At 62.3% G+C, this 55,991-nt stretch carries 58 protein-coding genes and 1 tRNA gene (2 of these 59 only partly in view); 39 read left to right on the forward strand and 20 right to left on the reverse strand.

What is annotated here, in order from left to right; translation table 11 throughout:
• From ilvA to DDE76_RS06750, 10 genes are all read left to right on the forward strand, one after another.
• Positions 1–28, forward strand: partial view of a threonine ammonia-lyase, biosynthetic gene (gene ilvA, locus DDE76_RS06705; RefSeq protein ID WP_104893254.1) — the 3' end only. The gene continues 1,493 nt to the left of window position 1, outside the view; only the last 28 of its 1,521 coding nucleotides appear in the window; its start codon lies beyond the left edge, outside the window; the stop codon is at positions 26–28.
• Between the two features lie 154 nt (positions 29–182).
• The gene (locus DDE76_RS06710) at positions 183–1,418 is read left to right on the forward strand and encodes a hypothetical protein (protein WP_157955690.1); all 1,236 of its coding nucleotides are present in this window, start codon (positions 183–185) and stop codon (positions 1,416–1,418) included.
• Between the two features lie 78 nt (positions 1,419–1,496).
• Positions 1,497–2,198: a pyrimidine 5'-nucleotidase gene (locus tag DDE76_RS06715; protein WP_104893252.1), complete on the forward strand. Its 702-nt coding sequence runs from the start codon at positions 1,497–1,499 to the stop codon at positions 2,196–2,198.
• 83 nt (positions 2,199–2,281) lie between these two features.
• The gene (locus tag DDE76_RS06720; RefSeq protein ID WP_104893251.1) at positions 2,282–4,159 is read left to right on the forward strand and encodes an ABC transporter ATP-binding protein; all 1,878 of its coding nucleotides are present in this window, start codon (positions 2,282–2,284) and stop codon (positions 4,157–4,159) included.
• An 80-nt stretch (positions 4,160–4,239) separates the two neighbouring features.
• A complete protein-coding gene (locus DDE76_RS06725; protein WP_104893250.1) occupies positions 4,240–4,593 on the forward strand; it encodes an ArsR/SmtB family transcription factor in 354 nt (117 codons plus the stop codon).
• A complete protein-coding gene (locus DDE76_RS06730; RefSeq protein ID WP_104893249.1) occupies positions 4,590–5,126 on the forward strand; it encodes an arsenate reductase ArsC in 537 nt (178 codons plus the stop codon). Before DDE76_RS06725 ends, DDE76_RS06730 begins: the two co-directional genes overlap by 4 nt.
• On the forward strand, positions 5,119–5,790 hold the full coding sequence (locus DDE76_RS06735; protein ID WP_104893248.1) for an MIP/aquaporin family protein: 672 nt from the start codon (positions 5,119–5,121) through the stop codon (positions 5,788–5,790). The genes DDE76_RS06730 and DDE76_RS06735 overlap by 8 nt, the downstream gene beginning before the upstream one ends.
• Positions 5,787–6,206 (forward strand): arsenate reductase (glutaredoxin), encoded by a 420-nt coding sequence (gene arsC, locus DDE76_RS06740; protein WP_104893247.1) that lies wholly within the window; start codon positions 5,787–5,789, stop codon positions 6,204–6,206. Before DDE76_RS06735 ends, arsC begins: the two co-directional genes overlap by 4 nt.
• 67 nt (positions 6,207–6,273) lie before the next feature.
• Positions 6,274–6,600 carry an ArsR/SmtB family transcription factor gene (locus DDE76_RS06745; protein WP_245891823.1) on the forward strand — a complete coding sequence of 109 codons (327 nt, stop codon included), beginning with the start codon at positions 6,274–6,276 and terminating at the stop codon, positions 6,598–6,600.
• Positions 6,601–6,716: 116 nt separating this feature from the next.
• Entirely contained in the window at positions 6,717–7,676 is a 960-nt protein-coding gene (locus tag DDE76_RS06750; RefSeq protein WP_104893245.1) for a cation diffusion facilitator family transporter, read from the forward strand.
• Here DDE76_RS06750 and DDE76_RS06755 read toward each other — a convergent pair.
• Together DDE76_RS06755 and DDE76_RS06760 are read right to left on the reverse strand one after the other, a co-directional pair.
• Entirely contained in the window at positions 7,670–8,416 is a 747-nt protein-coding gene (locus DDE76_RS06755; RefSeq protein ID WP_104893244.1) for an SDR family NAD(P)-dependent oxidoreductase, read from the reverse strand. The two genes, DDE76_RS06750 and DDE76_RS06755, sit on opposite strands and share 7 nt — an antisense overlap.
• Positions 8,413–9,633: a TIGR03862 family flavoprotein gene (locus DDE76_RS06760; RefSeq protein ID WP_104893243.1), complete on the reverse strand. Its 1,221-nt coding sequence runs from the start codon at positions 9,631–9,633 to the stop codon at positions 8,413–8,415. Before DDE76_RS06760 ends, DDE76_RS06755 begins: the two co-directional genes overlap by 4 nt.
• A gap of 133 nt (positions 9,634–9,766) precedes the next feature.
• Here DDE76_RS06760 and DDE76_RS06765 point away from each other — a divergent pair, with 133 nt between their 5' ends.
• The 10 genes from DDE76_RS06765 (at position 9,767) to DDE76_RS06810 (ending at position 21,034) form a co-directional block, all read left to right on the forward strand.
• Positions 9,767–10,816, forward strand: coding sequence for an HD domain-containing phosphohydrolase (locus tag DDE76_RS06765; protein ID WP_104893242.1), 1,050 nt, complete (start codon positions 9,767–9,769; stop codon positions 10,814–10,816).
• Between the two features lie 467 nt (positions 10,817–11,283).
• The gene (locus DDE76_RS06770; protein WP_157955691.1) at positions 11,284–11,613 is read left to right on the forward strand and encodes an STAS domain-containing protein; all 330 of its coding nucleotides are present in this window, start codon (positions 11,284–11,286) and stop codon (positions 11,611–11,613) included.
• A 3-nt stretch (positions 11,614–11,616) separates the two neighbouring features.
• Positions 11,617–11,985, forward strand: a complete 369-nt coding sequence (locus DDE76_RS06775) for a response regulator (protein WP_104893240.1) — start codon at positions 11,617–11,619, stop codon at positions 11,983–11,985.
• Positions 11,982–14,048: a chemotaxis protein CheA gene (locus DDE76_RS06780; protein ID WP_104893239.1), complete on the forward strand. Its 2,067-nt coding sequence runs from the start codon at positions 11,982–11,984 to the stop codon at positions 14,046–14,048. The genes DDE76_RS06775 and DDE76_RS06780 overlap by 4 nt, the downstream gene beginning before the upstream one ends.
• Complete coding sequence (locus DDE76_RS06785; RefSeq protein WP_245891824.1) at positions 14,045–14,575, forward strand: chemotaxis protein CheW; 531 nt, start codon at positions 14,045–14,047, stop codon at positions 14,573–14,575. The genes DDE76_RS06780 and DDE76_RS06785 overlap by 4 nt, the downstream gene beginning before the upstream one ends.
• Positions 14,572–16,671, forward strand: a complete 2,100-nt coding sequence (locus DDE76_RS06790; protein ID WP_104893238.1) for a HAMP domain-containing methyl-accepting chemotaxis protein — start codon at positions 14,572–14,574, stop codon at positions 16,669–16,671. The genes DDE76_RS06785 and DDE76_RS06790 overlap by 4 nt, the downstream gene beginning before the upstream one ends.
• A 92-nt stretch (positions 16,672–16,763) precedes the next feature.
• Positions 16,764–17,228: a chemotaxis protein CheW gene (locus DDE76_RS06795; RefSeq protein ID WP_104893237.1), complete on the forward strand. Its 465-nt coding sequence runs from the start codon at positions 16,764–16,766 to the stop codon at positions 17,226–17,228.
• 55 nt (positions 17,229–17,283) lie between these two features.
• The gene (locus tag DDE76_RS06800; protein ID WP_245891825.1) at positions 17,284–18,147 is read left to right on the forward strand and encodes a CheR family methyltransferase; all 864 of its coding nucleotides are present in this window, start codon (positions 17,284–17,286) and stop codon (positions 18,145–18,147) included.
• Positions 18,148–18,161: 14 nt separating this feature from the next.
• Entirely contained in the window at positions 18,162–19,298 is a 1,137-nt protein-coding gene (locus DDE76_RS06805; protein WP_104893235.1) for a protein-glutamate methylesterase/protein-glutamine glutaminase, read from the forward strand.
• Positions 19,295–21,034, forward strand: a complete 1,740-nt coding sequence (locus DDE76_RS06810; protein ID WP_157955692.1) for a hypothetical protein — start codon at positions 19,295–19,297, stop codon at positions 21,032–21,034. Before DDE76_RS06805 ends, DDE76_RS06810 begins: the two co-directional genes overlap by 4 nt.
• Before the next feature lie 74 nt (positions 21,035–21,108).
• Here the strand turns inward: DDE76_RS06810 and DDE76_RS06815 are convergent, their stop codons facing one another.
• The 3 genes from DDE76_RS06815 to DDE76_RS06830 all read right to left on the reverse strand — a co-directional run bounded on the left by DDE76_RS06815 (position 21,109) and on the right by DDE76_RS06830 (position 24,401).
• Positions 21,109–22,419 carry a lipopolysaccharide biosynthesis protein gene (locus DDE76_RS06815; RefSeq protein WP_158672399.1) on the reverse strand — a complete coding sequence of 437 codons (1,311 nt, stop codon included), beginning with the start codon at positions 22,417–22,419 and terminating at the stop codon, positions 21,109–21,111.
• A complete protein-coding gene (locus DDE76_RS06820) occupies positions 22,412–23,575 on the reverse strand; it encodes a GNAT family N-acetyltransferase (protein WP_157955693.1) in 1,164 nt (387 codons plus the stop codon). Before DDE76_RS06820 ends, DDE76_RS06815 begins: the two co-directional genes overlap by 8 nt.
• A 749-nt stretch (positions 23,576–24,324) precedes the next feature.
• Positions 24,325–24,401 (reverse strand) — tRNA-Met (locus DDE76_RS06830).
• A 234-nt stretch (positions 24,402–24,635) separates the two neighbouring features.
• On the opposite strand from DDE76_RS06830, the gene DDE76_RS06835 reads away from it, so the two are divergent.
• Positions 24,636–25,586 (forward strand): ring-cleaving dioxygenase, encoded by a 951-nt coding sequence (locus tag DDE76_RS06835; RefSeq protein ID WP_104893230.1) that lies wholly within the window; start codon positions 24,636–24,638, stop codon positions 25,584–25,586.
• A gap of 301 nt (positions 25,587–25,887) precedes the next feature.
• On the forward strand, positions 25,888–26,076 hold the full coding sequence (locus DDE76_RS06840; protein WP_104893229.1) for a hypothetical protein: 189 nt from the start codon (positions 25,888–25,890) through the stop codon (positions 26,074–26,076).
• A 43-nt stretch (positions 26,077–26,119) separates the two neighbouring features.
• Here DDE76_RS06840 and mnmA read toward each other — a convergent pair whose 3' ends face one another.
• A complete protein-coding gene (mnmA, locus tag DDE76_RS06845; RefSeq protein WP_198650860.1) occupies positions 26,120–27,271 on the reverse strand; it encodes a tRNA 2-thiouridine(34) synthase MnmA in 1,152 nt (383 codons plus the stop codon).
• 258 nt (positions 27,272–27,529) lie between these two features.
• Here mnmA and DDE76_RS06850 point away from each other — a divergent pair, with 258 nt between their 5' ends.
• From DDE76_RS06850 to sciP, 3 genes are all read left to right on the forward strand, one after another.
• Entirely contained in the window at positions 27,530–29,182 is a 1,653-nt protein-coding gene (locus tag DDE76_RS06850) for a flagellar hook-length control protein FliK (RefSeq protein ID WP_104893228.1), read from the forward strand.
• Between the two features lie 13 nt (positions 29,183–29,195).
• On the forward strand, positions 29,196–29,912 hold the full coding sequence (locus DDE76_RS06855; protein WP_104893227.1) for a flagellar hook assembly protein FlgD: 717 nt from the start codon (positions 29,196–29,198) through the stop codon (positions 29,910–29,912).
• A 183-nt stretch (positions 29,913–30,095) separates the two neighbouring features.
• A complete protein-coding gene (sciP, locus tag DDE76_RS06860) occupies positions 30,096–30,374 on the forward strand; it encodes a CtrA inhibitor SciP (RefSeq protein WP_035085775.1) in 279 nt (92 codons plus the stop codon).
• Positions 30,375–30,446: 72 nt separating this feature from the next.
• Here sciP and DDE76_RS06865 read toward each other — a convergent pair whose 3' ends face one another.
• Complete coding sequence (locus DDE76_RS06865; RefSeq protein WP_158672398.1) at positions 30,447–31,067, reverse strand: glutathione S-transferase family protein; 621 nt, start codon at positions 31,065–31,067, stop codon at positions 30,447–30,449.
• Between the two features lie 155 nt (positions 31,068–31,222).
• On the opposite strand from DDE76_RS06865, the gene fliF reads away from it, so the two are divergent.
• From fliF to flhA, 6 genes are read left to right on the forward strand one after another with little or no spacing between them, the layout of a single operon-like run.
• Positions 31,223–32,854 carry a flagellar basal-body MS-ring/collar protein FliF gene (gene fliF, locus DDE76_RS06870; RefSeq protein WP_104893225.1) on the forward strand — a complete coding sequence of 544 codons (1,632 nt, stop codon included), beginning with the start codon at positions 31,223–31,225 and terminating at the stop codon, positions 32,852–32,854.
• A gap of 5 nt (positions 32,855–32,859) precedes the next feature.
• Positions 32,860–33,945, forward strand: a complete 1,086-nt coding sequence (fliG, locus tag DDE76_RS06875; RefSeq protein WP_198650861.1) for a flagellar motor switch protein FliG — start codon at positions 32,860–32,862, stop codon at positions 33,943–33,945.
• Between the two features lie 4 nt (positions 33,946–33,949).
• Positions 33,950–34,609 (forward strand): FliH/SctL family protein, encoded by a 660-nt coding sequence (locus tag DDE76_RS06880; protein ID WP_157955694.1) that lies wholly within the window; start codon positions 33,950–33,952, stop codon positions 34,607–34,609.
• The gene (fliN, locus tag DDE76_RS06885) at positions 34,606–34,950 is read left to right on the forward strand and encodes a flagellar motor switch protein FliN (protein WP_104893223.1); all 345 of its coding nucleotides are present in this window, start codon (positions 34,606–34,608) and stop codon (positions 34,948–34,950) included. Before DDE76_RS06880 ends, fliN begins: the two co-directional genes overlap by 4 nt.
• 15 nt (positions 34,951–34,965) lie before the next feature.
• Positions 34,966–36,333: a sigma-54-dependent transcriptional regulator FlbD gene (flbD, locus tag DDE76_RS06890; RefSeq protein WP_104893222.1), complete on the forward strand. Its 1,368-nt coding sequence runs from the start codon at positions 34,966–34,968 to the stop codon at positions 36,331–36,333.
• Positions 36,334–36,346: 13 nt separating this feature from the next.
• Positions 36,347–38,467 carry a flagellar biosynthesis protein FlhA gene (gene flhA, locus DDE76_RS06895; protein WP_104893221.1) on the forward strand — a complete coding sequence of 707 codons (2,121 nt, stop codon included), beginning with the start codon at positions 36,347–36,349 and terminating at the stop codon, positions 38,465–38,467.
• Here flhA and DDE76_RS06900 read toward each other — a convergent pair.
• The 4 genes from DDE76_RS06900 to DDE76_RS06915 all read right to left on the reverse strand — a co-directional run bounded on the left by DDE76_RS06900 (position 38,464) and on the right by DDE76_RS06915 (position 40,345).
• Positions 38,464–38,961: a DUF305 domain-containing protein gene (locus tag DDE76_RS06900; protein ID WP_104893220.1), complete on the reverse strand. Its 498-nt coding sequence runs from the start codon at positions 38,959–38,961 to the stop codon at positions 38,464–38,466. The two genes, flhA and DDE76_RS06900, sit on opposite strands and share 4 nt — an antisense overlap.
• Before the next feature lie 56 nt (positions 38,962–39,017).
• The gene (locus DDE76_RS06905; RefSeq protein ID WP_157955695.1) at positions 39,018–39,479 is read right to left on the reverse strand and encodes a P-loop nucleotide/nucleoside kinase family protein; all 462 of its coding nucleotides are present in this window, start codon (positions 39,477–39,479) and stop codon (positions 39,018–39,020) included.
• The gene (locus DDE76_RS06910; protein ID WP_104893219.1) at positions 39,476–40,087 is read right to left on the reverse strand and encodes a LysE family translocator; all 612 of its coding nucleotides are present in this window, start codon (positions 40,085–40,087) and stop codon (positions 39,476–39,478) included. The genes DDE76_RS06905 and DDE76_RS06910 overlap by 4 nt, the downstream gene beginning before the upstream one ends.
• 63 nt (positions 40,088–40,150) lie before the next feature.
• The gene (locus DDE76_RS06915) at positions 40,151–40,345 is read right to left on the reverse strand and encodes a DUF2934 domain-containing protein (RefSeq protein ID WP_104893218.1); all 195 of its coding nucleotides are present in this window, start codon (positions 40,343–40,345) and stop codon (positions 40,151–40,153) included.
• A 105-nt stretch (positions 40,346–40,450) separates the two neighbouring features.
• Between DDE76_RS06915 and DDE76_RS06920 the strand changes: the two genes are divergently transcribed.
• Positions 40,451–41,530: a zinc-binding metallopeptidase family protein gene (locus tag DDE76_RS06920; RefSeq protein WP_104893217.1), complete on the forward strand. Its 1,080-nt coding sequence runs from the start codon at positions 40,451–40,453 to the stop codon at positions 41,528–41,530.
• Here the strand turns inward: DDE76_RS06920 and DDE76_RS06925 are convergent.
• Positions 41,514–42,545 carry an RluA family pseudouridine synthase gene (locus DDE76_RS06925; RefSeq protein ID WP_104893216.1) on the reverse strand — a complete coding sequence of 344 codons (1,032 nt, stop codon included), beginning with the start codon at positions 42,543–42,545 and terminating at the stop codon, positions 41,514–41,516. The two genes, DDE76_RS06920 and DDE76_RS06925, sit on opposite strands and share 17 nt — an antisense overlap.
• Between DDE76_RS06925 and DDE76_RS06930 the strand changes: the two genes are divergently transcribed.
• Positions 42,544–42,891 (forward strand): DUF6476 family protein, encoded by a 348-nt coding sequence (locus tag DDE76_RS06930; RefSeq protein ID WP_104893215.1) that lies wholly within the window; start codon positions 42,544–42,546, stop codon positions 42,889–42,891. The genes DDE76_RS06925 and DDE76_RS06930 overlap by 2 nt on opposite strands.
• 38 nt (positions 42,892–42,929) lie before the next feature.
• Here DDE76_RS06930 and DDE76_RS06935 read toward each other — a convergent pair whose 3' ends face one another.
• Positions 42,930–44,102 carry a coiled-coil domain-containing protein gene (locus DDE76_RS06935; RefSeq protein ID WP_104893214.1) on the reverse strand — a complete coding sequence of 391 codons (1,173 nt, stop codon included), beginning with the start codon at positions 44,100–44,102 and terminating at the stop codon, positions 42,930–42,932.
• A 182-nt stretch (positions 44,103–44,284) separates the two neighbouring features.
• Positions 44,285–44,854: a DUF1134 domain-containing protein gene (locus tag DDE76_RS06940; protein ID WP_104893213.1), complete on the reverse strand. Its 570-nt coding sequence runs from the start codon at positions 44,852–44,854 to the stop codon at positions 44,285–44,287.
• Between the two features lie 124 nt (positions 44,855–44,978).
• Between DDE76_RS06940 and DDE76_RS06945 the strand changes: the two genes are divergently transcribed.
• From DDE76_RS06945 to DDE76_RS06955, 3 genes are all read left to right on the forward strand, one after another.
• Complete coding sequence (locus DDE76_RS06945; protein WP_104893212.1) at positions 44,979–45,446, forward strand: YHS domain-containing (seleno)protein; 468 nt, start codon at positions 44,979–44,981, stop codon at positions 45,444–45,446.
• 82 nt (positions 45,447–45,528) lie between these two features.
• On the forward strand, positions 45,529–46,206 hold the full coding sequence (gene chpT, locus DDE76_RS06950; protein WP_104893211.1) for a histidine phosphotransferase ChpT: 678 nt from the start codon (positions 45,529–45,531) through the stop codon (positions 46,204–46,206).
• A gap of 144 nt (positions 46,207–46,350) precedes the next feature.
• Entirely contained in the window at positions 46,351–46,719 is a 369-nt protein-coding gene (locus DDE76_RS06955) for a response regulator (RefSeq protein WP_104893210.1), read from the forward strand.
• Positions 46,720–46,773: 54 nt separating this feature from the next.
• On the opposite strand, the gene DDE76_RS06960 is transcribed toward DDE76_RS06955, so the two are convergent.
• From DDE76_RS06960 to ctrA, 3 genes are all read right to left on the reverse strand, one after another.
• Positions 46,774–48,060: an RNA polymerase sigma factor gene (locus DDE76_RS06960; protein ID WP_104893209.1), complete on the reverse strand. Its 1,287-nt coding sequence runs from the start codon at positions 48,058–48,060 to the stop codon at positions 46,774–46,776.
• A 135-nt stretch (positions 48,061–48,195) separates the two neighbouring features.
• Entirely contained in the window at positions 48,196–49,353 is a 1,158-nt protein-coding gene (locus DDE76_RS06965; protein ID WP_104893208.1) for a coiled-coil domain-containing protein, read from the reverse strand.
• Positions 49,354–49,509: 156 nt separating this feature from the next.
• Positions 49,510–50,217, reverse strand: a complete 708-nt coding sequence (gene ctrA, locus DDE76_RS06970; RefSeq protein WP_104893207.1) for a response regulator transcription factor CtrA — start codon at positions 50,215–50,217, stop codon at positions 49,510–49,512.
• Positions 50,218–50,682: 465 nt separating this feature from the next.
• On the opposite strand from ctrA, the gene fliI reads away from it, so the two are divergent.
• Positions 50,683–52,011, forward strand: coding sequence for a flagellar protein export ATPase FliI (fliI, locus tag DDE76_RS06975; protein ID WP_104894901.1), 1,329 nt, complete (start codon positions 50,683–50,685; stop codon positions 52,009–52,011).
• Positions 52,012–52,073: 62 nt separating this feature from the next.
• Positions 52,074–52,487, forward strand: a complete 414-nt coding sequence (gene fliJ, locus DDE76_RS06980) for a flagellar export protein FliJ (protein ID WP_104893206.1) — start codon at positions 52,074–52,076, stop codon at positions 52,485–52,487.
• Between the two features lie 65 nt (positions 52,488–52,552).
• On the opposite strand, the gene DDE76_RS06985 is transcribed toward fliJ, so the two are convergent.
• Complete coding sequence (locus DDE76_RS06985) at positions 52,553–53,545, reverse strand: PRC-barrel domain-containing protein (protein WP_104893205.1); 993 nt, start codon at positions 53,543–53,545, stop codon at positions 52,553–52,555.
• A 368-nt stretch (positions 53,546–53,913) separates the two neighbouring features.
• The gene (locus DDE76_RS06990; RefSeq protein WP_104893204.1) at positions 53,914–54,372 is read right to left on the reverse strand and encodes a GNAT family N-acetyltransferase; all 459 of its coding nucleotides are present in this window, start codon (positions 54,370–54,372) and stop codon (positions 53,914–53,916) included.
• A gap of 269 nt (positions 54,373–54,641) precedes the next feature.
• Between DDE76_RS06990 and rpoH the strand changes: the two genes are divergently transcribed.
• Complete coding sequence (rpoH, locus tag DDE76_RS06995) at positions 54,642–55,508, forward strand: RNA polymerase sigma factor RpoH (protein ID WP_104893203.1); 867 nt, start codon at positions 54,642–54,644, stop codon at positions 55,506–55,508.
• Positions 55,509–55,732: 224 nt separating this feature from the next.
• Here rpoH and DDE76_RS07000 read toward each other — a convergent pair whose 3' ends face one another.
• Positions 55,733–55,991: the 3' portion of a hypothetical protein gene (locus DDE76_RS07000; RefSeq protein WP_157955696.1), read on the reverse strand. The gene runs 215 nt beyond the window's last position; 259 of the gene's 474 nt are visible here — the last part of the coding sequence; the start codon falls outside the window, past its right edge; the stop codon is at positions 55,733–55,735.

Consider the following 55,991-nt stretch of genomic DNA (forward strand, 5'->3'; position numbering starts at 1 on the left):
CTATCGCCAGTTCCTGCATATGGATTGATCGGGCGACTGACATTAGGCTGAAATAAACCGCATCTAAAGCGGGCTGACCTATTTCCGCCATGTCGTCATTGCATTTGCCGGAGCAAGGGGCAATCTGTCGACACATCAGCAAAACTGGACCGCTCCAGCACGCGCAAGACTATAAGAGGGACATGAACACGATGATCAGAATGATCAAGACCACCAGCCTGATGACCGCCACCGGGCTTGCCGCCTTTGGCTTCATGCAGCCCGCCATGGCGCTGGATGCGCAAACATTCGTAGATCGTATCGAAGCGGTCTATGCCGTCATGGGCTATGATATGAGCTTTGGCGCAGCCAGCCTGTCCGGCGACACCATTACGGTCGATGGCGTGACCATCACCATGGCTGGCATGGACCCCATGGCTCTCGATGCAGAACTGACCTTTTCAGGCGTCGTCGAAAATGACGATGGCAGCTATTTTGCCGACAGCCTGACCACGCCCGATCTCGACATCGAATTTGGCGACGAGCTTGTCGGTCGCCTGACCCTGGTGGACATGGTCGCAGAAGATCTCTGGCTGCCACCGGAGGGCGAGACCAGCGCGGAAGTGCTGGTGCAACTTATCGGCCGCATGGCCACCGGCCCGCTGACCCTGACGCGCGATGGCGCCGAAGTCATCAAGGTCGCCGGCATGGAGGCGGTTTCTGAATTTGCCTTTGACGCCGACGATGCCCTGGAATCGATCCAGTCGGACCTCGCGATCACCGATATCTGGGCTGACCTGTCGACCTTGGGCGAGGAGGAACCGGAAGCCGGCGCCATCGTCGAAGCGCTGGGCCTGACCATGATTTCGGGCAACATCACCCAGTCGGTGAGCTGGTCCATGGGTGACGGGCGCATGGTTATCGAGGAACAACTGCTCGACTTCGCCGATATTGGCGCCCTCAATTTCACGGCTGACATCTCCGGCTTCACGCTCGACATGCTCGACAAGATCTACGCCATGCAGGCTTCCGATCTTGACCCGATGAGCGAAGAGGCCCAGGCCCAGCAGATGATGGCCGGCATGGAAATCGCCCAGGCGCTGTCCATTGGCGGCGCTTCGCTGCGTTATGACGATGCCGGGCTCGCGCCCAAATTGCTCGACATGTTTGCCGCCCAGTCCGGCGTCGAGCGCGCCCAGTTCGTGGAGGGCCTCAAGAGCATGGTCCCGGCCATGATCGCTGAAAGCGGGGTGCCCGCCCTCAATGACGTCGTTGTCCCGCCCGTGTCGGCTTTCCTTGATGATCCGCAGAACCTGGAAGTGGCACTCAAGCCGGCTTCCCCGACCTCGGTTCTGGTGCTGGCCGCAGCGGCCGCCAATCCGGCAGGCCTGATCCAGGCGCTGGGCCTTTCCGTGACGGCCAACTCCAAGACCAAATAAGCTCATTGCGGGGCCTACAGGCCCCGCAGCCCTTTTTGCGCTGATGCAGGTTGCATCCTTTTATGGCATGGTGGGCCAATGACCGCATTACGCCGCCCCCACGAAAATCTCGACCATGTCACCGACTGGGTGTTTGATCTCGACAACACGCTCTACCCGCGTGAGTGCAATCTGTTTGCGCAGATCGATACGCTGATCACCCATTACGTGATGGACGTGACGCGCCTGGACTTCACCACGGCCCGCGCCTTGCAGAAGGACTATTACCGCGACTTCGGCACCACGCTGAACGGGCTGATGCACAAGCACGACATCGATCCCGATCACTTTCTCAATACCGTGCACGCCATTGATTACTCGCCGGTCGCCCCGCACCCCGACCTGGTCGAGGCCATTGCCAGCCTGCCGGGCCGCAAGTTCATCCTGACCAATGGCGATACCGGCCACGCCCGCTCGGTGCTCAAGCGCCTGGGGGGCGATCACCTGTTCGAACATGTGCACGATATCCGCGCCATGACCTTCGTGCCCAAGCCGCACAAACAGGCCTATGACGGGTTCTTCGCCAGTCATGGCATTGATCCGAGCCGGGCCATCATGTTCGATGACCTGGAAAAGAACCTGGTGGTGCCGCACGAACAGGGCATGGTCACCGTTCAGGTGGTGGCCAGCGAAGACTTCAGCCATGAGCAGGTCGAGGCCTGGGAGCTGGGCCGCTCCACCGGGCCGCATGTGCACCATGTCACCAGCGATCTCGCGGGCTTTCTGCGCAATTTGCCATGATGCGGACAATTCTGTCCAAAAGGTAATGCGCTCAGGGCTTTGTCCCTATTCCCGCTTGGCTGGGAACCCGGTACATTGCCGGTATGAGTGACCTGCCTGGGCGCCGTCCGCCGCCCATTCCCGAAACCGCCCCGACCCTTCGCGACCAGCTCGACAATCTCGCGCATCTGGGGCGGTTGGTGGCGCAGATCTGGCGCACCAGCAAGGGCCTGACCACGGCCAGCATCGTGCTGCGCCTCTTGGCAGCCGTGCAGCCGGTGGCCGTGCTTTATGCCGCCAAGCTGATCGTCGACGAAGTGGTGCGGCTCACGGCAATCACCCCGCCCGGCCCCACTATCCTGGACTGGTTCAACGCCGGCGCACTCAACGCCATGATTGGCTTCCTGGCGCTTGAACTGGCACTGGTGCTGGCCAATGACCTGGTCGCCCGGGCCACGGGCCTGGTGGACTCGGTGCTGTCCGAGCTTCATTCCAACCAGGTCAGCGTGGAATTGATGGAGCACGCCGCCCGGCTTGATCTGCAACATTTCGAAAGTGCTGAATATCAGGACCGGCTGGAACGTGCGCGCCGCCAGGCCGCCGGGCGCAATGCCCTGCTCAGCCAGATTTTCGGTCAGGCACAGGACATCATTACCGTCTTCACCCTGGCCGCCGGCCTGTTCTTCTACGCGCCCTGGCTGATCCTGCTGCTGCCATTGAGCTTCATCCCCTCGGTCTGGGGCGAGGCGCGGTTCAATTCACTGGCCTATATGCTGAGCCGCTGGCGCACCCCCGAGCGGCGCGAGCTGGAATATCTGCGCCATATCGGGGCCAGTGCCGAGACCGCCAAGGAGGTCAAGCTCTTCGGCCTGGGCGGCTATCTCGTCACCCGCTTCAAGAAACTGGCGCATCAGATTTTCATCGAAAACCGCCGCGTCGCCACGCTGCGCGCCAGTTGGGGCGCGGTGTTTTCCGCCATTGCGAGCCTGGCCTATTACGCCGCCTATGGCTTCATCGTCTGGCGCACCATTATCGGGGATTTCACCCTGGGTGACCTGGCCTTTCTCTCCGGCTCCTTCCTCAGGCTCAACGGCCTGTTCCAGCGCATCCTGCTCGGCTTCACCCAGATTGCCGGGCAATCGATGTATCTGGACGATCTGCTTTCCTTCTTCGAGATCGAACCCACAGTGCTGGCGCCGGCCGACGCCAAGCCCTTTCCGGCGCCGATCCGCTCCGGCATCGTGTTTGACAATGTCGGTTTCAAATATCCCGAGACCGACACCTGGGTCGTCGGCAACCTCTCCTTCGTGCTGCCCGCCGGCGAAACCCTGGCACTGGTGGGTGAGAATGGCGCGGGCAAGACCACCATCGTCAAGCTGCTGACCCGGCTCTACGACCCGAGCGAAGGGCGCATCACCATTGACGGGGTCGACCTCAAGGACATGGCGCCGGCCGATATCCATACGCATGTCGGGGTGATCTTCCAGGATTTCATCCGCTACAGCTTCACCGCCCGCGACAATATCGGGGTCGGCCGCATCGAGGCGCGCGAAGACCAGACGCGCATCGATACCGCCGCCGAACAGAGCCTGGCCGATGGTGTCATCGCCAAGCTGCCCAAGGGCTACGACCAGCAATTGGGCCGCCTGTTCCGCCAGGGCCGCGACCTCTCTGGGGGCGAATGGCAAAAAGTGGCCATCGCCCGCGCCTATATGCGCGATGCCGAGCTGATCATTCTGGACGAACCCACCGCCGCGCTCGACGCCAAGGCGGAAGCGGAAGTCTTTGCCCGCTTCAAGGGGCTCGCCGCGGGCAAGTCCGCTGTCATCATCTCGCACCGCTTTTCGACGGTGCGGATGGCCGACCGCATCCTGGTGCTCGACAATGGCGCCATTCTCGAAGCAGGGACCCACGAACAGCTCGTCGCGCTCAGGGGCCGCTATGCCGAACTGTTCGAGCTCCAGGCCGCCGGGTATCGCTGAGCATGGAGTGACCTTACCTGGGCGTGAGTTGATCCAAAACCGTCTTGCAACCGTCACAATATATCGATAAATCCAGATATATGGATGATACAGCAATCATTGACGCACTCTCTGCGCTGGCCCAGCCCACCCGGCTGTCCGCCTTTCGCCTGGTGGTCGAACACGAGCCCAATGGCCTGCCGGCCGGCGAAATCGCCCGGAAACTCGACGTCCCGCAAAATACCATGTCGACCCATCTGGCCCAGTTGAGCCGCGCCGGCCTGCTGGTGGCCGAAAAGCAGGGCCGCACCATCACCTACCGCGCCGAGATCGACCATATGCGCGCGGTCATGGGCTATCTGGTCAATGATTGCTGCGGCGGCCGCCCCGAGCTGTGCGCGCCGCTGATCGAGGATATCACCCCCTGTTGTGCGCCCGAGGAGGTTCGCCAATGACCGAAGCTGCATCTGACCGCGTCTACAATGTGCTGTTCCTGTGTACCGGCAATTCCGCCCGCTCCATTCTGGGCGAAGCGCTGATGAATGCCATGCCCGGCGGCAAGTTCCGCGCCTTTTCCGCCGGCAGCCAGCCCAAGGGCGACGTCCACCCGCTCACCCTGCATACGCTCAAGGAAATGGACCTGCCCACCGAGGGCTACCGCTCCAAGTCCTGGGATGAATTCGCCACCCCCGACGCGCCCAAGCTCGATTTCGTCTTCACTGTCTGTGACAATGCGGCGGGCGAGGCCTGCCCCTTCTGGCCCGGCCAGCCCATGACCGCCCATTGGGGCGTGGAGGATCCTGCCGCCGCCGAGGGCAGCGAGATCGACAAGGTCACCGCCTTCCGCAACGCCGCCAACTATCTGCGCCGCCGCATCGAAGTCTTTGCCGCCCTGCCGCTCGCCACCATTGATCGCATGGCCTTGCAGAACAAGCTCAAGGATATCGGCAAGCTCGACGGCGCGACCGACAAGGCCAGCAATGACTGATCGCCTGCGCAGGCTCGCCGCCGAGGCGCTGGGCACCGGCATTCTGGTCGCCACCGTGGTCGGTTCGGGCATCATGGCGCAACGCCTGACCGACGACATTGCCCTGGCCCTGCTCGGCAACACCATCGCCACTGGAGCCATTCTGGTGGTGCTGATCGGGGTCCTCGGCCCGCTCTCGGGCGCCCATTTCAACCCGGCCGTGACCCTGGTCATGGCGCTGCGGCGGCAATTGAGCGCGGCGGATGCCGGGCTTTATGTCGTCTCGCAGATCTGCGGCGCCATGCTGGGCACGCTGCTGGCGCATTTGATGTTCGACCTGCCCCTGGTTTCGGCCTATGCTGACCCGCGCAATGGTCCCAGCCAATGGCTGAGCGAGGCGGTGGCGACATTCGGGCTGGTGCTGACTATTCTGGTCTCGCTCCGTCACGCGCCCGAGCAGATTGCCATGCGCATCGGGCTCTACATCACCGCCGCATACTGGTTTACGGCATCGACCTCCTATGCCAACCCCGCCGTCACCATCGGCCGGGCATTGACGTCGAGCTTTGCCGGCATCGGCCCGGCCGACGTACCCGGTTTCATCATCGCCCAGGTGCTGGGCGCCCTTCTGGCCATGGCCCTGTCCGCCTGGCTGCTGCGCACGCAAACGGAGCAATCCACATGAGCGTCACCATCTATCACAACCCCGATTGCGGCACCTCGCGCAATACCCTGGCCATGATCCGCGGCGCCGGCATCGAGCCGGAAGTGATCCTCTATCTTGAAACCCCACCCAGCCGAGAACGACTGGTGGACCTGATCGATCGGGCGGGCCTCACCGTACGCGACGCCATCCGCGTCAAGGACACACCTTATTTCGAGCTTGGCCTCGACAATGAAGCTCTCTCCGATGAAGAACTGATCGAGGCCATGCTGGCCAATCCGATCCTGATCAATCGCCCCTTTGTCGAGACCAAGCATGGCGTGCGCCTCTGCCGCCCCTCTGAAGTCGTGCTCGATATCCTGCCCGAGGCGCTCGGCATTCCCTTCACCAAGGAAGATGGGGACGTGGTCATCAATGCCGATGGCCAGCGCGTGTAACGCCAGCGGACTGGTCAGCCCTGCCGAAGCACCCTAACTATTGGCCACTAAGCCAATGGGAAGCGCTGTGCCCCTGCCAGAAGACCACCACCTGACCGTCATCGCCGAAACCTACCGCCTGCTCGGCGATCCGACGCGCCTCAAGGTGGTGCTGACCTGCCTCGAAGGTCCCATCGCCGTTGGCGACATCGCCAAGGCCACCGGCGCCAGCCAATCTCTGGTCAGCCACCATCTCCGCCTGCTTCGCGCCGCCCGGCTGGTCCGCGGCACGCGCCGCAACAAACAGGTCTTCTACGAGGTCGAAGACGACCACATCGCCCGCATGCTGGCCGATATGATTGACCACGCCCTGGAAGATCATGAACCGGGCGAGGAAGACGAAATCCGCAGCTGACTGCCTGCCCTAGACCTCCGGAACCTACATATTCGCGCCTCGTTGGCAGAGAGAAGCATGTTGACATATCAATATATGAATGTATGTTCACATGTATATAGAGTGGAGAAGCCCGCGTGCCCGAACATCAGCACAGTCATGACCACAGCGAAAATGGCCACGACCATGCCGGGCACAGCCACGCCCCCAAGGTGAGCGCGGGCAATGAGCGGGCCGTGCTGATTGGCCTCTGCCTCACCGGCGGTTTCATGGTGGCTGAGGTGGTCGGCGGCTATCTTTCCGGCTCTCTGGCGCTGATTGCCGATGCCGGTCACATGCTGACCGACACGGTCGCACTGTTCCTGGCCTGGCTCGGTTTCCGGCTCGGCCGCCGCCCTGCCGACACGCGCCGCAGCTTTGGCTATTCGCGGCTGGAAGTGCTGGCGGGCCTCATCAATGCGCTCTCCCTGTTCGCGCTGGTCGGCTGGATCGCCTATGAGGCCGTGCAGCGCTTTCTCGCGCCCGAGGAGGTGCTGGCCGGCCCGATGTTCGTGGTGGCCGTGCTCGGGCTGATCGTCAATCTGGTCGTGTTCCGCATTCTCTCCGGCGCCGATGCCGATCACGTCAACATCAGGGGCGCCTTGCTCCATGTGCTGGGCGATCTGCTTGGCTCGGTCGGCGCCATTGCCGCTGCCATCATCATCTGGCTGACCGGCTGGATGCCGATCGACCCGATCCTGTCGCTCGTGGTGAGCCTCCTCATCCTCAGAAGCGCCTGGGCGTTGCTGACCCGCACCTTCAACATTCTGATGGAAGGCGCGCCCGACGGTATCGACATCAAGGCGCTGCAATCAGATCTGCGCAGCACCGTGCCGGGACTGGCCGATGTCGGGCACCTTCATGTCTGGTCGCTGTCCTCGGGCCAGACCATGGCAACGCTGGACATTGCCCTGGCACCCGGCGCCGATCCGGCAGTCGTCAGCCGGGAAGTGAAGGCGCGCCTGGCGCAGCAGCACGATATCGGTCACGCTACCGTCGAAATCGACTGGAGTGGCGATGGCGTGGAATGCCCTGCCGCTACCGCCCAGCATCAATAGGTGGCGCGTCCGCCCGAAAGGTCGAAGACGCTGGCGGTGGTAAAGCTGTTTTCGCGGCTCACCAGCCAGGCCACCATGGACGCGGCCTCTTCCACCTCGAGGAATCGCCCGCGCGGAATGCGCGACAGCATATAGGTGATGAACTCCTCGGTCAGGCTGTCGAGAATGCGCGTCTTGGCCGTGGCGGGGGTGATGGCGTTGACCGCGATATCGAAGCTGGCCAGTTCCTTGCCCAGCGATTTGGTCAGGCCGATGACGCCCGCCTTGGCCGCCGAATAGGCCGAGGCGGTCGGATTGCCCTCCTTGCCGGCAATCGAGGCGATATTGACGATGCGCCCGTAATTGCGGGCCTTCATTCCCGGCACCACGACGCGATTGACATAGAAGGTGCCATTGAGATTGATCTCGATAACCCGCCGCCATTCGGCCGGATCATAGGCATCCAGCGTGGCGTTGTTTCCTGCGATCCCCGCCGAATGCACCAGGATCGACACCGGTCCGAGATTCGTCTCCGTCGCCGCATGGGCGCGTTCAAGGGCTTGGAGATCGGTCACGTCGACGCTCTGCTGCGACGCGCCGGCACCCAGCGCTGCCACCGCCTTATCGAGCATGTCGCTATCCTTGTCCCAAAGGCTCACCCTGGCGCCCGACGCCAGCAGCCGATGGGCAATGGCAAAGCCGAGCCCCTGCGCCCCGCCCGTGACCACCGCCACCTGCCCCTCAAGATCAATCGTATTCATCGCTTTTCCCCTCCACTCGCATACGCAATTGCCGCCTGCCCCGCCGCCCGCCCGGTGGCAAAGCAGGCCGTCAGCAGATACCCGCCCGTCGGCGCTTCCCAATCCAGCATTTCACCGGCCACGAAGACACCGGGCAGCGCCTTGAGCATGAAATGCGGATCCACCCCGTCCCAGGCGATACCGCCGGCCACGGAAATCGCTTCCGCGATTGGCCGGGGTCGCTGCACTGTAAGCGGCACCGACTTGATGGCCACCGCCAGCGTATCGGTTGTCAGGGTTGCAAGGTCCGGCACGCATTCGCGCAACAGGCCCAGCTTGACCCCATCCAGCCCGGCCCCCTTGCGCAGCCTGTTAGAAAGACTGGCCTTGGCCGGCTGCCGCGCAAGATCCTGCGCCAGGCGTTCGACCGTACGGCCAGGAGCCAGATCCAGTTCGAGTTGTGCCGTCCCGTCTCGTTCCACGGCATCGCGCAGGGCGGCAGAATGGGCATAGACTAGGCTGCCTTCAATGCCCCAGCGCGTGACGACAAACTCGCCGGCAATATGACCGGCCGCACTGCTTGCCTGCACCGTCTTAACCGGCTGGCCCGCAAAGCGCTCGATCATCACCTCGGACCAGCCCATCTCGAACCCGCAATTGGCCGGACGAAATGCGGACACCACCACGCCGCGCTGCTCCAATACCGGCACCCAGGCCGCATCCGAACCCAGCCGGGGCCAGCTCGCGCCACCGAGTGCCAGAACGGTAGCATCAAAATCCTCCACCACCTGACCCGCCGGCGTATCGAATGTCAGACCATCGGTCGCGAACCCGGTCCAGCGGTGGCGCGTGCGGATTTCGACTCCCTGCGCCACAAGGCGGTTGAGCCAGGCGCGCAGCAGTGGCGACGCCTTCATGGCCTTGGGAAACACCCGCCCCGACGAGCCGACAAAGGTCTCGACGCCCAGTTCAGCGCACCAGTTGCGCAATTGGGGTGCAGAAAAGACATCAAGCGCGGCCTGCAATGGGGCCTGCGCCGCACCATAGCGCGTGTCGAACGCGCTCCTGTCCTCGGCATGGGTGATATTGAGGCCCGACTTGCCGGCCATCAGCAATTTTCGTCCGACCGTAGGCATGGCCTCAAAGACCACGACGCGCGCGCCCTGCTGCGCGGCTTGCTCAGCCGCCATCAGCCCGGCCGGCCCGCCCCCAATCACCGCGATCAGCCTTGTCACCATATCCGCCCGCCCCAATGCGTCAGTACACTGCTAACCAATAGTGCAAGCCATTGCCACGGCCCGATTCCTGTTAAGCTTCACCTAATTGTGCTTCTCATATGGTTGGTGCAATTCGGGCGGGGGCCGCAAGACAATGCGTTTGCTTATCGTCGATGATAGCCGCTCCAGTCTCGCGCTGATCGGCAGCATCGTCAAAGAAGCCGTGATGGGTGAGATTGAGCTGTGCCTCAATCCACTTGAAGCACTGGACAGATGCCAGTCCTACCAGTTCGATCTCATCATCGTCGACCACATCATGCCCGAAATGGACGGTGTCGCCTTCACCGCCGCGCTGCGTTCGCAGCCGTCCTATCGCATCGTCCCCATCATCATGGTGACCTCCGATCTCGACAAGACCGTACGCATCGAGGCCATCAAGGCCGGGGCCACGGACTTCCTGCACAAGCCCTTCGACCCGATCGAACTGCAGGCGCGCGTCTCCAACCTCTTGGCCCTGCGCCAGGCCCAGGTCGAACTGGCCGACCGCGCCCAGTGGCTCACCCGCGAAGTGGAACGGGCAACCGCCCATCTGCTGGCGCGTGAAGAAGAGATCATCTACCGGCTGGCGCGGGCGATCGAATATCGCGACGGCGATACCGGCGAGCACGTTTCGCGCGTGGCGCTGATCAGCCAGATGATCGGCGAAGGCATCGGCCTGCCGCCCGACCGCTGCCGCATGATCTATCTCTCGGCCCCCCTGCACGATATCGGCAAGATCGGCATCGCCGACGCCATCCTGTCCAAGCCGGGCCGGCTGACCGACACGGAAATGGCCATCATGCGCGAGCACGTCACCATTGGCGCGCGCATTCTGGAACGCGGCGGGTCCGAGCTGATCCGTACCGCCGAGCTGATTGCCCAGAGCCACCACGAGAAATGGGACGGGACCGGCTATCCCGACCGCCTTTCGGGCACCGACATCCCCATCGAGGCGCGGATCGTGGCCATTGCCGATGTTTTTGACGCGCTGTGCTCCGAGCGCCCCTACAAGTCCGCCTGGCCCATCGACAAGGCCTATGCCGAAATCGTCCGTTGCAGTGGCAGCCATTTCGACCCGCAATGCGTCGCCGCTTTCCGCGCCAAATGGCCCGAGATCTGCGCCATCATGCAACCCAGGGATCCTGCGCAGGTCGTCGGCCTCTAAAGCCCTCCCATTAGGCATTTTTTGTGTGAGCGCGTGCCCACAGGGCCGCCCGCCAGTCTTGCTCGCGCACAGCCAGCAGCGCGACAAGTGAATCAAAAAGTATAGAGCGCTGAATTCTTGCAGATAGACTCTGAGTCAATCACGCTGGATTCGCGCGCCAATTGCGATGATTCTCCAAGATTCTCGGCTAAATGACATATACATATTGATTAAAATCGTTACTATTCAAAGTAATATTTGATAGACACAATATAAATCTGACAAGGGTCAGGTCAGGTAACCATCGGTTAAGCCAGAAGTGCAAGTATAGTATCAAGCCGGATGGGAATACGGCGGACAGATTGGCAATAGAAACAGCATAGCGAGCACCGCACCCGCATCAGTCCTTTTCGCCTACCGACTTCCCAGCGTCCTTTGCGGTAGAGAGACAGAATGTCACCTTTAGTAATTTGCGTTCGGTCATGCCCATGACCGATGAACAGAAACACATGCTCGTATTGACGGGCGATGCAGGCATCAAAAACGCGACCGAAGTTGCGACGAACCTGCGCCAGGCCATCGAAAACCACTCAGCCATCGCCATCGACACGCAGGCTTTGTCTGCGGCCGATGTGACGACCGTGCAATCCCTGCTCGCCGCCCGGGTCAGTGCCCGCGCGCTCGGCAAGGAATTGCGTTTGCTCGCGCCCTTGGGAGGGCCATTGCAGGCCGTGCTGAATGAAGCCGGTTTTCTCACCCCCGGACAGGAGCATGCCGCTTTCTGGTCCGTCCACCCCGACAAGCCAGCAGGACACTGAGCGATGACCAAAACCATTCTGACGATCGACGACAGCGCCTCCATCCGCCAGATGGTGGCCATGACGCTGACCGGTGCAGGGCTGGACGTCCTGGAGGCCGGCAACGGCCAGGAAGGTTATGAGGTGGCGACCGCCAATACGGTTCACGCCATTCTGACCGACCTCAACATGCCGGTGCTCAACGGCATCGAATTCATCAGGAAGTACCGCCAGCACCCCTCCTCCAAGGGCATCCCGATCATCCTGCTCACCACCGAGTCCGATGATGAGCTCAAGCGCCAGGCCAAGGAAGCCGGCGCCACCGGCTGGATCGTCAAGCCATTCAAGCAGGACCAGTTGCTGGCCATTATCAAGAAGGTCACCGGGGCATGAACATTTCCGACCCGACCGAAACCTTCCGCCAGGAAGCGCGCGAACTGCTCGACGAGCTCGAAGCGGGTCTTCTCGATCTTGAGCAGGATCCATCCAATAGCGATCTGGTCAATTCCACCTTCCGGGCCCTGCACACTATCAAGGGTTCGGGGGCCATGTTTGGCTTCACCGCCGTGGCCGAATTCGTGCACGAGTTCGAAACCGCCTTTGACCAGGTGCGCAAGGGCCAGACCCAGGCCAACGCCGCCCTGATCGGGGTGGCACTCGACGCCAAGGACCATATTCACCTGCTGATCGAGACGCCCGAAGCCAAGATCTTGGGCGGCGATGAAATCCTGGCCAGTCTGCGCGCCATCGTGAACGGCGAAACCAGCGCCCCGGCCACCCCCAAGACCGAGCCAGCACCGGCACCGGCCAACAAGAAATCCGCAGCACCGGCCCCCAAGGCCGAAACGGCGACCTGGCGGCTGGAATTCTACCTGCCTTCGGATGCGCTGATCTACGGCACCAACCCGGTCTTGCTGCTCGAAGAACTGGCCGAAATCGGACCGGCCAAAATCACCGCGCTGACTGATCGGGTTCCCGACCTGACCGTGCTCGATCCCGAAACGCCCCATATCGGCTGGCGCGTCGATATCGAGGCGGACGATCCCACGGCAGCCATCGACGACGTCTTCCTGTTCCTGCGCGACAATATGGAATTGAGCCTGAACCGGCTGGATGCCGCCGACACGCTTGCCCTAGACGCAGAAACGGCTGAAGAGCCGGCGCCAGCCGCCAAGGTGGAAGTCCAACCGGCGCCCGCAGCCGCCCCCACTACACCCCAGTCTGCCGCGCCGCGCGCCAAACCGGCGAGCGGGGCCGACACCGCCGACCGGGCCGCAGCCTCCTCCCTGCGCGTCCCGGCCGAGCGGCTTGACGAGTTGATGGATCGCGTTGGGGAACTGGTGATTGCCCAGGCCCGCCTGAGCCAGATTGCCGGGCTGAGCGCAGATACCGCGCTCAAGACCATTGCCGAAGAACTCGAACGCCTCTCCTCGGGGCTGCGCGACACCACGATGGGCATTCGCATGGTGCCCATCGGCACCCTGTTCGGCCGCTTCCGTCGCCTCATCCATGACCTCTCGAGCGAATTGGGCAAGCCCATCGAGTTCATCACCACCGGCGAAGACACCGAGCTCGACAAGACCATGATCGAGCGCCTGGCCGATCCGCTGGTGCATCTGATCCGCAATTCGATCGATCACGGCCTGGAAAGCGCCGACAAGCGCGCCGCTGCCGGCAAGCCGGCCAAGGGCGTGGTGCGGCTCTCTGCTGTCTATTCAGGTGCCGAAGTCGCCATTTCGGTGACCGATGACGGCGCCGGGCTCGATGCCGTCCGTATCCGCGCCAAGGCCGAGGAAAACGGGTTGATCACCCCTGACACCAAGCTGACCGACCAGGAACTCTACCACCTGATCTTTGCCCCGGGTTTCTCGACCGCCAAGGAAGTGACTTCGCTTTCGGGCCGCGGCGTCGGCATGGACGTGGTCAAGCGCACCATTGACGGGTTGCGCGGCACCATCGATGTCACTTCCCGCCCCGGCGAAGGCTCGACCATGACCCTGAGACTGCCGCTGACCCTGGCCATCATCGATGGCATGTTGGTGCGGGTCGGCAATGGCCGCTACACCATTCCGCTGGCTGCCGTCGAAGAATGCGTGGAACTGCCGGAGGGCATCGAGGCCCATGCCAAGGGCCGCAACTTCCTCGATATTCGCGGGGCGCTGGTGCCCTATCTGCGGTTGCGCGAAGTCTTCGGCACCAAAGGCGAGAGCGAGCCGCACCAGAAGGTGGTGATCGTCTCCTCCGGCGAAGGCCGGGTGGGCTTGGTGGTCGACCAGATCATCGGCAACAACCAGACCGTCATCAAGCAGCTCTCCAAGCTTCATTCGGGCATCAAGTCCTTCTCGGGCGCCACCATTCTGGGTGACGGCTCGGTGGCCCTGATCCTGGACACCGCCCATCTGGTGGCCGCCGGCCAGGGCTATGTGGATCGCAACCTTACCGGGAGGGCCGCATGAGCCAGGCCATGAAACTGGTCGAACTGGCCGAGACCGCGCCAGCCGACGCAATGAACGCCCTGACCATCCGCCTGGATGACGAGCTGTTTGCCGTCGAGGCCCACCATGTGCGCGAAATTCTCGAACTGGTGCCCATCACCGAAGTGCCCAATGCACCCGAATTCGTCGGCGGGCTGATCAATGTGCGGGGCCGCGTCGTGCCGCTGGCCGATCTGCGCGTCATGTTCGGCATGAACCGGGCTGAACCGGACGAGGACACCCGCATCGTCGTGATGGAAGTCGACATGGATGGCGAGCCCGCCATTGTCGGCATCCTGGCCGACAAGGTGCACGACGTTACCGATATCGAGGCCGCTTCCATCGAGGAAGCGCCCAAGGTCGGCATGCGCTGGCGCCCCGAATTCATCAAGGGCATCGGCAAGCGCAATGGCGGCTTCATCATCATTCCGAACATGGAACGCATTTTCGAAATCTCGGGCGCAAGAACCGCACCCGTCGCAGCATCAGAAGAAAGGTCTGCATCATGAGACTGACTATCAAGACAAAACTGGCGGCCGTCTTCGGCGTTGTCGTCGCCCTTTCAGCGGGCAGCATGTTCATTGCCTTGCAGAATTTGGGCACCCTCAATCAGAAGCTCGAAACCATTGTAGAGGTACGCTCGGCCAATCTAGTGCGCTCATCTCAGATGCAGACCAGCCTTGAAAGTCTCGGGTCGCGCGTCAGGGCCCAGATTATTACCAAGGACCAGGCCGAGAAAGAAGGCTATGTCGACTCGCTGCGCGAGGACTACGACGAACTCGTCGATGGCCACGCCTTTCTCGATGCCAATGCGATGGACCCGGCTGTGCGTGAGCAGCTTGCGCCTTTCAACGCCAAGGTCGAAGAGCTTTGGTCGGCCGTACAGCGGGCCCAAGAACATACCTTGAAGAACTCTGATGCCACAGCGTTGGCCATCAGCCGCAGCGAAGGCAGTGGCTCGCTTGGCGTGTTCGAGGAAACCATGGCCGCCCTGCGTGCCTCGCTGCAGCGTAAGGTCGACGGCGGCGATCTGTCCGCCTTCCCAGCCTATCAGGCCGCAACTGAAATGTTCCTGACCGGAACAGACATGTTCCGCCAGCAGCGCAATGTCCTCCTCGCCGCTTCACAGGACCGCGAATTGCAGGAAACCTGGAACACGGATTACTTGACGGGCGTCGAAGCCAATGCTGAGCGCCTGCCCGTACTGCAGCGCACCATGCCGGCCTCCGACACTGTACTCTTCAATGCGGCCCGCGCAGCCTATGATGACATGGTCGCAGCCATGGACAAGGCCGTCGCCGTGTCGATGGAAAATGGCGACTATTTCGCACTTCAAGAGATGCAGACAGTCAATACGCTGCGCCGTGAAGCCGATGCCATGCTGCAGGCCATGATCGACCGCAACACTGTCATCATGGACGACGCCAAGGCAGAGGCCGCACAACTCTATCAGACTTCGACGATGCTGCTGATCGGCCTGCTGGTTGGCTCCGCCCTGATCGCCCTGGTCGCCGCCACCTGGATCGTGGTCTCGATCTCCCGTGCTCTCACCAGCGCCGTGCGCCTGGCCGACGACGTGGCCGGCGGCAATCTCTCTGCCACCGCCGATGTCAAGTCCGACGACGAAGTGGGTGACCTGATCAAGGCGCTCAACGCCATGACCCAGAAGCTGCGCGAAGTGGTCGGCGAAGTCACCGCCGCCACCCGCAATGTGGCCGCCGGCTCCCAGGAAATGTCCGCCACAGCCGAACAGCTCAGCCAGGGTGCCACCGAACAGGCCTCGTCCACCGAAGAGGCATCCGCCTCGATGGAAGAAATGGCCGCCACCATCAAGCAGTCGGCCGACAACGCTGCCCAGACCGAAAAGATCGCCCGCCAGTCCGCTGCTGACGCGATTGCCTCAGGCGAGGCGGTCAACAATGCCGTCGCCGCGATGCAGACCATCGCCGAAAAGATCATGGTGGTGCAGGAAATCGCCCGCCAGACCGATCTACTGGCGCTCAACGCGGCGGTGGAAGCCGCCCGTGCCGGCGAGCATGGCCGCGGCTTTGCGGTCGTGGCCTCCGAAGTGCGCAAGCTTGCCGAGCGCAGCCAGGCCGCGGCGGGCGAAATCTCGACCCTCTCGGGCACCACGGTCAAGGCCGCCCAGTCGGCTGGCGACATGCTCTCCAAGCTGGTCCCCGATATTCAGCGCACCGCTGAACTGGTGGAAGAGATCTCCGCAGGTAGCCGCGAGCAGAATGCGGGTGCCGCCCAGATCAACACCGCCATCCAGCAGCTCGACAAGGTGACCCAGCAGAACACCTCCGCTGCCGAGGAAATGTCGGCCACCTCCGAGGAACTGGCCAGCCAGGCCGAGCAGCTCCAATCCGCCATCAGCTACTTCCGCATCGATGCCTCATCGATCACGGCCGTGGCCAATGACGGCGCTGGCGACAAGGTCGACCTCAAATCAGCCATTCTGGCCAAGGCTCCGCATATGGCCCAGCGCAAGCCGGTCAAATCCAAGGCCCCTGCCAAGAGCAGCGGCGGCGGCTTCGACCTCGATATGGGCGATGCCGGTGACGATCTCGACGGTGACTTCACCCGTCGCGGCGCCGCCTGAGCTGACACGCACATGACAACCGGCCGCCAGAATGGCGGCCGGTTCAGGCCGCCAATCACCAGACCCGCTAAAAGGCGGCATAGGAAAACGCCATGGCTGAACAATTGCAATATGTGACCCTGGGTGTCGCCGACGAACTGTTCGCCGCTCCCGTGACCAAGGTTCAGGAAATTCTCGACATGCGCCCCGTCGCGCGCCTGCCACGGGCACCGGATAACCTGCTCGGCATGATCGATGTGCGCGGAGAAGGAGTGCCGGTGCTGGATCTGCGCCTGACCCTGGGCATGGAACCGGCCGCCGACACCGAGAACACCCGCATTGTGGTCCTCACCATCAACGGCGCGGACGGGCTGCTGACTATCGGCCTCAGGGCCGACCGGGTCTTCGAGGTCACCGTACTCGATCATGAAGCGCTCGACCCGCCGCCGCCGGTTTCGTCCGGCTGGGGCGACCAGGTTATCCAGGGCATCGGCCGGCGCAATGGCGAATTCGTCACCGTGCTCGACCTCGACCGCATGCTGGGCAGCATCCCGCTGCCGGCCAACCGCGCAGCTTGACCCTACAAGGCCGGCTTGCCTGCCGGCCTTGACCCGCCTTTTCGGAGTACCGCACTTGGCTGCCCTTGCACACCGCCTGGACGACGACGATCACCTGTCCGACGCCGATTTCAGCAAGATTTCAAACCTGATCGGCCAGCAGGTGGGTATCAAGCTGCCCCCCGGCAAGCGCCTGATGGTGGAGGGGCGCCTGCGCCGCCGCCTGCGCGCACTCGGCCTGACCAGTTTTTCGGATTATGGCGACTATCTGTTCCGGCGCGACGGGCTGGAGACCGAAATCACCTATCTGATCAACGCGGTCACCACCAACAAGACCGACTTCTTCCGCGAACCCGAACATTTTGAACTGATGCAGAAGAAGCTGGTGGCCGAGCTGATCGCGCAGCGCCGCGACCGCCTGCCCCTGCTCAAGGTCTGGAGCGCGGCCAGCTCGACCGGCGCGGAAGCCTATACCACGGCCATGGTGCTGGCAGACATGGTGTCCCAGCGCCGTGACTTCCGCTTTGCCGTGCTGGGTACCGATATCTCCACCGATGTGCTCGAAACCGGGCGCCGCGCCATCTATCCGGCCGAACAGGTCATGCCGGTCCCGCCCGGCATGCAGGCGCGCTATCTGATGCAGGCGCGGCGCCCCGGCGCCCGTCCCGAAGTGCGCATCGTCCCCGAATTGCGCCGGCTGGTACGCTTCGACCAGCTCAACCTGATGCAGGAGAGCTACCCCTATGATCGGGACGTCGACATCATCCTGCTGCGCAATGTGCTGATCTATTTCGAAAAGACCGACCAGGCGAAGGTCATTTCGCGGCTGATCGGACATTTGCGCCCCGGCGGTTATCTTCTTCTTGGTCATTCGGAGTCCATGATCGGCACATCGATCACCATGCGGCAGGTTGCGCCTGCCGTGTTCCAGAAGACCTGAGGCGAGACGAAGCGATGAATGAGAAAATCCGCGTTCTGATCGTTGATGACAGCGCCTCGGTGCGCACCACGCTTTCCGATATCATTTCGGCCGACCCCGACCTTGAGGTCATGGCCACGGCGGCCGACCCCTATGTGGCCGTGGAACGCATCCGCCAGGAAGTGCCCGATGTGATGTTTCTCGACATCGAATTGCCGCGCATGGACGGGATCACCTTCCTGCGCAAGATCATGTCGCAGCGCCCCATCCCCGTGGTGATCTGCTCGAGCCTGGCCCAGGACGGCTCGGACACCTTCATGCAGGCCCTCGAGGCCGGCGCCGTCGATGTGGTGGCCAAGCCGCGCGTGGACACAGCCCAGTTCCTGCAAGAATCGCGCATGCGCATCTGCGATGCCGCCAAGGCCGCGGCTCATGCCAAGATGCGGGGCCTTGCCAAGGCCAGCCCTGAACTGCGCGCGCCCGCGCCTGACGTCAAGGTCGAGGCCAAGCTGACCGCCGACGCCATCATCCCACCCATTTCCGATGCGCGGCGAGAGAGCCTGATCGCGCGCCTGCCCGTCACTGAACCAATTGTGGCCATCGGCGCTTCGACCGGCGGCACCGAAGCCTTGCGCGAAGTGCTCGAAGCCCTGCCCGCCGACGCCCCGCCCATACTGATTGTCCAGCACATGCCGGAAAAATTCACCACCGCCTTTGCCCGCCGGCTCGACGCAAGCTGTGCCGTGCGGGTCAAGGAAGCCGAGGACGGCGATCTGGTCCAGCCCGGCCAGGTGCTCATCGCCCCTGGCAATCTGCACATGCTGCTGGTCCGCAATGGCGCGCGCTATACCGTTTCGATCAAGGAAGGGCCGCATATTTCGCGCCACCGCCCATCGGTCGATGTGCTGTTTCGCTCGACCGCCCAGGCGGCCGGGCGCAATGCCATGGGCATCATCCTGACCGGCATGGGCGATGATGGAGCACGAGGCCTGCTCGAAATGCGCCAGATGGGCAGCCCTACCATTGCCCAGGACGAAGCCAGTTGCGTGGTCTTTGGCATGCCCAAGGAAGCCATTGCCCGCGGTGGCGCTGGCCGCACCCTACCCTTGTCCAAAATGGCCGGCGAAATCGTTGCGCATGCCCGCGCCGCCACTTCCGGAGCAAAGACGTGATCCCTTCTGCCGACCCCCGCGCCATGCGCCGCCTCGCCGACGATCTGGCCCGCCCGCGCCAGGACATTGAAGCGGCTTTCGTTGCCGTTGGCGGCCGCCTCACGGACGGCGCGGCCCTGCTCAACACGCTTTCCAAACTGTTCGAGGCCCTGCCCCAGACCCTGGGCGGAGAAGAGGTCGAGGAAGCCAGCGGTCATTTGCGCGCCGTGGCCACTCGCGCCGGGCAGCTTGCCACCACCTTTGCGCAGGAAAAGTCCGATCTCGCGCGCCTGGCGGAGGTGGTTGCCGCCGCCAATTCGCCGATCTCCGACCTCAAGCGCGCCGTCAAGATGATGGGCATTGTCTCGGTCAATGCGCGCGTTACCGCCGCCGGCATTGTCGGGGACAGCGATGATTTCGAGGTGTTTACCACCGACATCGCCACGCTCTCCGATTCCGCCAGTCGCACCATTCAGGACTTTGCCCAGGTTTATCGCCAGCTCACCGCCGAAGTGGATCGCGCCACCAGCCAGCGCGCCCGCTTCGAAGCGGCCCATGCCGACACGCTCAATCATCTGGGCACCAGCCTGAGCTCGACCCTGGCCGCGCTTGACCAGCAGCGGGCCGTGGCACTCGAGAGCAGCACCGAAACCGGCCGCGTTTCGCGTCAGATCGTGGGCCGTATCGGCAGCGCCGTGATGTCTCTGCAGGTGGGCGACGCCACGCGGCAGCGGATCGAGCATGCCGAACTCGCCCTGACCAGCATGGCTGACCTCATTGAGGGGCATACAGCCTTCGACCAGACACTGCCCGGCGAACAGCATGATACGGCCCTGTCGGCCCTGGCCGCCCTGCAGCACCAGCAGATTGCCGGCACCGCCGAGAGTTTTGCCCAGGAGGTCGAACAGGCCGAAGCCGACCTCTCGGCGCTGGCTGCCGATGCCGGCACCATCATGGCCCGCAGCCGCGATTTTCATGGTGATGAGCGTGGCACCAGCTCCGCCGTCGCCAGCCTCAGCGCCCAATTGCGCACCGCCGTGACCATTCTGGCCGATTTCGAGGCCGAACGCGCCAAGCTGGAAATCGTCGCCCATGCCGTGCAGGAAACGGTCAAGACGCTGCTTGAACATGTCGCAGCGGTGCAGGAGATCGAGGCCAATATGCGCCTGGTCAGCCTCAATGCCGCCGTACGCTGTGCCCAGCTCGGACCGCGCGGCGCCTCGCTGACCGTCATCGCCACCCAGTTGCGCGAACTGACCAGCGAAACCGTCATTGCCGCCGAGGCGGCCATGGCGCGGCTCGGTGAATCCTCGACGCTGGCCGGCTCCTTCGGTGCCGCCTCGGATCAGGGCAGCGGCCAGATCGGAGAACTCGAAGACCAGGCCAATCTGGCGCTCGACATTCTCTCCAGGCTCGATCGCGGCCTCGCCGATGCTTTGAAACGCCTCAACAGCGACGGCCCCAAGGTGATCAAGCTGCTCGAAGCGGCCGCGGATGGACTGTCGGGTCAATCGGCCATGGCCGAAACCCTCGACGATATCGCCATCGCCACCGCCGCACTCAGCACCCAGGCACCGCCTGCACATCTCACCCCTGAACTGTCGGCCATCCTTGCGAACCTGCGCAAGAGCTACACCATGGAGGCCGAGCGCCAGATTCATGACAGGCTGTTTGCCGCCGCCGGCGCGGCCAATGCCGAGTCAGCATCCCTGGACGACACCGAAGCGGGCGAGGATCTGGCAGCGTTCATGCTCTGACAGGTTGACCAGCCAAGGCCCGTCGCCCTGCCCCCCCCTTGAGACGGCCTACGATCGACCACCCCGCCTTTTGCTCACGATGCGCGGTGCCTGAGAAAGACAGGGGCGCCCAATGACAGGACCTTCAGCCCTTCCCGCTGCCACAACAGGACGGCCAGGGCCACGGTCCGGCATGCCATGGCAATGGCGCTGGCGATAGCAGCGCCAAGGGCGCCCAGCGCGGGCACCAGAGCCAACGCCCCCACCACGGTGACTGCAACCACGCCCAGCGCGACAAGCAGGCCCTCGCGCTGCCGTCCGAGCACCACCAGCGCTTCGGCGGACTGACCTGACATGGCCCTTGCGACCATGCCCAGGCCCAGCACGACCATGACGGGCTGGCCCGCCAGATAGTCACTGCCGAACGCGGCGAGCAGCCACGGTGCCGCAAGAAGGGTCACGCCAACGGCAGCCAGCGTGGCCCAGAAGGTCAAGCGGGTCGCCTCCAATATGCTCGATTGCAACTCGGTGCGGTTGGACGATGCCAGATCCATGGCGAAACGGTGGCCCGAAACCAGTGTCATGGCGTAGGCAACAAAGCCAGCCAGAGCCAGCGTTCGCGCCGCCGCAAAGTAGAGGCCGACCACTTCCGGCTCAGACAGGAGGCTCAGCACCAGGATGTCGGAATAGCTGGTGAGGTCCTCGAGCCCCGACAGCAAGAGGAGCGGCAGCGATGCCCGCAACCAAAGGTGGCGTTGCTTGTTCGAAGCGCCCCGCGCCCCTCCGGCCAGCCTGTTGAGGCGCCGGGTCACAAGGCCGAGCAGCAACAGGGCAATCATGCCCATGCACCCGATCAGCACGCCGCCGACAATTGGCAGCGTCAGGGTCACGCCCGCCGATGACAGCCCAAGGCAGCTTCCTCCGATCAGGATCGGCCGCAGGATGTAAACCGGCACGGCAGCAAGGCGGAACCAGCCCATGCTGCGCGCGATGCCTTCCAGGTAATATTCAAGGCCAAGAACAGGCAGGCCAAAGGCGACAAGGACGATGGTCAGCAAGGGCCCGTCAAGGCCCGCCCCCAGCCAGATGCCAAGCGCGATGGCAATAATCGCCGCCCCGACAATGAGCACGACGGCCAGGCCGAACTGCCAGTATCCGAACAGCGCCTGCAGGCGGTGGCGCTGTGTATAGCGCGGCAGAAACCGGACGGAGGATTCTGCAAAACCCATCGCGGCGAAGCTGCCCAGCGAAAGCATCCAGGTCCAGACTGTGACATAGCCACCATATCCTTCGCCCGGCAGCAGTCGCGCCAGCAGCACCTGCAGCCCGAACACCAGGCCGGCCCCCAGAACGCGGATGAGCAGCGCAATGGCCGCATCGATTGCGCTGCTGTGCCCCCTAGACATAGAGCAGCAGACAGGCGGCAGGCTGCAGCCAGGCGCGAATGCGCTCGAACGTGGCGGGCAGGCGCGCATGAACCCGCTTGAGCATGGGGCGGAAATTCTGCAACCAGGCCGTCGCATAGAGCCGCCCCCGCCAGCTCAGGGCTTCGACCTGCTGGGCGATCAGAATTTCCGTGTTCGTCCAGCTCGCCTTGTAGTCTGCCGGATTAATGAGCAGGTCGTAGCGCTGGACGTGATGCTCGATCAGCCATGCCACGGTGTATTCCATTTGCACCTTTCCCGGTGACAAATGGCGCAAGCTCCAGTCAAATCCGCCCAGATAAGCGTAGTAATGGCCCCGCCGGATGAAGCCCAGTTCCATCGCAACCACGCGACCGCCAGCCCGAAGCACCGAAAGGCAGGCCCCGGCGGGCTTCGAGGCATCGCCGTCCAGCGACTGCAGGAACGCTTCGACGCCGCTCATTGAAAAGCCGGTACTGAACTTGCCGGTTTCCTTGAGCCAAAGGCGCTTCATTGCCACGCAGTGTTCCACCAGCGGCGCGAACTGCTCGTCATCAGGCCACAGGACTTCAAACTGCAGCTCCCCCAGCCGCGCCAGATGATTGCGCCGCCTGTTGCGGTTGCGCTTCTGCCGCTTGCCAAGCTGGTCGGTATAGTCCTGCACGCAAGAGAAGCGGGACAGGTCGAGCATCGAAGCCACATTGGCCGCTGACTCATGCCCCTCGCCGACCACCAGATCCAGCGTACTGCCACTGAGAACCGCACGGGAGAGCAGGACATCGCAACCCGAGCTCTGCATGGCGGCATTAAGGCATTGCGCCACGTCCGGATCGTTGCGCAATGCCGGGTGGATCAGCAGGCCACAATATTGCGTGTGCGGCACGCCCAGCGTCTCCAGGCGTTTGAGGCCAAGACTTTCAACGATCATCCGCGGCCACAGTGCCACCAGCGTCTCGCCTTGCCAGACAGTGACGACATAAGGCGTGCGGCCACCATCCTTGCAGAACCGCGCCACCCAATTGCGGCACCAATCATAACTCTGGAAGTATGAGAGGGGATCGCCGCAAGCCGTCTCCAGTTCGGACCACGCCTGGGCGGTCTGCTCAATCTGTTCCAGGGTGCAGAGCACACGACTTTGAAAATGATGTCCGCTAGACAATGTCGTACTCCTTCTGTGGCGCAGGCCTGGAATAAAACATTGCCCGCCTCAACAGGTCGTTGCCCGGTACGGCAAATAAAGTCTTGCGACCGAAACCCGAACTCGCCTCAAAGCATCCCAATCCGGCGGCACATGACGAGAAAAGTCACCGACGGCGCCCGACAAATGCTGGCCATCGCGGTCTTCTGATTTCTTTTTAGATGAGGGGATTTTGGTAGCGGAGGTCCGTTGCCGGCAATCCCCCCAGGATGTTCGCTTCACATTTCTCAGGCTCTCGGCCTAAGTGACAAGGGTCCCTTGGACGCCTAATGTCGCGAATGGGGTGGGTTGCGGACTGGCGGCTTTCAGGCAGAATTGACGCCAAACGGAAGTAGGCGGGTCTGTAGTAGTGAGACGTACCCTTTTTGGCGTAGTGCTGGTGCTACTAATCCTGTCCATCGCACTTGCCAGTGTGCTTGGGTTCTTGACGGCATCCCTCTTCATCCGCGTTGGCGAAATCTGTCCGGATTTCTTTGACTGTGAAGACGCGATGAGTGCCACTTGGATATTCGCGGCGCTTACTGTGCCAGCTGCTATTGTTTCGGCCGTGCTGACGAGGGTCTTAAAGAAGTTGGCGCGGCCAATCCAAACTGACAGATGAGTCTGTCCGCTTTGGGTCAATTTCAGACTGACCGCAGCAGCGGGGTCGCAATCGGCCACCAAGAGAAGCTGCTTGCGAAAACTAACTATATGAAATATAATAAGAATTTTGGTAGCGGAGGAGGGATTTGAACCCCCGACACAAGGATTATGATTCCTCTGCTCTAACCAACTGAGCTACTCCGCCCCAAACAGGCCGTCGGTGGTTGGCCGACGCGCGCCTTACTAAGGTTTGCCGGCTCATCCTGTCAAGCGGTGCCTTCAGCCTGTGTGCGAAAACTGTGTGACACTGTCATTGACCACCGATTTGTTCGAAAATCGGCATCAGTGCGTTGCGATTGGATTGCTTTTCGCCTGTGAATTCAGGCCCTACATTGCACACAACACCAGCGCCCATCGGCGCCCATGAGGAGAATTGGACATGACTCTCGAGCTTGGCGGCATCCATCACCTGACCGCAGTAACGGCCGATGCACCGAAGAACCTGAAATTCTACACCCAGACCCTGGGCATGCGCCTGATCAAGAAGACGGTGAACCAGGACGACACCTCGGCCTATCACCTGTTTTATGGCGATGGCGTGGCCTCGCCCGGTGCCGACCTGACCTTCTTCGATTTCAACACATTGCGCGAGACGCGCGGCAACCACACCGTGGGCCGCACTGGCCTGCGTGTCGACAGTGCCGAAACCCTGCAATGGTGGAAGGACCACCTGCAGGAGAACAATGTCAGCGCCAGCGGCATCAAGGAGCGCTTTGGCCATCTCTCGCTCGATTTCGAGGATTTCGAAGGCCAGCGCTTCCGCCTTGTGGTTGACGACAAGAACAAGGTCGTGCCCTGGGCCAAGTCGCCGGTTCCCGCTGACAAGCAGATCATCGGCCTCGGGCCGATCACGCTCTCAGTGCCCAAGCTCGAGCCGACCGACGCCATGCTGACCCGCGTGATGAACATGCGCCAGGTCCGCAATTACCCGGCGCGCGAACGCAATGCCGAGGTCTTCGTCTATGAAATGGGTCCGGGGGGACCGGCTGCCGAACTGCATGTTTCGGTCGATCCCAGCCTGCCCCAGGCCCGTCCGGGCGCCGGTGGCGTGCATCATGTCGCCTTCCGCACGCCCAATCAGGACACGCTGCGCGAGTGGATCGAGCGGGTGAACAGCTTCGGCATTCGTTCCTCTGGTGAGGTTGAACGCTTCTACTTCACCTCGCTCTATTTCCGTGAGCCCAACGGCATTCTGTTCGAACTGGCCACCGACGTTCCCGGCTTTGCCACCGACGAGCCGATGGAAAGCCTGGGCGAAACCCTGAGCCTGCCACCCTTCCTCGAAGACCGGCGCGCCCAGATCGAAGCTGGTCTGAAACCGCTGGACTGATGCGAGCAGCAGCTTCCCACTCTCCGATGCAAGGAGAGGGGGAAGCGCACAGCGCGACCCGGGCAAAAGGTTCAAGCCCGCCCACGCACCCGATGCGTCCGCCGACATAACACCCAATTCGACCCGGCCAGCGCAAGAAGCGCCGGTCTTGGCGCCTCCGAATTCTCGGGAGGGGGTGCGGCGGTCAGTCCCATCGCTTCTGCATGCACTTGCCGCCGCTCCGGGCTATTCTGGTGCGCAGGGCGAGCGGCCTGGCCCGTTGCCTTGGTGCTATCGAATCTTTTCTGGAAGGCTCAGAGCCATGTCGGACGAACCGAAAACCGGGCCCTTCGGGCTCAATCCAATCCGGATCATGATCCTCCTGATGGGCGCGCTGGTACTGCTGATTTCCATCGGCATGTTTCTGGGCGGCCCGAACTCCTACCAGGCGCTCAGAGACGCCTCCAATGCGGCCAAGGAACCGACCGCGGAGCAGTTGAGCGGGGAGTAGAGGGCGGATTGCACCTATGCCTCTCCCCCTCGGGGAGGGGACATCAGGCCACCAGCGCCTGCGGTACGGCCTCGGCAATGAAGCCGCCACCCAGCACTTGGCTCATCTCGCTGTCATCGGCGTAGAACACACAGGCCTGGCCCGGCGAAATGCCGTATTCGCCGCTCACCAGCGTCACATAGACTTCGCCATTCCGCATTTGGATAACAGCCGGCTGCGGACCACGGGTCGAGCGTACCTTGACCTCGACCGGCGCCCCATTGCCCGCGCTGACCTCTGCCAGTGGCAGGCTGCCGAGCCAGTTCACATCACGCAGCCGGACCGTGTGGGTCTTGAGCGCCTCGCGCGGACCGACGATCACCCGGCCGCTGCGATGGTCGAGCTTGACCACATAGAGCGGTTCGCCGGCGGCAATGCCCAGGCCCTTGCGCTGCCCGATCGTGTAATGAACGATGCCCTCATGCTCGCCCAGCACCCGGCCATCCATATGGACAATCTCGCCCTTGGCGAGGGCCTCGGGGTGCATTTTGGCAATGATGTCGGCATATTTGCCCTGCGGCACAAAGCAGATGTCCTGGCTGTCGTGCTTCTCAGCGATTTCCAGACCCATTTCGCGCGCATGCTCGCGCACGTCCGCCTTGCTCATGCCGCCCAGCGGAAAGCGCAGGAAATCGAGCTGGTCCTGGGTTGTGGCAAACAGGAAATAGGACTGGTCCCGATCATTGTCACGGGGCCGGAACAGGTGCCGCCTGCCATCCTCACCCAGCCGCGTCTGCACATAATGGCCTGTGGCCAGCACATCGGCACCCAGATCCTGCGCCACCGTCATCAGATCGACGAACTTGACCGACTGGTTGCAGGCAATGCAGGGCACGGGCGTTTCGCCCTGCTGGTAGGCATTGGCAAAGGGCTCGATGACCGCGTTTTTGAAGCGCTCTTCATAGTCGAGCACATAGTGGGGAATGCCCAGCTTGGCCGCGACGCGGCGCGCATCGTGAATGTCCTGCCCGGCGCAGCAAGCGCCCTTGCGATGAATGGCTTCGCCATGATCGTAAAGCTGCAGGGTTACGCCCACCACTTCATAGCCCTCGCGGGCGAGCAGTCCGGCAACAACGGAGGAATCCACGCCCCCGGACATGGCGACGACGACGCGCGTGTCCTCTGGGCGCTTGGCAATATCAAGCGAGTTCAACATCTCTTCTCGTATCCGGTTGGGGTCAAGGGCCAGCGGAAACTGTGAGCGGTTCCATACTCCGAGATGGCGGGTCTGTCCATTGCCGCACCCGGCAGCTTTTGCCGCCTGCCCGGCAAGCTCGACCCGGTCCGCACTGGACTCCAGGCCATCACGAACGCTTAAACAACTGAAAACAAGAGCGAATTACCCCGCACCCAATCTGGCAAGCCTTTTGCATTGCACTGTCCGGATGAGTGTTTTGTTCAAGGGCGCCCCAAGTTGGCATCACATCTGACGATAATCAGCGGCACCAGCGCCTCCGGTGCAATCGGCAAGGCGTTCGCCGGCCAGTCCGCTGCTGCGCAGGACGCAACCAGCCCGCCCACCGGTCTGCTGGGGCTGTTTGCCGCTCTGCTGGACAATGCCGGGGTGGACACCAGCGCAACCATGCCGGCGCCCGTGCCCGGAGCCAATTCCGGCCAGCCCAATTCAGCGTTCGATCTGGCCGAACTGTTCCGCCTGGGTCTGGCGGCCAATTCGGGTGAGGCCCCATCGGACGATGAAGCCGATCCCGAGGCCCTGGCCGCCGCCATAGATCAGCCCAGCCAAACGGCAATTCCCGTCAACTCAACGCCCATGGTGGACTTTGTCGAGGCGCTGAGTGCGCTCAAGACCAGCCTGGATCAGGGCGAAGCGCTCGACCCGGAGCTGCTTGAAAAGGTTGAAACCGCGCTTGCCGACCTGGCCGAAGCCTTGGGCCTTGATATCGAGGCGTTGCCCGTTCCCGAAGACTTTGCCGCTCTGCTCGAAACCACTGGCGAGGCTGACACGGGCCTGGCCGGCGCGCTGACCCAATTGCTGGCGCCGATTGCCCAGTCACTCTCGACAGCACAGCCGGCAACCGATGCCGAAAAGGTCCACGCGGCCTCTGAGGCCAGCGCGCAGCTCAAGGCTCTGGGCGATAGGCTCGGTGCCCTGCTGGCAGCCCTGGCAGACGGCGATGTGCCGGCCGAGAAGCTGACCGCCCTGGGCATGACGCCGGGGCAGCCGCTCGATGCCGACATTGAGGCCGCGCTTGGCCGCTTTGCCGCCGGAATGACCCAGCAGGCTGCCAGTGTGCCCGAAGAGCCAGTGCTGGCCACGCCAACGCTCAAGATCAGTGAGCCGGTGCTGTCCGGCAAGACTGCCGACGCGCCGGACACATTGGACATGTCCAGCCCGGCTACGACCACAACCCCGGCTGAAGAATCCGACACATCGGGCCAGCAGCGCGAAAACAATGGTCAGTCCGCCGCCGATCGCGGCCGGGAGCGCGTAGAGCCCGCCAGTCGCGATGCCCGCACTGGCAATGCGATGGCCACCGCACCGGTCGATGCTTCGAACACGCCGGCGCCTTCCGCTGACGCCAATGCACAGGCAGTAAGCGCCTCCCGCGTCGATGCCGCAGCCAATCCGCGCATCATCCAGGCGGGCTACCAGACCAGCCAGCAACAGCTCAACCTGCCCCAGATTGCCTTTGAACTGGCGCGCCAGGTTCAGGACGGCAATACCCGGTTTCAGATCCGCCTCGACCCGCCCGAACTGGGCCGCATCGATGTCCGCCTCGACATCAATGAATCAGGCCAGGTCAATGCTCGTCTGGTGGTGGAAAAGTCCGAAACCCTGGACCTGATGCAGCGCGACCAGCGCGGCCTGGAACGCGCATTGCAGCAGGCTGGGCTTGATGGCGCCAAGACCAATCTTGAATTTTCGCTCAAGCAGAACCCCTTCGCCGGCCAGCAGGGCCAGATGGGGGATGGCAAGGACGGCAACGGCTCGTTCGGGACAAGCGATGACAATGGCCTGGCTGCCGAGGCGGATCAAGAACCGCCCCCCCTGGTCAATCTGTATCGCGGCGCCCTGACGGCCAGCGGCGTCAACATCACGGTGTAAGGAGTAAAGGTCCATGGCAGTCGATAGCGTATCTCCCAGCTCGTCCAACGGCGCGGTGTCATCCTCCCGTTCAACGATTGCCGGTAATTTCGACACCTTCCTGTCGATCCTGACGACCCAGCTCAAGAACCAGAATCCGCTCGATCCACTCGATACCAATCAGTTCACCGCACAATTGGTGCAATTTTCTGGTGTCGAACAGCAGCTCCAGACCAACGAGTTTCTTGAGGCACTGCTGCTCAACACCCAGACCAGCTACCGCGCCGATGCCGTCTCCTATATCGGCAAGCAGGTTTCGGCCTCAGGAGAGACCGCCGAGCTGGTCGATGGCGGCGCCTATTGGGCCTACAATGCCGAAGCCAATGTCGCCAATGCCACGGTGAGCATCAAGGATGCGGCCGGCAATGTGGTCTATACCGAAACCGGTTCGCTCAACTCCGGTCCTGGCGCCTTCCTCTGGGATGGCGTGGGCTCGGACGGCAACACCAAACCCGATGGCATTTACACCATCGAAATCAAGGGCACCAATCTGGCCGGCAATGAAGTCAAGGTGTCCACTTCCTCGGTTGGCATTGTCACCGGCGTGGACTTCTCCGGCTCCGAACCAATGCTGACCGTAGGCAAGAACAAGGTCGCCCTGTCTGACGTCACCGATATTCAACTGGTCAGCGAGACGCCAGCCGAGGACGGTGAAGGGGACGAGGACTCCGACACAGAGACCGAAACCTGACCGTGGCTTGCTTTTCACCACGATTTCGGGGCGGTCCGTGCGGCCGCCCTTTTCCGTTATGCTGCAATCAATTGATTGAAACCGCTGGCGTTTCTTAACCTGTTGTAAGTTTCCCCTTAGGGGTATCTTAAGCTCACTGCCCTACTCTCAGGCTCATATGGTCAGGTTTGAGTAGAGAGTAAAATGACCGTACAGATGCGTCCTCGCGTGAAGTACGTTATTGGCCCCGACGGCAGCCCGCTGACAATTGCGGATCTTCCTCCAGCCAATACGAGACGGTGGGTAATCCGCCGCAAGGCAGAAGTTGTCGCCGCCGTTCGCGGTGGCCTGCTCAGCCTCGAAGAGGCGTGTGAGCGTTATACGCTCAGCGTCGATGAATTCCTCAACTGGCAGGCCGCCATCGACAAGCATGGCCTTGCCGGTCTCAGGACAACCTGGATTCAGCACTACAGGGAAGGCTGACGCCTCCTCTGGCCGCTTTCAGGCTGCCAATCACAAACCCGCCGGACACGTCCGGCGGGTTTCTTTTTTTCGTCAGGGCGTGGCGTGCGTCAGCCACTCGGCCGCCGCCGGGCGGGCCTTCATGCGATTGTAGTAGGCTTCGCAGGCCGGCATGGGTGGATGATCAAAGGGAATGGCGAACCAGCGGTGCAGCCCTAGCGTGATCGCTATGTCGGCCAGCGAGAAGTCATTGCCCACCACGAAATCGCCGCTCTTGGCCAGATGGGCTTCGATGATGTTCATCTTGCCCGTCCAGGCCGCAATATTGTCCGCCACCTTCTGGCTGTCATCAAAGCCGGGCGCCTTGCGAATGATCGACATCAGCGGATAGGCCCAGTTGGAGCCCATCTCGTTATTCTGCCAAAGCACCCACTGCATGACGAGCCCCTGCCGCCGTGGCTCCTCGGGCAGCAGCGAGCCCCCTGCCTTGCGGTTGAGATAGAGCATGATCGCCACGCTCTCCCAGAGCACGAAATCGTCCTCGACCAGCACCGGCACCTGCGCATTGGGGTTGAGTGCCATGAATTCGGGCACCTTGGGATCGCGATTGGGCATGCCCCAGTCTTCATGCTCGTAGGCAAGGCCCAGTTCGCCCGCCGCCCAGGTGGCCTTCCGCACGTTGATGGACGTCACCCGCCCCAGAATCCGCATCATGTCCATTCACCTCTTGTTAACCCGACCCGGCAGTTCTTGCCTAAAATCGCAAGTTGCAACAGCCAGTTAATACATTGTTTACCATCCACTAGGTAATTTTTGCCCATCGGTCATGGGGGCACCTCGACCGTTTAAAAACGGACCGGGTCTGCCGCGTGGAAAGTCTAACACAACTCATCAACCGCATCGGCCTGCCGCGCATTGCCGCCATGGCTCTGGTCGCCGTGTTGATGCTCGGCTTCTTCGGCTTCCTGATCATGCGGGCGCAGACGCCGAACCTGGCGCCGCTCTATTCGGGACTGAGCCTGGAAGATTCCTCGGCCATCGTCACAGAGCTGCAAACCCTTAACATTCCCTACGAACTGCGGGGCGAAGGCGACACCATCCTGGTGCCGCGTGACCAGATCACCACCATGCGCATGACACTAGCCGGCGAGGGTCTGCCGACCCGCGGCCAGGTCGGCTACGAGATCTTCGACCAGCAATCGACCCTGGGTGCCACCAGCTTCGTACAGAACATCAACAATGTCCGGGCGCTCGAAGGCGAGCTGGCCCGCACCATTGGCTCGCTCAACCGAATCACCGGCGCCCGCGTGCATCTGGTGCTGCCCGAGCGCGAATTGTTCCGCCGCGAACGCCAGGACCCCTCCGCCTCCATCGTCCTGACCACCCGTGGCGAATTGTCCACCGGAGAAATCCGCGCCATCCAGCATCTGGTGGCCTCGGCCATCGAAGGGTTGACGCCGAGCCGCGTTTCCATCGTCGACGAACAAGGTACCCTGCTGGCCTCAGGCACCGGCGAGGACGTTGCCGGCGTCATGACCGCGCAGAATGACGAGCGCACCCTGGGCTTCGAAAACCGGATGCGGACCCGCGTCGAGGACATGCTGGCCAATGTGGTCGGGGCCGGCCGGGCGCGGGTTGAAGTCGCCGCGGAGCTCGACTTCAACCGCTCCACCACCACCCAGGAATTGTTTGATCCTGAAAGCCAGGTGGTGCGCTCGACCCAGACGCGGGAAAGCGAAAACCTGGCTGGCGGCAATAATGGCCAGGTGACGGTGGCCAACGAACTGCCCGGCGCAGACCAGAACAATGGTGCCGGCGGCGTGACCGAGCAGGGCACCTCGACCGAGGAGGTCATCAACTACGAAATTTCCAAGACCACCCAGACCGATGTGACCGAGGCCGGGGCCGTCAAGCGTCTGTCTGTGGCCGTGGTGGTCGACGGCACCTATGCCGATGACGGCGCAGGCAACATGACCTACACCCCGCGTTCCGCCGACGAAATCGCCCAGATCCTGACACTGGTGCGCTCCGCCGTCGGTTTTTCAGCCGAGCGCGGCGACAGTGTCGAAGTGGTCAACATGCAGTTCGCCGAGCGCCCCGAACTGGCGCCGCTGGGCACCGAGGCCGATGCAGGCCTGCTCGACTTCACCCGCGACGACCTGATGAACGGCGCCGAGATGGCCGTGACCCTGCTGATCGCCCTGGCCCTGGTGTTCTTCGTCATGCGCCCGCTGCTCAAGAAGGCCCTGACCCCCGAAACCCAGCCCCTGGCTCTCCCCGAGGCCGCCGAAGTCAGCCATCACGGCGTCCTGGGCGCCAATGGACAGGTGACGCCCGAAATCGAAGAGACCCCGCGCGACAAGACGCCTGCATGGGTGACCAACGCCAAATCCATGGGCGAAACCCAGCTCCAGACACTTCGGACCGTCGGGTCCCTGGTTGAAGAAAACCCCAGACAGGCCGCGCTGATCGTGCGTGACTGGCTGGGCAACGCGGCATAGTAGCAATGGCCCTGGTATCTCAATCCAACGACGAAAAAGCTGCCGCAGACACTGCGGCGCCGATGGGCGCCCAGCTTCAGGTCGGCGGCGAACAGCGTGTATTGACAGGCGACGAGAAGGCTGCCGCGCTCCTGCTGGCCCTCGGTCCCGACTACGGCAAGCCGATTTTTGACGAGCTCGACGAACTCGAGGTCAAGCAGCTTTCCCGCGCCATGGTGCGGCTGGGACCGATTACCCAGGAAATGCTCGATGACCTGATGATCGAGTTCGTCACCACCATCTCGTCCAATGGCTCGCTCTCGGGCAATACCGACTCGACTGAGCGCCTGCTCCTGAGCTTTCTGCCCCAGGACAAGGTCGACGCCATCATGGAGGAAATTCGCGGCCCGGCCGGCCGCAACATGTGGGAAAAACTCTCCAATGTGCAGGCCGATGTGCTGGCCGCCTATCTCAAGAACGAATACCCCCAGACCATCGCCGTGGTGCTGTCCAAGATCGCTACCGAACATGCCTCCAAGGTGCTCGCCGTGCTGCCTGAAGAGCTGGCCATGGACGTGGTCACCCGCATGCTCGGCCTCGACCCGGTACAAAAGGAAATTCTCGAAAAGATCGAGATGACCCTGCGCACCGAGTTCATGTCGACCCTGAACCATACCAAGCGCCGCGACAGCCACGAACAGATGGCCGAAATCTTCAATGCCTTCGACCGGCAGACGGAAGCGCGCTTCATCACCAATCTCGAAGAGGTCAATCGCGACGATGCAGAGCGCATCAAGCAATTGATGTTCACCTTCGAGGATCTGGCCAAGCTCGACATGTCGGCGATCCAGACCCTGCTCTCCAAGCTCGACAAGCGCGAACTCGCTTTGGCGCTCAAGGGGGCAAACGACTCGGTCAAGGACAGCTTCTTCAACAATATGTCGAGCCGTGCCGCCAAGCTCTTGCAGGACGACATGGCCGGCATGGGTCCCGTGCGCCTCAAGGATGTGGACGAGGCCCAGACCCGCATGGTCGCCACCGCCAAGGATCTCGCCGCCAAAGGCGAAATCCTGATCATGAAGTCCAAAGCCGACGATCAGATGATTGCGTGACACCATGGCCCAACCCGCGCGTTTCACCTTCGACCTGGACCTTGAACCCCGCTCCACCGCCAAGCGGCCGGCGCCGGCGCCCGTCCCCTCAATTCCCGAGGACGTGGTGGCGCAGCTAATCGCCAATGCACGCGAGGAAGCCTACGCAGAAGGTCTCAAGGCCGGCGAGCAGAACGCGGCCTCCATGGCCGCCCAGACCATTGCCGCGGCCGCTGGCACGCTGGCAACCCAGAGTATGGAATCGGCCAAGGCGCTCGATGCCGCCCGCGCCGACCATCACCAGCAGGCCGTGGAATTGGCCTTGAGCGTTGGCCGCAAACTGGCGCTGCATTTGTTGGCTCGCTTTCCGCTGACCGAGCTCGAAGCGCTGATTGCCGAATGCCTTCCCAGCCTCAATGGCGTGCCTCATCTGGTGATACGTTGCCATCCTGACCTGGCCGACGCCATCCGTGACACGGCCACCGCCCAGATGTCCCATTCCGGCTTTACCGGCCGTCTGGTTGTCATGGGTGACCCCGAAATCCGCCTTGGCGACGGCCGTCTCGAATGGGTCGATGGCGGCCTGGTGCGCGATATCGCCGACATCGCCCGCCAGGTCGATCACCAGATCGCAACCTATCTCGCGGCGCGCGCAAGCAGCCAAAGCAAGGAGAACGGTCAATGACCGAGCCCGAAAACGACATCACCGCCGCCGAAGGCTTCAACCTCAACGAGATGGATGCCCCCGAGCGGAACGGACGGGGCGAGGCGCATGTCGAGCGCTCTGCCGCCGATCTTGAAGCGGTGTTCGACGTGCCGGTGCGCGTCTCGGTCGTGCTGGGGCGCACCAAGATGCCGGTTTCAAATTTGCTCAAGCTCGACACCGGCACGGTGATCGAACTGGACCGCCAGGTTGGCGAAGCCGTCGAGATCTTTATCAACGAGCGTCTGGTGGCGCGCGGCGAGATCGTGCTGGTCGAAGACCGGCTCGGCGTCACCATGACCGAAATCATCAAGCCGCAATAAGGGAAGACCACGATCATGCGATTGCTCATCATCGGGGCCCTGGAAGGCCAGCTTTCAACGGCAACCAAGATGGCCATGGATGGCGGCGCCAAGGTGGCCCATGCCCCCTCGATCGAAATCGCGCTGGCTTCGCTGCGCGCCGGCAAGGGCGCAGATCTGCTGCTGGTCGACGTGATGATGGATATTGCCGGGCTGATCGCGGGCCTGGAAGCCGAGCGCATCGCCATTCCCGTTGTCGCCTGCGGCGTCGAGACCAATGCGGCAGCGGCCGTCAACGCCATCCGCGCCGGTGCCAAGGAATACATCCCGCTGCCGCCAGACGCCGAGCTGATCGCCGCTGTGATCGCCGCCGTCGCCCGTGAAAGCTCGGATTTCCTCTATCGCGATCCAGCCATGGAGCGTGTGGTCCGGATGGCCGAGCAGGTCGCCGGCTCGGAAGCCTCCATCCTCATCACCGGCGAGAGCGGCACCGGGAAGGAAGTCGTCGCCAAATATGTGCATGGCCGCTCCAAGCGGGCCAGCAAGCCGTTCATCTCGGTCAATTGCGCGGCCATTCCCGAAGCGCTGCTGGAAAGCGAGCTGTTCGGCCATGAAAAGGGTGCCTTCACCGGCGCCATCGCCCGCCGCATCGGCAAATTCGAGGAAGCCTCGGGGGGCACCTTGCTGCTCGATGAAATCTCGGAAATGGATGTGCGCCTGCAGGCCAAGCTGCTGCGCGCCATTCAGGAGCGGATCATCGACCGCGTCGGTGGTACCAAGCCCGTGCCGGTCGATATCCGCATTCTGGCGACCTCCAACCGCAATCTGAACGAAGCCGTACGCGAAGGCAGCTTCCGCGAAGACCTGCTATTCCGGCTCAACGTCGTCAATCTCAAGCTGCCGCCCCTGCGCGAGCGGCCCGGCGATATCATTGCCCTGTCCGAGCACTTCGTCGCCAAATATGCCAAGGCCAATGGCCTGCCCCCACGCAACCTGTCCCCCGAGGCACGCGACGCGCTGGTCAAGGCGCCCTGGCCCGGCAATGTGCGCGAGCTGGAAAACACCCTGCACCGCGCCGTCCTGCTCTCCTCGGGCGACATTATCGGCCCCGACGCCATCGTGCTGCCCGACGGCATGGGCCTAAGCGAAGCAGCCAAGGCGGCCTCCCCGGCAGCCCAGCTTGCCCAGACTGCCGAAGCCATGAACCGCGCTTTGGTGGGCCGCACCGTGGCCGATGTGGAACGCGATCTGATCCTGGACACACTCGATCACACGCTGGGCAATCGCACCCACGCTGCCAACATTCTGGGCATCTCGATCCGCACCTTGCGAAACAAGCTCAACCAATATGCCGATGAGGGCGTGCATGTGCCCGAGCCCGGCGACAAGCGCGGCGCCGCGTGAGGCAGACAATTAAATGACCGACGTCCCGTCCGGCAAACAACCAGGCTTTTCATTGCCTTCGATCGCGAAGGTAATCGAGACCCTGCGCTCGGGCGATATCGCGCTCGCCACTGGCGTCATGGCGCTGATCGTCATCCTGATCGTGCCCATGCCGCCGATCCTGGTGGATATGCTGCTGGCCATCTCGATCGTCTTTTCGGTGATGATCTTGATGACGTCGCTGTTCATTCAAAGGCCGCTGGAATTCTCGTCTTTTCCAACTGTCTTGCTGATCGCCACCATGCTGCGGCTCGGGCTCAACCTGGCTACCACGCGGCTTATCCTGTCCGACGGGCACAATGGCACCGGCGCCGCGGGCAATGTCATCGAGGCTTTCGGCAGCTTCGTGACCGCCGGTAATTTCGTCATCGGCATCGTCGTCTTCATCATCCTGGTGATCGTCAATTTCATCGTCATCACCAAGGGCTCGGGACGTATCGCCGAAGTCGCGGCGCGCTTCAGCCTGGACGCCATGCCCGGCAAGCAGATGGCCATTGACGCCGATCTTTCCGCCGGCCTGATCGACGAGGACACCGCCAAGAAACGCCGTGCAGACCTCGAAGGCGAAAGCGCCTTCTTCGGCAATATGGACGGCGCCTCCAAATTCGTGCGTGGCGACGCCATTGCCGGCCTGATCATCACCTTCATCAACGTTTCCGCCGGCATGCTGATCGGCATCATGCAGCAGGGTCTGGGCTTTCAGGAAGCGGCCAACAACTACACCCTGCTCACTATCGGCGATGGTCTGGTCAGCCAGATCCCCGCGCTGATCGTCTCGACCGCCGCCGGTATCCTGGTGTCGAAATCCGGTGTCACCGGTGCCGCTGACAAGGCCCTGTCGCTGCAGTTCACCGGCTATCCGCGCGCCCTCGGCATGTCCTCGGCCGTCATGGTCGCCCTGGCGCTGCTGCCCGGCATGCCCATGGTGCCGTTCCTCGCCCTGGCCGGTGGCGTCGGCTACGCCGCCTACCGCGCCGGCAGGTCCAAGGCGGTGCGCCAGGGAGAGGAACAGGCCGAGGAACTGGCCAAAACCGCCCCCGCGCCGCAGCCCTCCGAACCGCCGATCACCGATAGCCTCAAGATCGACGATCTCAAGCTGGAGCTGGGTTATGGCCTGTTGAGCCTGGTCAAGGAAGACGAGCATGGCAATGACCGGCTGACCGAGCAGATCAAGGCGCTGCGTCGCCAGCTTGCGCTTGAACTGGGCTTCGTCATGCCGCCCGTGCGCATTCTGGACAACATGCAGCTCGAGCCGAACGACTACAAGGTGCGTATCAAAGAGGTCGAAGCCGGTGCCGGGGAGGTCTATGCCAACCAGCTCATGGTGATGGACCCCTATGGCAACCAGATCGACCTGCCGGGCAACCACACCACAGAGCCCACTTTTGGCCTGCCGGCCACCTGGATCGAACCGGCACTGCGCGACGAGGCCGAACTGCGCGGCCTGTCAATCATCGATCCCTCGACGGTGATTTCGACCCATCTGACCGAAATCCTCAAGGCCAATGTCTCCGATCTGTTGAGCTACGCCAATGTGCAGTCCCTGCTCTCGGGCCTGCCCAAGGATCAGCAGAAGCTGGTCGAGGACCTGGTGCCCGGCCAGATCACCGTGTCCGGCCTGCAACGCGTGCTTCAGGCCCTGCTGTCCGAACGCATCTCGATCCGCGACCTCTCGACCATTCTTGAAGCCGTGGCCGAAATCGCCGGCAATGGCCGCTCCGTCGCCACCATCACCGAACATGTCCGCGCCCGCCTCGCCCGGCAGATCTGCGCCGCCAATCTGGGGTCTGACGGCAATCTGCCGCTGCTCACCCTCTCCCCGCAATGGGAGCGGGACTTCGCCGAATCCATGGCTGGTGACGCAGACAACCGGCATCTGGCCATGGCGCCAAGCAAGCTGCAGCAATTCATCGGCGCCGTGCAGTCCGCCTATGAGCGCGCTGCCCAGCAGGGCGAACTGCCGGTGCTCATCACCTCACCCTCGATCCGCCCTCATGTCCGCTCGATCATCGAGCGCTTCCGCCCGCAAACCGTGGTGATGAGCCAGAACGAGGTGCATCCGCGCATCCGGCTCAAGACCGTGGGCAGTGTCTAGGAGCCGTCCCCCGGGCGCGGCGCCAGCACGGGCGCCTCAGGCGACGGCGGGTTGCCTTCGAGATCGGCAATCAGGGCTTTCATCTCGTCGATCTCGCGTATCTGGGCGGCGATGATTTCGTCGGCCAGTTCGCGCACTCGCGCATCACGAATATTGGCATTGGTGCTGGTGAGCACGGCAATGGAGTGGTGCGGGATCATGGCGCGCATGTAATCAGTGTCGCCTACCAGCGCTTGGCTGCGCACCAGAAACAGAGATCCGGCAAAGACCGCAATCGCCCCAGCGATGATGGCAAAATTGACGGCATGCCTCTTGTACATGGTCCACATGAACGCGAGCATGATCACGGCCATGACCGCGCCCATCAACAGCGCCATCCAGAGCCGGGTCTGGCTATAGAACACATGATCGGACTGATAGGTATTGAGATACATCAGCCCGTACATGACCACGGTTGAAGTCGCGATCATCGCGGCAAAACGCACATAGCTCATAGGGTCCTCCATAGGGTACGAAGGACCAACGCATGCTGCGTGGCTTTGTTCAGGCCCTAGTGGCGATGCACCAAGTCATAGCGCGCCAGCTCGTCCGCATCAGGTGCCTGGAACAGACCGATCCATTCCTCGATCTGCGCCATGGTGATGGGCGGGTTTTCGCGGCCGCGCCGGGTAACGCGCTCCAATATGACTTCCGCCGGCGCGCTCAGCCAGATCAGCTCGACCCGCGCGCCAAGGGCCCGCGCGTCTTCCAGCAGACCAATCCGCTCGTCGCGCCCCCAGGTGCCCCATTCGATGATGACGCTGACGCCCGCCACCAGGAAGCGCCGGCCCAGCCGCCATTGCATGGCCTCGATGCTGGCGCGCCGCTCCTCGTCCCAGAGATCGAGCTTTAGCTCGTCCATCCAGCCATCCGGCTCCATCCGCACCGCGCCGGTTTGGGCCTCCAGCGCGGCGGCGCGGGTTGATTTCCCAACCCCGGGCAGGCCGGCAATGATGAACAGTGTCGCGCTCACCGCTGGGTCAGCGCCAGCTTTGCCCCCAGCATCACGAAGGCCGCGGCAAAGCTGCGCCGCATCCAGGTCAGCACCGCCGGGCGCGACATCACCTGGCCGCGAATGGCAGCGGCAAACAGGCCATAAAGCGCAAACACCACGAAGGTCATGGCCATGAAAACACCGCTCAACTCGAGCATGCGCATGACCGCATTCGGCGTGCCCGTCGGCACGAATTGCGGCAGGAAGGCGAAAAAGAAAATGGAGAGCTTGGGATTGAGCAGATTGATCAGCATGACTTCTGCGGCCATGGCACCAAGCCGCTTTTTCTCCTGCCGTGCCTCGACCGAAAGAGCGCCAGATTCGCGCAATGTCGACCAGGCCATATAGAGCAGATAGGCCACGCCGAGATATTTGATGATATCGAAGGCCAGCGCACTGGTGTGGAGCACCGCGGCCAGCCCGGTAATGGCCGCCAGCATATGGGGCACAATGCCGAACGTGCAGAACAGGGCCGCCCAGAGGCTGGCCCTGCCGCCCCGTCCAAGCCCGGTTGCAATGGTATAGATTGCCCCTGCGCCTGGCGAAATGACGACGATCAGCGTGGTAATCAGAAATTCTATGCTCATCCGGCCCTCCCGCCTGAGCAGGCACTATGCCTGGCTCAAACGGGTTAGGCCAGAGGAGCGAACCTAGCCCAGGCCGCCCGGCACAACGGGCGGCAGATCAAGCTTTGACGCCTCTGCCGAGGTATCAACCTCGTCTTCCTCAGCCAGCTCGCGCTCGGCCTCGTACCAGAATTCCTGTTCCCGCCCCTCGGGTTGGCCAGCCTTGTCCCAGAGCTGATAGGCGCGGTCGCGAATCTTGTCCTGCTCGACACTATGCATCTTGTCCTCCTAGGTCATGCCCATAAAACGCACGCCAACCCATACAGTTGCTGTGGAACAAGCATGTGACCGGGCGCATTATGGCTGCGAAGTCGAGGGCGATCGATGAAACTGTTTTCCTGCACCCATTGTGGCAACACGGTCTATTTTGAGAACGCGGTCTGCGAGCGTTGTGGCCATCAACTGGGTTATCTGCCCGATCGCTCCGCACTCGTCTCCCTGGTCGAGGATGGTGGGCTGTGGAGTTCGCCGGCCATTGCCGACGACGCCTTCGTGTTCTGCGCCAATGCCGCGCACGGCGCCTGCAACTGGCTGATCCCGGCCGAGGCGGGTGGCGACATCTATTGCGCCGCCTGCCGGCACAACGAAACCATTCCAGACCTTGCCAATCCGGCCAATCTGCGCCGCTGGCAGACCATTGAGCGCGCCAAGAAGCGCCTGTTCTATTCCCTGATCCGGCTGGACCTGCCGCTCCATACCCGTGACGAGGATAGCCAGCATGGCCTCGCCTTCCGCTTCCTCGCCGACGATGCCCAGACCAGCGAGCGGGTGATGACCGGCCACGACAATGGCATCATCACCATTGCCCTGAGCGAAGCCGACGATGCCGAGCGCGAATATCGGCGCACCAGCATGAACGAACCCTACCGCACCCTGCTGGGCCATTTCCGCCACGAGATCGGCCATCATTTCTGGGATCTGCTAGTCGCCGAAGGACCAGCCCTTGAGGCCTTCCGCAGCCTGTTCGGCGACGAGCGTCAGGACTACGCCCAGGCACTGGACGCCTACTACGCCCATGGCGCGCCGCAGGGCTGGTCACAGACCCATATCAGCGCCTATGCCACGGCCCACCCCTGGGAGGACTTTGCCGAGACATTCGCGCATACCCTGCACATCATCGACACCGTCGAAATGGCGGCCGCTTTCGGCATTGGCGCGCGCACCCGCACCGGCGATGCCGGGCTCGACATGGCGCCGGTGCAACTCGACCCCTATCGCGAGCCGGACATGGCGCGGATCATCGACAATTGGGTGCCCCTGGCGAGCCTGATCAACAATCTCAACCGCGCCGTTGGACAGGCCGACGCCTATCCCTTTGTCCTGTCGCCATCGGTCATCGAGAAGCTGGCCTTCATCAACACGCTGGTGCGCCAGAAACGCGACACTTTCAGCCCCGCCGTGTGACTTGGTCATAGGGCGCCAGCGCATCCTCGAGCGCCTGCAGGTCTGCCGGCAGCTCGGCAGAGAACAGCATTTCTTCGCCCGTCGTCGGATGCTCGAAGCCGAGTTCAGCCGCGTGCAGGGCTTGCCGCCCCAGCGCCTGCACTGCCGCTGCGACCTCATCGGGCAGTTTGTTGACCTTGGTCGCAAAGCCGGGCGCATAGAGCAGGTCGGACACCAGCGGATGGCCGATATGGGCCATATGCACGCGGATCTGGTGGGTGCGTCCGGTTTCGAGCTGGCACTGGATGCGGGTGACATCCCAGCCCGGCGCGCCATAACGCGCTTCCACGGCATAATGGGTGATCGCCTCGCGTCCCTGCTTGATGACGGCCTGCTTCAACCGATTGCCCGGATCGCGGCCCAGCGGGGCATTGACTGTCCCCATGCCTGACTGGGTCGAACCCCAGGCATAGGCGACATAGGCGCGGTGCAAGGGTCCCGTGCGCCCGTGATCGGCAAATTGTTCGCTCAAATGCTTGTGCGCCTGCTCGGTCTTGGCGGCGACCATCACCCCTGAAGTGTCCTTGTCCAGCCGATGCACGATACCGGGCCGCTTGACCCCGCTAATGCCCTTCAGGCTATCCCCGCAATGAAAGATCAGCGCATTGACCAGCGTGCCCGAAGGTGAGCCGGGCGCGGGATGCACGACCATGCCGACCGGCTTGTTGATGACGATCAGGTTCTCGTCTTCAAACAGGATATCAAGCGGGATGTTCTCGGGCTGCGGATCCGGATCTTCAGGGGGTGGGGCGACAAGGACGATTGTCTCCCCGGCCTTGAGCCGGTATTTGGGTTCGGCAACCGGGCGGTCGTCGATAGTTACGGCGCCGCCCAGGATCAGATCCTTGATGCGATTGCGGCTTAGCACGTCATGCGCTTTGGCCAACATGGCATCGAGCCGCCCGCCGCTCATTTCGGCGTCGACCACAATCTCAATGGGCTCGCCCTCCAAATCGAAATCGGTGTCATCCGCCATGAGCAATCCTGAACCAAATACGCCGGACGCCGCCGACACCGAATTGTCGCCGGAAGCCAAGGCCATGCTGGGAAAAGCCCGCCGCTCCTTCGCGGTATCCATGGGCATTCTGTTGCTCGGCTTTATGGCGATTGGCTTTGCACTTGTCTATCGCGTCATGCGCGACAGCCCGCCGCCAGCCGTGGCGGAAAGCGTCTCAATCCCCGCCGGTGCCGAGGTGATCTCGGCGCTGAGCACCGATGGCACCATCCAGGTGACCTTCGCCGCCGGTGGCGCGACCATGCTCAATGTGTTTGATGCCGAAACGGGCGAATTGCAGCGCAGCGTGCGGATCGGGGCGGAATAAGCTGCAATGGGAGCCGGCGGAATTCGGCTGAGCCCCGGCTAGCGCCCCTGGATTTCCTTGAGGGCTGCCAAACGGTCCGACACCGTGCCGCGCTGGGTATTGGCGGGCGTAGGCAACACGTCCAGCCCCTCCCCGTCATCGGCAAAGCGCTGCACCCGGTCGAACAGGCTCTCTTCGGGCTGCTGGGCCTGGGCCGGCGCCTCGTGATCAACGGCATAGACCAGCCGGCTGACGCTGGCGGCGATGTCATTGAGTTTTTCGCGCAAGTGCGCTTCCTCGAACCGTTCGGTCTCCCAATCGGCCATGATCGAGGCTTCCACATTGCTCACCTTGGCGCGCAGGCGCTCAAGCTCTTCTTCCATGGAGAGCCTGTCGGCCAGCAATTGCTCGACCCGGCCTTCGCTCTTTTCCACCACCTGGCTGGTTTCGGCCAAAAGGGCATTGAGGCGGTTTTCCGCATTGGCGATGCGCGCCTCGGCGGCCACCAGTTCCTCGGCGTCGATCTCGCGTTGCGCTTCACGCCCGGCCAGGGCATCGCGCATCTGGGCAATGGCGGCGCTGGCTTCGGCACTGCGCCGGTCGGATTTTTCCAGCCGATCAATCAGGCTATGCGCCTGGTCTTCAAGAAAGGCCGCCCGTTTGCGCTCGATCGCCAGCGCTGCGGTCAGCCGGTCGATATCGCCTTCATAATCGCCAGAGAGCGAAATGCCGTCGACCCTGGTCGCCTTGGCAAGCCCGCCGCGCAGGGAGTTGCGCAGCGTCTCAACCTCTAGGGCCCGGCTTTCCAGCTCCCGATCCCGCTTGCGCAGCCGATTGCCCAGATCGGCGCCTTCCTTCTCCAGTTCGAGAATGCGCGCCCGCAGCTCGACTTCGCGCTCTTCAAGCTCACGAACCACAACGAGGTGTTTTTCGCGCTCGGCCCGGAGCGCGCCCAGATCGGTGCGCTTCTGATTGGCGTCGCTCAACTGCTCGGCAAGTCGCTTGCGCAGCGCCTCGACATTCATCTCAAGCCGCCGGGTCGAAAGAGCAAACTCGGCCCGCAACTGGTCCTTGTCGGCCCGGAATTCGGCCATGGTGATGGGTGTAGCCGCCTCGATGCGGCGTTTGGTCAGGCGCACGGCCCGCCGCCAAACCGCCGGCATGATGATGAGCGCCACCAGCCCTGCAACGAGCAGGCCCAGCGCAAAATACATGATGTTTTCGATCAGCATCGATGCGGCCTCCGGCGGCGCAGGCGCCAGCCTTGGGACAGTCCCTTATCCGGTTTTGGCAGCAAAGACGGGCACAAACCATCTTTGGCACTGGTTAACCCTAACGGGTTTGTGGCCCGCCGTCACGACAAAGCCGGGGCGGTTGACCCCGGCTTGGCAATGAATTGATTGAGAAAAGCCCGTCAGAACGGGTTCCAGGTCGGCTCGGCGGTAAAGTTGAGATAGCCAACATTGATGCCCAACCGTGCGCCGACGCCGGAGCGGATCGGCACCACCACGACATTGCCGCGTTTGGTGACGGTCATGCCCACGCCACCAATGACATAGGCAGAGCCATCGACGCCCGGATAGCGCCCCAGAATGTCCTGGATGGTGGAAAGGTTATAAACCAGCATCATCACCTTGGAGCCGTCCGCACCGATATCAAGGCCAACACTGGGCCCTTGCCAGAAGATCGAAAACTGACCGGCATTGCGGGTGTAAAGCGTCCCCTCGCCATATTTGGCACCGATGAACAGGGCACCGCCCGCTTCCTCGCCCAGGATATAGCCATTGGGCTGGCCATACTGGCCCACGGCCCGCTCAACCACCGAGGCCAGGCCCTGGGCGGCAGAGCCGAAAAACTCGCGGCCGCTATCCACCAGCTCCTCACCCGAAAATGTATCGCTCAGCGACCCCTGGGCGAGCGCAGGGGCGTTGAAGGCCACAAGGGCACCGATCAGGGCGGCAAACTGGGCAAGGCGCTTGAACATGGCATATCTCCCGTGTCGATCGCTGCCCTTACGAAGACCTTAAGGTCTTGGCCCCTAGTCTTGAACCCGGCATTCCCGATCATTTGGGCCAATCATGCAGCATATCTCTAAACAAATCTTAACCATGATCGCCCTTGTTCTGCCGCTTTTCGGGCCACTTCCGGCCACGGTTCAGGAAAGCCTGGCCCAATCCATCGTCACCTATGTGCTGACCGACCCGCTGACCGGGCAGGCCATCGGCGGCATGGATCCGGTCTCCTATTTCACCGAACCGGCCCCCCTGCCCGGCAGGCCCGATTTCGAGCTGGTCTGGAAAGGTGCACCCTTCCAATTCGCCAATGCCGCCAATATGGAAATCTTCCGGCGCAATCCGGAAGTCTATGCGCCCCAATATGGCGGGCACGGTGCCATGAGCATGTCCCGCGGCTTTGTGTCCGACGCCGACCCGCTGATCTATACCGTGTTCAAGCAGCGCCTCTACATGTTCTATTCCGCAGCCAATCGCGAAGCGTTCCTGTTGGCGCCGGACGCAGCGGCCCTGCGCGGTCAGGAACATTGGACCACTCTGTCCAAAACGCTCTCGACCCGGTAGTGCACCGCCCTCTGGCGCTTTATTGTCCCCTAGACTGATTCTCGCCGCCATTCTGCGCATTGCGCCTACGGAGACCCGCACCATGGATATTATTGAGCTCAAGGCCACCGACCTCGCCGCCATGTTGTGCTCGCGGGTCTGCCACGACCTCATCAATCCCATCGGCGCCATCGGCAACGGCCTGGAAGTGCTGTCCGACCCCAATCAAGGCGAAATGGCCGAAGGTGCACGGGACCTGATCGCCAGCGCCGCCAGGCAGAGCCGCGCCAAGCTTGAATTCGCCCGTCTCGCCTATGGTGCCTCCTCGACCGCCGGCACCGATATCGACACGCGCGAATGTGAGCGCGTAGCCCGCATCCTGTTCGAAATCGAAAAAGCCGATCTCGAATGGACTGTGCCGCTGATCCTTCTGCCCAAGCACAAGGCCAAGTTGTTCATGAACATGCTGCTCATTGCAGCCGGATCGGTTCCACGCGGCGGCACGGTCACGGCTTCGATCACGGGCGCCACGGGCGAGGAAAAGTTCGAGTTCACCTCGAAAAGCGACCCGGAAAAGCGCCAGAAGACGCTGGTCCCATCAGGGTCTGCCGGACTGCTCTCCGGCATGCCCGAAGACGGTTCGGTCGATGCGCGGGGCATCCAGCCTTTCTATACGGGCCTGCTCGCCCGCATGACCGATATGGAACTCAATATCGGTCTGGAAGATGACATGTTCTTTTTCACGGCCACGCCCAAACCAGGTGCTGCAATCGCCGAATAGGGCGTAAAGACCTGCCATCATGGGATATTTCACAAGGCCAATCGGCCCTGGGCCGCAATTTCACGCCTGCGTGCTAACCATTCGCCAACCTATTGGGCGGCATAGTCGACACAGCGTCTCAACCGTCCCCAGGGGCCCCCTTCCATGCGTAGCTGCCTGATCGTCGATGATTCAAGCGTTGTGCGTAAGGTTGCGCGCCGCCTGCTGGAAGATCTCGACTATATCGTGGACGAGGCCGAGGACGGTCAGGAAGCCATCGACAAATGCCGCCAGGAAATGCCTGACGCCATTCTGCTCGACTGGAACATGCCCATTATGAGCGGCCTGGAGTTTCTCAAGCTGCTGCGCGCCTATGTCGGCGGCGAAAAGCCCCGTGTCATCTATTGCACGGTTGAGAACGATGTCGGCGCCATTGCGCTCGCCCTAAAGGCCGGCGCCGATGACTATATGATGAAGCCGTTCGATCGCAGCGTGCTCATCAGCAAGTTCCAGGACAAGGCCGAAGCCGCCTAGCGCTTGCACGCTGGGGCGCAATCATTCCCGTCCACTCCCCTGCCGGCCGCTCGGTCAGATGGCCTCTGCCGCGCGCCCTTCGAGGAAGGCCTTTTCACGCGCATTGCGCGTCAACTCGGCGGCCCGCCTGAATTCGAGATTGGCTTCGGTGTGACGCCCCAGCTTGCGCAGCATATCGCCGCGCACCCCATAGAGCAGATGGTAGTTCTCAAGCGCCGGGCTGGCCTTGAGCGCATCGACCAGCGGCAGCGCCGCCGCCGGGCCCTCGGCCATCGAGACTGCCACCGCGCGATTGAGCTCGATCACCGGCGAGGGCGTCACCTGGTTGAGCAGCCCATAGAGCGCCGCAATCTGCCGCCAATCGGTCTCTTCGGCCTTGCGGGCGCGCCCATGGCAGGCGGCAATGGCGGCCTGCAGCGTATAGGGTCCGGCAATACCGCCCAGCCGCTGCGCTTTTGCCAGCCCATCGAGGCCGCGCCGGATCATCATCTGATCCCATAGCGCCCGGTTCTGATCGGGCAACAAGACCGGCTCGCCTGCTGCGTTTGTGCGCGCCCGAACCCGGGCATGCTGCAATTCCATCAAGGCCAACAGGCCATGCGCCTCCGGCTCCTCCGGGATCAGTGAGACAAGAATACGCCCCATGCGCATCGCTTCTTCGCATAATTGCGGCCGCATCCAGTCTTCGCCGGCGGTGGCGGAGTAGCCTTCATTGAAGATGAGATAGAGCACGCCCAGGACCGAAGCCACGCGCTCCTCGCGCTCGGTTCCGCGCGGCACTTCGAAGGGAACGCCGGCCTCGGCTATGGTCCGCTTGGCCCGTACGATGCGCTGCCCGATTGTCGTATCATTGGCCAGAAACGCGCGGGCGATCTCCTCAGTGGTCAATCCGCCGATCAGCCGCAGGGTCAGTGCCACCCGGCTTTCGGGCGGCAGTACCGGATGACAGGACGTAAAGATCAGCCGCAGCAGATCATCGCCGACCTCATCGTCCAATTGCTCATGGATCGCCGTTTCCGCGTCCAGCCGTTCATCTTCCATCTCCCGGCCAAGCGTTTCGAGCTTGCCGGCCGCCATCTTGCGATGCCGGAAATAGTCGATGGCCTTGCGCTTGCCCGCCTGCATCAACCACGCACCGGGATTGTGCGGCACACCAGCTTCCGGCCAATTCTTCAGCGCCGCCATCAGCGCTTCCTGCGCCAGTTCCTCGGCCAGCGAAATGTCACGCACCATCCGGGTCAGACCGGCAATGACACGCGCCTGCTCCACCCGCCAGACAGCGGCAATGGCGCGGTCCGTTTCCTGTCGCCCCTTGGTTGTCCCATCACCCAAACCGGCCATCCTCCCGATAGTGGTGCGCCCAAATCGGGGAGAGCATCTATGCTGGGGCCACAAGGTCAAGTCAAAATACAAACGTCTTCCGCAAGCGGCCCGATAGCGGAGGACAACCTGCCAGGAGCCTGGGCTCCTTCCGCCTTACTCCCGCACCTCAAATCGCAGTCCACCGATCACGCAGCCTTCCGCCATGCCGATGGCCAGACCGGCAGCATCATCCTGGACGGGGCAGGTCATGGGGAAGCTGGCGGTGCCGACATATCCGGTGACTTCGGAGAGCACCAGTTCGCCATTCCCGAGCGTATAGTCACCTTCGACGAGGGTGCCCGTACGGTCCTGCATTTCGAACCGGCCATCTTCGCCAAGGGTGAGGCGCAATCCATTGGCCTCACCTTCAGTCATGACCTCGAAAGTCCGAGCCTGCTGGGCCCGTTCGTCATCGTCCTCAGGCACTTGCGATGCGATGCGCGCCTCGATCTCTGCCAGCTCGCGCGAACGTTCGGTCAGGGTCTGGGTCAATTCCTCAACCTGTGGCTGCAGGTCTTGTAACTGTTCCTGATACCCCTGCACATCTTCCTCAAGGCGATTGCGCTGAGTTGTCAGTTCATCGACCTGCTCTTGCAAAGCGGCCAGATCGGCATCCGCTGCCTCCGCCTGCTGGGCAAGTTCTGCCCGCTCGTCCTGTGCGGCCGTCAGCTCTTCGCGCGCCGACTGCAGGCGGCTCTGCGTTTCCGCCAGGCTGGCCGTGGCCTCGGCCGCCTCATCGGCGAGCTGCGCAACATTGGCTGTGGCCGTCTCCTCCTGTCGGCGCGCCTCTTCCAGACGCGAACCAACATCGTTCAATTGCCGGCTGGAACTCTGTATCTCGGACTGCAGCGCCGCCTGACGCGCCGCCAGTTCCTGAACCGAGGCGGTGGCCTCCTCGGCGCGCGCCTCAAGGGCAGCGACCTCTTCCTGTGTCGCTGTCAACGACTGCGAAACGCTTTCAAGCTCGCCATTGCGGGCCTCAAAATCCTGATTGGCCGCTTCGAGCTGGTTATTGGCAGCCGCCAGTTCCGCCTCGACACTTGCCAATTCGGCCCTGGCACTGTCCAGCGCGCCGGACGTCTCTTCCCGTTCGGCGAGGTTCTGCTGGGCAGCATCCCGCTCGGCGGTCAACGTCGCCATGTCGGCCCGCAATTGCTCGTTCTGCCCGGTGCTGTTGATCCACATGGCCACGAAGGCCAGCCAGCCAGCGACGGCGATGATGAGCACTGTCAGGACAAGCGGCTCGCGCAGGCGATTAGAGAGGTCGGCCATATGAGTTCCCCCTGAAATTGTATCAGGACGAAACGTGGCGCAGCCGGGCCGGTTCCGAATACCGTGCGCTTTGTCCGCGCCTATTGCTCACACAGGCAAAGAAAAGCCCCGCGCGACAAGGCCACGCGAGGCTCAGAGACTGATCCGGCCGATGGCTCAGGCGACGTTTTCGGCGTAGCCTTCAGCGTCATCGGGTTCACGCAGCACATAGCCGCGGCCCCAGACGGTTTCGATGTAGTTCTTGCCGCCGGTAGCAACGCTAAGCTTTTTGCGCAGCTTGCAAATGAAGACGTCGATGATCTTCAATTCCGGCTCATCCATGCCACCATAGAGGTGGTTGAGGAACATTTCCTTGGTGAGCGTGGTGCCCTTGCGGAGCGAAAGCAGCTCCAGCATCTGGTATTCCTTGCCGGTCAGATGCACGCGGGCGCCCTGGACCTCGACGGTCTTGGTGTCGAGATTGACCATCAGATCGCCGGTGGAGATGACCGACTGGGCATGGCCCTTGGAACGGCGGACAATGGCGTGGATGCGGGCCACGAGCTCGTCCTTGTGGAAGGGCTTGGTCATATAGTCATCGGCGCCGAAGCCGAGACCACGAACCTTGTCCTCGATGCCGGCAAGGCCGGACAGAATAAGAATGGGCGTCTGAACCTTGGCGACGCGAAGTGTCCGCAAGACTTCGTAACCGCTCATATCCGGCAGGTTCAGATCCAGCAGAATAATATCGTAGTCGTATAGTTTCCCGAGATCCACGCCTTCTTCACCGAGATCGGTGGTATAGACGTTGAAACTTTCGGACTTCAGCATCAATTCGATGCTCTGCGCTGTCGCGCTGTCGTCCTCAATAAGGAGTACCCGCATTATATTCCCCTTGTCATTCGTTCCTGCTGGAACCCGCGGGAGGCCGAGCCAATCTGCCCTTCCCGCTCCAACCCTACTGGATATGACTTCAAGCCTAAGCCCAACTAGTTAACAAAGTTTAATTCTGATCCGCAATACGCAAACGCCGTTAGGATGAATTAATCTTAACTTATTGAAAAATAAAGATAAATGACCTGAAAATTTCTTAAGGTACTACATTAAGAAAGAGTTCCAAGAGACTCTCAGGACTCAGGCATTCAGGGCATTTGGAGGGAGTTCGGCCACATTTGCGCCACAGGACACAATCCACCGATCATCTCAGCCAGTAGCGCTTTTGCGTTAATGATCGGTTACCATCCGATTCGTCAGTCGGCGCGATTCGAGCACCCGAAGAAACCATAATTGTGGCACCCGGGTCACCTCCTGGACCCCCAAGATGAACGATTTCTGGAACGCGGCATGAACATGAAGGCCCTGATCTCGGCCATCGACGCCATCGACGACGTGGAAGTGTTTGGACGGGTCAAATCCGTGCAGGGGCTGCTGATTGAAATCGTCGGCCCGGTGCGCGAACTGCGCGTGGGCGGACGGGTGATCATCGAGGCCACCGACGGTCATCATCTTGGCGCCGAGATCATCGGCTTCCGCGACGGCCATGCCCTCTGCCTGCCCTTCGGCGAACTGGGCGGCGTGCGCCTGGGCTGCAAGGCGGTGTTTCGCCGCCATGACGGCTCGGTCAACCCTTCGGAGGGCTGGCTGGGCCGGGTGGTCAATGCCAGGGGCGAACCCATTGACGGCTTGGGCCCCCTACCCTTGGGCGAGACATCCTATCCTCTGCGCCAGTCGCCCCTGGCCGCACACGACCGGGACCGCGTCGGCAAGCCGATCGAACTGGGCGTGCGGTGCCTCAACACCTTTGCCACCATGTGCGAAGGCCAGCGCATGGGCATCTTTGCCGGCTCGGGCGTTGGCAAGTCGGTACTGATGTCGATGCTCGCCCGCAATACCGATGTCGATGTTTCCGTGATCGGTCTGATCGGCGAGCGCGGGCGTGAGGTGCACGAGTTCATCCAGGAGTATCTTGGCGAAGAGGGGCTGGCGCGGGCCGTCGTTGTCGTGGCCACCAGCGACGAAGCCGCGCTGATGCGCCGCCAGGCTGCTTTCATCTCGATGTCGATCGCCGAATATTTCCGTGACAGCGGCCGCCGCGTGCTTTGCATGATGGACAGCCTGACCCGATTTGCCATGGCCCAGCGCGAGATTGGCCTGGCCATTGGCGAGCCGCCCACGGCCAAGGGCTATCCGCCGACCGTCTTCACCGAACTGCCGCGCCTGCTCGAACGCGCGGGACCCGGCAAACCGAATTCTGGCTCCATTACCGGACTGTTTACCGTTTTGGTGGAAGGTGATGATCACAATGAGCCCATTGCCGATGCCGTGCGCGGCATTCTCGATGGTCACATTGTAATGGAGCGCGGCATTGCCGAACGGGGACGCTACCCGGCCGTCAATGTGCTCCGGTCCATCTCGCGGACCATGCCAGGCTGTGTGCCCGAAGATGTTCGGCCCACCCTGTCTCGGGCGCGGGAGCTCATGTCCATATTTTCGGACATGGAGGAACTGATCCGGCTGGGGGCTTACCGGAAAGGGTCAGATCCGAATGTGGACCGCGCCATCGCTATCTTCCCCAAGCTGGAAGCCTTTCTGGGCCAGCAGCGGGACGAGACCACGACGATTGCCGAGGGCTATGCCATGCTCGCCGGACTGATCGCCGAGGCGGATGCGCGGGACTGAAGGGCTGGCTGAATGTGTATGGGCCGGTCCGGAACTGACTTGATGTGTAAGGAGTACAGGTCTTGAAATCGCGCAGCGAGAGCCTCATTCGGCTCAAGAAGTTCCAGGTTGACGAGAAGCGCCGACAGGTTGCGCAGATCGAAATGATGGTCGCCGACTTTGAGCGCATGGCGTCCGAACTCGACCAGCAGATCGAGATCGAGCACACCAAGACCGGCATTTCTGACACCGCTCACTTTGCCTATTCGACCTTTGCCAAGGCCGCGCTGACCCGCCGCGACAATCTGCTGGCGTCCGCCAATGACATGAAGGCCAAGCTCGAAGCCGCTCAGGACGCTCTGGCCGAGGCCCTGGAAGACCTCAAAAAGGTCGAGTTGCTCGACCAGCGCGAACACCAGCGCGAAAAAGACGAGCAGGCCAAGATCGAACAATCCGAATATGACGAAGTGGCGCGGATGCGCTACCGCCGCCAGTAGTCAATGCAGCAGACACGAAAAGGCCCGCCGAAGCGGGCCTTTTGCTATTGGCATATGGGGATGCCTTACATGTCGGTGGCGCGCTGTGCCGGATCGTCGGCATAGGTTGCCTCGTCATATTCCGGCTGCGCTTCGAGCTGCTCGCGGGTGAAGTCGCTGTAGATCAGGAGGTCGCCAGCGTCATTGGAGGCGAACTCGAGATTGTCCAGCGTCACGGCAACGCGCTTTTCACCAATGCCCAGGAAGCCGCCGAAATCGATCAGCATGGCATCGATCTGGCCATCCTCGGTGAGCAGGATATCGCCGACAACGGCAATGTCCTCTCCATCCGGGCCGACAACGGTGGCACCGGTCAGATTCTCGGCGGTCAGGGCATCAGTCTCGACAGCGACATAGCCTTCACGCGGCATCATACCCTGATCGGTGGCCATGGCGTCATCGGCCGGGGCCATCGCTGGCTCTGCGGGTGCCATTGCCGGTTCAGCCGGTGCCATGGCCGGGTCAGCCGGTGCCATGGCCGGATCACCGTTCAGGTTTTCCTCCCAGACAAATTCCGGCGCGGCGTTCAGCGCGTCGGCCGTAGTGGCCAGCACCCAGCGCTCGGTCTGGTCGAAAGCAATAGTGTGTTCAAGCTCAGCGAAATCAACGGCGACATTCTTTTCGCCGATACCCAGGAAGCCGCCAACACCGATCACCACGGCGTGAATCTCGCCATCGGCGGAGATCACCAGATCATTGACGGTACCAATCTGCTCGGCATCTTCAGCGCCGCTCGAGAAAATCGTTGCGCCCATCACTTCCGAGACCAGGGCATCGCCTTCACCGGCGGTGTAGCCAGCGGACATGTCCCAAGGCGCATCTGCCTCCATGGTGTCCATGGCGCCGTCATCGGCAGGGGACATGGCGTCGTCGGCCGGCGCCATTTCGTTCGCCGGGGCCATTTCATTGGCGGGCGCTTCCGTGGTGACAGGGGTTTCGGTGGTGGTGGTATCCTGGGCGACCGCGGCCGTGCCAAGCACCAGGGCGAGGGCCGAACTGGTAAGAAGGGTGCGGATCATAGTAAGCTCCAATGGTTCATCGTTACGTGAACAGGGCCGTACGGCGCAAAACTTGCCGGTAGCGCGTCGTGCGGCCCGTTGATGAGCGATGAACGCAGGCAATGGGCGACCCGTTCCGCAGCTTTTTTTGCACCCGGACCGGGAACCAATAGAAAAAGCCGGCGACTGAATAACAGCGCCGGCCTTATCTGCCTCCCGGTTAACCGGGTTATGTTATTGTGGCCCTTCCATGCGTGTCTGCGCTCACGCCGGTCGATCCTTCGGCCTCCGGCGGCGCGGCATGGGGCGCGCAAGAAGGCCGACAAGCCCACCATAGCGCAAGCCTATTGGCCGGCCAGTCGGACCCGAGTTAATGCGTTAATGAAATGCTAATCGACCAGCACGGCACTCTGCCTGTCATAGTCACGCATGGCCCGATGCGGCATGCCGCCATCCATGAATTCGGGGCCAAAAGCGACAAAGCCCAGGCTTTCGTAGAAACCGAGTTTGTCCGATTGCGCGGTCAGATAAAACCGATCCTGCCCGCGTTCGCGCGCATGGGCCATGGCCGCTCCGATCATCCGCCGCGCAATGCCCTGGCCGCGATAGCTCTTGCGGACGGCCACGCGGCCGATCTTGACATGCTCGGGCAAGAACAGCAGCCGCAACGTCCCGACCACTTCCCCGTCGGCAATGGCGACAAAGTGAGACGCAGTGACATCATGTGCGTCATGTTCTTCCTCGATCGGAACATTCTGCTCCTGCACGAAAACCTCCCGCCGCAGCGAGAAAGCCGCATTGCAGAGGCTGGAAAAGACGGGAACGGGCATGATGACAGGATCTGACATGAGCCCAGATTAATCAGCTTGGTGCAGCCGCGAAAGGGCGCTGTCACACCAAAGTGTCTTCTCTTCGACAGGCTTTTATCGTATAAAGACGATGAAAGGCGAAGTGCTGGCGGGAACACTGTCCAATTTGTAACGTTTGTTTCCTCCTGGCCTCTTAAATTCGCCAAACTGCAACTTATATAGTCCTCATATGCCCGCGCTGTGCCTAAGGGACAGCGAGGCGTTTTCCGCCCGCGCGATGCGGGGGAAGCTGAAAAGGGGGTGCGTCCATGGCCCAAACGAATTTGCCGGTCCTCTCGTCCGAGGGTGGCCTCAGCCGCTATCTTCAGGAAATCCGCAAGTTTCCCATGCTGGAAGCGGATGAAGAATACATGCTGGCCAAGCGCTACAAGGAGCACGCCGATCCCGGCGCGGCCCAGAAGCTCATCACCAGCCATTTGCGCCTCGTGGCCAAGATCGCCATGGGATATCGCGGCTATGGCCTGCCCATTTCCGAGGTGATCTCGGAAGGCAATGTCGGCCTGATGCACGCGGTCAAGCGTTTCGAGCCCGAAAAGGGCTTCCGCCTGGCGACCTACGCCATGTGGTGGATCCGTGCCGCCATTCAGGAATATGTGCTGCGCTCCTGGAGCCTGGTCAAGATCGGCACCACCGCCGCCCAGAAGCGGCTGTTCTTCAACCTGCGCAAGGTCAAGGGCCAGATCGCGGCCCTGGATGAGGGTTCGCTCCATCCCGACCAGATCAAGCAGATCGCCACCACCCTCAATGTTACCGAGGACGAAGTGGTGCAAATGAATTCGCGCCTGTCGGGCGACGCCTCGCTCAACTCGCCCATGCGGGCCGATGAAGGCGCCTCCGAATGGCAGGACTGGCTGGTCGACGACACGCCCGACCAGGAAACCAGCCTGGGCGAAAGCGAGGAATATTCCGAGCGCATGGGCATGCTGAACAAGGCAATGGATGTGCTCAATGAGCGCGAACGCGCCATATTCCAGGCCCGCCGCCTCAAGGACAATCCCTCGACCCTCGAGGAACTGGCCCAGCAATATGACGTCAGCCGCGAACGCATCCGCCAGATCGAAGTGCGGGCGTTCGAGAAGGTGCAGGAAGCCGTGAAGGAAGCGGCGGGGTCCTAGTCAACGCTGCAAATCCAATTTGACGGGCCCCGGTGATGAGCCGGGGCTTTTGTTTTGGGCGGCTATGGGGTGGCAAGTAGTCAGTCAGGTATTGGCAGATGGCTGCCCAAAGGAGGCAGTAACCTGGAATGATGCAGCTCGGGATGCAGCGTTGTAGGTCGCAAGCCCCGCCCTTGTCATGTTAACTGGGCTCGATAGGGAAGTAGGTGTGTGCTGCAGCATCATTATAGGCACGCGCCGCCCTGGTGAATGGTTGCGGAAGTCAGTCGATCACCAGCATCATATGTGAGATCAAGGAATAGCTCGTTCCCACATACGATGCCCCGCGCCCCCGCAAGAAAACGAAAGGTTTGCATCGAAGCAGCGCCCGGCGGTAGTTCCCGGTAAGTTGTATTCCACGCGTCGAGCCCTGCCGAGATAAGTTTCCGCTCAATGTTCGATTTGTTCTCGCCGCCGGAGAAGAAGCTAGGAATTAGGTCAACG

Source organism: Devosia indica, from assembly GCF_003056405.1.
Classification (GTDB): domain Bacteria; phylum Pseudomonadota; class Alphaproteobacteria; order Rhizobiales; family Devosiaceae; genus Devosia; species Devosia indica.

Bases quoted from the DNA above. Each gene is read 5' to 3' on its own strand.
- ctrA (WP_104893207.1), bottom strand. From the start codon at position 50,217: ATGCGGGTACTCCTTATTGAGGACGACAGCGCGACAGCGCAGAGCATC.
- DDE76_RS06775 (WP_104893240.1), top strand. From the start codon at position 11,617: ATGACCAAAACCATTCTGACGATCGACGACAGCGCCTCCATCCGCCAG.
- fliI (WP_104894901.1), top strand. From the start codon at position 50,683: ATGAAGGCCCTGATCTCGGCCATCGACGCCATCGACGACGTGGAAGTG.
- DDE76_RS06840 (WP_104893229.1), top strand. From the start codon at position 25,888: ATGTCGGACGAACCGAAAACCGGGCCCTTCGGGCTCAATCCAATCCGG.
- DDE76_RS06715 (WP_104893252.1), top strand. From the start codon at position 1,497: ATGACCGCATTACGCCGCCCCCACGAAAATCTCGACCATGTCACCGAC.
- DDE76_RS06930 (WP_104893215.1), top strand. From the start codon at position 42,544: ATGAGCAATCCTGAACCAAATACGCCGGACGCCGCCGACACCGAATTG.
- DDE76_RS06925 (WP_104893216.1), bottom strand. From the start codon at position 42,545: ATGGCGGATGACACCGATTTCGATTTGGAGGGCGAGCCCATTGAGATT.
- DDE76_RS06835 (WP_104893230.1), top strand. From the start codon at position 24,636: ATGACTCTCGAGCTTGGCGGCATCCATCACCTGACCGCAGTAACGGCC.
- DDE76_RS06725 (WP_104893250.1), top strand. From the start codon at position 4,240: ATGGATGATACAGCAATCATTGACGCACTCTCTGCGCTGGCCCAGCCC.
- DDE76_RS06910 (WP_104893219.1), bottom strand. From the start codon at position 40,087: ATGAGCATAGAATTTCTGATTACCACGCTGATCGTCGTCATTTCGCCA.
- DDE76_RS06915 (WP_104893218.1), bottom strand. From the start codon at position 40,345: ATGCATAGTGTCGAGCAGGACAAGATTCGCGACCGCGCCTATCAGCTC.
- DDE76_RS06955 (WP_104893210.1), top strand. From the start codon at position 46,351: ATGCGTAGCTGCCTGATCGTCGATGATTCAAGCGTTGTGCGTAAGGTT.
- DDE76_RS06880 (WP_157955694.1), top strand. From the start codon at position 33,950: ATGGCCCAACCCGCGCGTTTCACCTTCGACCTGGACCTTGAACCCCGC.
- DDE76_RS06965 (WP_104893208.1), bottom strand. From the start codon at position 49,353: ATGGCCGACCTCTCTAATCGCCTGCGCGAGCCGCTTGTCCTGACAGTG.
- DDE76_RS06710 (WP_157955690.1), top strand. From the start codon at position 183: ATGAACACGATGATCAGAATGATCAAGACCACCAGCCTGATGACCGCC.
- DDE76_RS06960 (WP_104893209.1), bottom strand. From the start codon at position 48,060: ATGGCCGGTTTGGGTGATGGGACAACCAAGGGGCGACAGGAAACGGAC.
- rpoH (WP_104893203.1), top strand. From the start codon at position 54,642: ATGGCCCAAACGAATTTGCCGGTCCTCTCGTCCGAGGGTGGCCTCAGC.
- DDE76_RS06990 (WP_104893204.1), bottom strand. From the start codon at position 54,372: ATGTCAGATCCTGTCATCATGCCCGTTCCCGTCTTTTCCAGCCTCTGC.
- DDE76_RS06720 (WP_104893251.1), top strand. From the start codon at position 2,282: ATGAGTGACCTGCCTGGGCGCCGTCCGCCGCCCATTCCCGAAACCGCC.
- DDE76_RS06785 (WP_245891824.1), top strand. From the start codon at position 14,045: ATGAGCCAGGCCATGAAACTGGTCGAACTGGCCGAGACCGCGCCAGCC.
- DDE76_RS06780 (WP_104893239.1), top strand. From the start codon at position 11,982: ATGAACATTTCCGACCCGACCGAAACCTTCCGCCAGGAAGCGCGCGAA.
- DDE76_RS06730 (WP_104893249.1), top strand. From the start codon at position 4,590: ATGACCGAAGCTGCATCTGACCGCGTCTACAATGTGCTGTTCCTGTGT.
- DDE76_RS06900 (WP_104893220.1), bottom strand. From the start codon at position 38,961: ATGAGCTATGTGCGTTTTGCCGCGATGATCGCGACTTCAACCGTGGTC.
- DDE76_RS06940 (WP_104893213.1), bottom strand. From the start codon at position 44,854: ATGTTCAAGCGCCTTGCCCAGTTTGCCGCCCTGATCGGTGCCCTTGTG.
- chpT (WP_104893211.1), top strand. From the start codon at position 45,529: ATGGATATTATTGAGCTCAAGGCCACCGACCTCGCCGCCATGTTGTGC.
- DDE76_RS06755 (WP_104893244.1), bottom strand. From the start codon at position 8,416: ATGAATACGATTGATCTTGAGGGGCAGGTGGCGGTGGTCACGGGCGGG.
- DDE76_RS06945 (WP_104893212.1), top strand. From the start codon at position 44,979: ATGATCGCCCTTGTTCTGCCGCTTTTCGGGCCACTTCCGGCCACGGTT.
- fliN (WP_104893223.1), top strand. From the start codon at position 34,606: ATGACCGAGCCCGAAAACGACATCACCGCCGCCGAAGGCTTCAACCTC.
- DDE76_RS06985 (WP_104893205.1), bottom strand. From the start codon at position 53,545: ATGATCCGCACCCTTCTTACCAGTTCGGCCCTCGCCCTGGTGCTTGGC.
- DDE76_RS06865 (WP_158672398.1), bottom strand. From the start codon at position 31,067: ATGATGCGGATTCTGGGGCGGGTGACGTCCATCAACGTGCGGAAGGCC.
- DDE76_RS06795 (WP_104893237.1), top strand. From the start codon at position 16,764: ATGGCTGAACAATTGCAATATGTGACCCTGGGTGTCGCCGACGAACTG.
- DDE76_RS06815 (WP_158672399.1), bottom strand. From the start codon at position 22,419: ATGTCTAGGGGGCACAGCAGCGCAATCGATGCGGCCATTGCGCTGCTC.
- DDE76_RS06770 (WP_157955691.1), top strand. From the start codon at position 11,284: ATGACCGATGAACAGAAACACATGCTCGTATTGACGGGCGATGCAGGC.
- DDE76_RS06920 (WP_104893217.1), top strand. From the start codon at position 40,451: ATGAAACTGTTTTCCTGCACCCATTGTGGCAACACGGTCTATTTTGAG.
- fliG (WP_198650861.1), top strand. From the start codon at position 32,860: ATGGCCCTGGTATCTCAATCCAACGACGAAAAAGCTGCCGCAGACACT.
- DDE76_RS06805 (WP_104893235.1), top strand. From the start codon at position 18,162: ATGAATGAGAAAATCCGCGTTCTGATCGTTGATGACAGCGCCTCGGTG.
- DDE76_RS06760 (WP_104893243.1), bottom strand. From the start codon at position 9,633: ATGGTGACAAGGCTGATCGCGGTGATTGGGGGCGGGCCGGCCGGGCTG.
- DDE76_RS06765 (WP_104893242.1), top strand. From the start codon at position 9,767: ATGCGTTTGCTTATCGTCGATGATAGCCGCTCCAGTCTCGCGCTGATC.
- DDE76_RS06790 (WP_104893238.1), top strand. From the start codon at position 14,572: ATGAGACTGACTATCAAGACAAAACTGGCGGCCGTCTTCGGCGTTGTC.
- flhA (WP_104893221.1), top strand. From the start codon at position 36,347: ATGACCGACGTCCCGTCCGGCAAACAACCAGGCTTTTCATTGCCTTCG.
- flbD (WP_104893222.1), top strand. From the start codon at position 34,966: ATGCGATTGCTCATCATCGGGGCCCTGGAAGGCCAGCTTTCAACGGCA.
- sciP (WP_035085775.1), top strand. From the start codon at position 30,096: ATGACCGTACAGATGCGTCCTCGCGTGAAGTACGTTATTGGCCCCGAC.
- mnmA (WP_198650860.1), bottom strand. From the start codon at position 27,271: ATGTTGAACTCGCTTGATATTGCCAAGCGCCCAGAGGACACGCGCGTC.
- arsC (WP_104893247.1), top strand. From the start codon at position 5,787: ATGAGCGTCACCATCTATCACAACCCCGATTGCGGCACCTCGCGCAAT.
- DDE76_RS06855 (WP_104893227.1), top strand. From the start codon at position 29,196: ATGGCAGTCGATAGCGTATCTCCCAGCTCGTCCAACGGCGCGGTGTCA.
- DDE76_RS06735 (WP_104893248.1), top strand. From the start codon at position 5,119: ATGACTGATCGCCTGCGCAGGCTCGCCGCCGAGGCGCTGGGCACCGGC.
- DDE76_RS06935 (WP_104893214.1), bottom strand. From the start codon at position 44,102: ATGCTGATCGAAAACATCATGTATTTTGCGCTGGGCCTGCTCGTTGCA.